General features: G+C 70.0%; 51 protein-coding genes and 1 pseudogene (2 of these 52 only partly in view). 33 read left to right on the top strand and 19 right to left on the bottom strand.

Annotated features, from left to right (window positions below; translation table 11 throughout):
- The 3 genes from AB0J88_RS28900 to AB0J88_RS28890 all read left to right on the top strand — a co-directional run.
- Positions 1-665, top strand: partial view of an acyl-CoA dehydrogenase family protein gene (locus AB0J88_RS28900; protein WP_364350124.1) — the 3' portion only. 553 nt of this gene lie to the left of the window's left edge; only the last 665 of its 1,218 coding nucleotides appear in the window; the start codon falls outside the window, past its left edge; the stop codon is at positions 663-665.
- Positions 662-2,302: an AMP-binding protein gene (locus AB0J88_RS28895; RefSeq protein ID WP_364738061.1), complete on the top strand. Its 1,641-nt coding sequence runs from the start codon at positions 662-664 to the stop codon at positions 2,300-2,302. The genes AB0J88_RS28900 and AB0J88_RS28895 overlap by 4 nt, the downstream gene beginning before the upstream one ends.
- A gap of 126 nt (positions 2,303-2,428) precedes the next feature.
- Positions 2,429-3,538, top strand: a complete 1,110-nt coding sequence (locus tag AB0J88_RS28890) for a DUF5925 domain-containing protein (RefSeq protein ID WP_364350130.1) — start codon at positions 2,429-2,431, stop codon at positions 3,536-3,538.
- A 252-nt stretch (positions 3,539-3,790) separates the two neighbouring features.
- Here AB0J88_RS28890 and AB0J88_RS28885 read toward each other — a convergent pair whose 3' ends face one another.
- Entirely contained in the window at positions 3,791-4,300 is a 510-nt protein-coding gene (locus tag AB0J88_RS28885) for an NUDIX domain-containing protein (RefSeq protein WP_364350133.1), read from the bottom strand.
- Between the two features lie 60 nt (positions 4,301-4,360).
- On the opposite strand from AB0J88_RS28885, the gene AB0J88_RS28880 reads away from it, so the two are divergent.
- Positions 4,361-4,762 carry a YrdB family protein gene (locus tag AB0J88_RS28880; protein ID WP_364350136.1) on the top strand — a complete coding sequence of 134 codons (402 nt, stop codon included), beginning with the start codon at positions 4,361-4,363 and terminating at the stop codon, positions 4,760-4,762.
- On the opposite strand, the gene AB0J88_RS28875 is transcribed toward AB0J88_RS28880, so the two are convergent.
- Entirely contained in the window at positions 4,729-5,262 is a 534-nt protein-coding gene (locus AB0J88_RS28875; protein ID WP_364350139.1) for an SRPBCC family protein, read from the bottom strand. The two genes, AB0J88_RS28880 and AB0J88_RS28875, sit on opposite strands and share 34 nt — an antisense overlap.
- Positions 5,262-5,573, bottom strand: coding sequence for a metalloregulator ArsR/SmtB family transcription factor (locus AB0J88_RS28870; RefSeq protein WP_364350142.1), 312 nt, complete (start codon positions 5,571-5,573; stop codon positions 5,262-5,264). Before AB0J88_RS28870 ends, AB0J88_RS28875 begins: the two co-directional genes overlap by 1 nt.
- A gap of 333 nt (positions 5,574-5,906) precedes the next feature.
- Between AB0J88_RS28870 and AB0J88_RS28865 the strand changes: the two genes are divergently transcribed.
- Positions 5,907-6,653 carry an SDR family oxidoreductase gene (locus AB0J88_RS28865; protein ID WP_364350145.1) on the top strand — a complete coding sequence of 249 codons (747 nt, stop codon included), beginning with the start codon at positions 5,907-5,909 and terminating at the stop codon, positions 6,651-6,653.
- Positions 6,654-6,805: 152 nt separating this feature from the next.
- Here AB0J88_RS28865 and AB0J88_RS28860 read toward each other — a convergent pair whose 3' ends face one another.
- Positions 6,806-7,588, bottom strand: a complete 783-nt coding sequence (locus tag AB0J88_RS28860; protein WP_364350148.1) for an SDR family oxidoreductase — start codon at positions 7,586-7,588, stop codon at positions 6,806-6,808.
- A gap of 112 nt (positions 7,589-7,700) precedes the next feature.
- Here AB0J88_RS28860 and galE point away from each other — a divergent pair, with 112 nt between their 5' ends.
- Genes galE through AB0J88_RS28845 form a run of 3 tightly spaced genes read left to right on the top strand, consistent with a single transcriptional unit; the run spans position 7,701 to position 10,303 of the window.
- Positions 7,701-8,690: a UDP-glucose 4-epimerase GalE gene (gene galE / locus AB0J88_RS28855; RefSeq protein WP_364350151.1), complete on the top strand. Its 990-nt coding sequence runs from the start codon at positions 7,701-7,703 to the stop codon at positions 8,688-8,690.
- Positions 8,645-9,658, top strand: coding sequence for a UDP-glucose--hexose-1-phosphate uridylyltransferase (locus AB0J88_RS28850; RefSeq protein WP_364350154.1), 1,014 nt, complete (start codon positions 8,645-8,647; stop codon positions 9,656-9,658). The genes galE and AB0J88_RS28850 overlap by 46 nt, the downstream gene beginning before the upstream one ends.
- A 51-nt stretch (positions 9,659-9,709) precedes the next feature.
- Complete coding sequence (locus AB0J88_RS28845; RefSeq protein ID WP_364350157.1) at positions 9,710-10,303, top strand: hypothetical protein; 594 nt, start codon at positions 9,710-9,712, stop codon at positions 10,301-10,303.
- 24 nt (positions 10,304-10,327) lie between these two features.
- On the opposite strand, the gene AB0J88_RS28840 is transcribed toward AB0J88_RS28845, so the two are convergent.
- Complete coding sequence (locus AB0J88_RS28840) at positions 10,328-12,724, bottom strand: discoidin domain-containing protein (RefSeq protein ID WP_364350159.1); 2,397 nt, start codon at positions 12,722-12,724, stop codon at positions 10,328-10,330.
- 209 nt (positions 12,725-12,933) lie between these two features.
- On the opposite strand from AB0J88_RS28840, the gene AB0J88_RS28835 reads away from it, so the two are divergent.
- From AB0J88_RS28835 to mycP, 9 genes and pseudogenes are all read left to right on the top strand, one after another.
- Positions 12,934-13,887: an ABC transporter ATP-binding protein gene (locus tag AB0J88_RS28835; protein ID WP_364350161.1), complete on the top strand. Its 954-nt coding sequence runs from the start codon at positions 12,934-12,936 to the stop codon at positions 13,885-13,887.
- Complete coding sequence (locus AB0J88_RS28830) at positions 13,887-14,666, top strand: ABC transporter permease (protein ID WP_364350163.1); 780 nt, start codon at positions 13,887-13,889, stop codon at positions 14,664-14,666. Before AB0J88_RS28835 ends, AB0J88_RS28830 begins: the two co-directional genes overlap by 1 nt.
- Positions 14,567-15,088, top strand: a pseudogene (locus AB0J88_RS28825) (ABC transporter permease); the annotation flags it as partial. The gene AB0J88_RS28830 and the pseudogene AB0J88_RS28825, both read left to right, overlap by 100 nt.
- A 124-nt stretch (positions 15,089-15,212) precedes the next feature.
- Entirely contained in the window at positions 15,213-15,437 is a 225-nt protein-coding gene (locus tag AB0J88_RS28820) for a hypothetical protein (RefSeq protein WP_364351068.1), read from the top strand.
- Between the two features lie 129 nt (positions 15,438-15,566).
- Complete coding sequence (gene ggt, locus AB0J88_RS28815; RefSeq protein WP_364350165.1) at positions 15,567-17,378, top strand: gamma-glutamyltransferase; 1,812 nt, start codon at positions 15,567-15,569, stop codon at positions 17,376-17,378.
- Positions 17,379-17,657: 279 nt separating this feature from the next.
- Positions 17,658-19,250 (top strand): S8 family serine peptidase, encoded by a 1,593-nt coding sequence (locus AB0J88_RS28810; RefSeq protein WP_364350167.1) that lies wholly within the window; start codon positions 17,658-17,660, stop codon positions 19,248-19,250.
- Between the two features lie 53 nt (positions 19,251-19,303).
- Complete coding sequence (locus tag AB0J88_RS28805) at positions 19,304-19,921, top strand: hypothetical protein (RefSeq protein ID WP_364350170.1); 618 nt, start codon at positions 19,304-19,306, stop codon at positions 19,919-19,921.
- A gap of 26 nt (positions 19,922-19,947) precedes the next feature.
- A complete protein-coding gene (locus tag AB0J88_RS28800) occupies positions 19,948-21,312 on the top strand; it encodes a WXG100 family type VII secretion target (protein WP_364350173.1) in 1,365 nt (454 codons plus the stop codon).
- A 362-nt stretch (positions 21,313-21,674) separates the two neighbouring features.
- Positions 21,675-22,991: a type VII secretion-associated serine protease mycosin gene (gene mycP, locus AB0J88_RS28795; RefSeq protein WP_364350176.1), complete on the top strand. Its 1,317-nt coding sequence runs from the start codon at positions 21,675-21,677 to the stop codon at positions 22,989-22,991.
- A gap of 321 nt (positions 22,992-23,312) precedes the next feature.
- Here the strand turns inward: mycP and AB0J88_RS28790 are convergent, their stop codons facing one another.
- The 3 genes from AB0J88_RS28790 to eccCa form a co-directional block, all read right to left on the bottom strand.
- Entirely contained in the window at positions 23,313-23,597 is a 285-nt protein-coding gene (locus tag AB0J88_RS28790) for a WXG100 family type VII secretion target (RefSeq protein WP_364350179.1), read from the bottom strand.
- Between the two features lie 26 nt (positions 23,598-23,623).
- Positions 23,624-23,938, bottom strand: coding sequence for a WXG100 family type VII secretion target (locus AB0J88_RS28785; protein ID WP_089250010.1), 315 nt, complete (start codon positions 23,936-23,938; stop codon positions 23,624-23,626).
- An 82-nt stretch (positions 23,939-24,020) separates the two neighbouring features.
- Positions 24,021-27,983 carry a type VII secretion protein EccCa gene (gene eccCa, locus AB0J88_RS28780; RefSeq protein ID WP_364350182.1) on the bottom strand — a complete coding sequence of 1,321 codons (3,963 nt, stop codon included), beginning with the start codon at positions 27,981-27,983 and terminating at the stop codon, positions 24,021-24,023.
- On the opposite strand from eccCa, the gene eccD reads away from it, so the two are divergent.
- Complete coding sequence (gene eccD, locus AB0J88_RS28775) at positions 27,902-29,500, top strand: type VII secretion integral membrane protein EccD (RefSeq protein WP_364738059.1); 1,599 nt, start codon at positions 27,902-27,904, stop codon at positions 29,498-29,500. The two genes, eccCa and eccD, sit on opposite strands and share 82 nt — an antisense overlap.
- A gap of 2 nt (positions 29,501-29,502) precedes the next feature.
- On the opposite strand, the gene AB0J88_RS28770 is transcribed toward eccD, so the two are convergent.
- On the bottom strand, positions 29,503-30,168 hold the full coding sequence (locus AB0J88_RS28770) for a hypothetical protein (RefSeq protein ID WP_364350185.1): 666 nt from the start codon (positions 30,166-30,168) through the stop codon (positions 29,503-29,505).
- Entirely contained in the window at positions 30,165-31,241 is a 1,077-nt protein-coding gene (gene eccE, locus AB0J88_RS28765) for a type VII secretion protein EccE (protein WP_364350188.1), read from the bottom strand. Before eccE ends, AB0J88_RS28770 begins: the two co-directional genes overlap by 4 nt.
- A gap of 98 nt (positions 31,242-31,339) precedes the next feature.
- On the opposite strand from eccE, the gene eccB reads away from it, so the two are divergent.
- From eccB to AB0J88_RS28750, 3 genes are all read left to right on the top strand, one after another.
- Entirely contained in the window at positions 31,340-32,743 is a 1,404-nt protein-coding gene (gene eccB / locus AB0J88_RS28760; protein ID WP_364350191.1) for a type VII secretion protein EccB, read from the top strand.
- A 137-nt stretch (positions 32,744-32,880) separates the two neighbouring features.
- On the top strand, positions 32,881-33,243 hold the full coding sequence (locus tag AB0J88_RS28755) for a hypothetical protein (RefSeq protein ID WP_364350194.1): 363 nt from the start codon (positions 32,881-32,883) through the stop codon (positions 33,241-33,243).
- Positions 33,236-34,558 carry a hypothetical protein gene (locus AB0J88_RS28750; RefSeq protein WP_364350197.1) on the top strand — a complete coding sequence of 441 codons (1,323 nt, stop codon included), beginning with the start codon at positions 33,236-33,238 and terminating at the stop codon, positions 34,556-34,558. Before AB0J88_RS28755 ends, AB0J88_RS28750 begins: the two co-directional genes overlap by 8 nt.
- Positions 34,559-35,387: 829 nt before the next feature.
- On the opposite strand, the gene AB0J88_RS28745 is transcribed toward AB0J88_RS28750, so the two are convergent.
- From AB0J88_RS28745 to AB0J88_RS28735, 3 genes are all read right to left on the bottom strand, one after another.
- A complete protein-coding gene (locus AB0J88_RS28745) occupies positions 35,388-36,440 on the bottom strand; it encodes a DUF916 domain-containing protein (protein ID WP_364350200.1) in 1,053 nt (350 codons plus the stop codon).
- Between the two features lie 75 nt (positions 36,441-36,515).
- On the bottom strand, positions 36,516-38,474 hold the full coding sequence (locus AB0J88_RS28740) for a metallophosphoesterase family protein (protein ID WP_364350203.1): 1,959 nt from the start codon (positions 38,472-38,474) through the stop codon (positions 36,516-36,518).
- 120 nt (positions 38,475-38,594) lie between these two features.
- Positions 38,595-39,800, bottom strand: a complete 1,206-nt coding sequence (locus AB0J88_RS28735) for a HupE/UreJ family protein (protein ID WP_364350206.1) — start codon at positions 39,798-39,800, stop codon at positions 38,595-38,597.
- A gap of 130 nt (positions 39,801-39,930) precedes the next feature.
- Between AB0J88_RS28735 and AB0J88_RS28730 the strand changes: the two genes are divergently transcribed.
- From AB0J88_RS28730 to AB0J88_RS28715, 4 genes are all read left to right on the top strand, one after another.
- Positions 39,931-40,611: a hypothetical protein gene (locus tag AB0J88_RS28730; protein WP_364350209.1), complete on the top strand. Its 681-nt coding sequence runs from the start codon at positions 39,931-39,933 to the stop codon at positions 40,609-40,611.
- A gap of 29 nt (positions 40,612-40,640) precedes the next feature.
- Positions 40,641-41,756, top strand: coding sequence for an ATP-dependent DNA ligase (locus AB0J88_RS28725; protein ID WP_364350212.1), 1,116 nt, complete (start codon positions 40,641-40,643; stop codon positions 41,754-41,756).
- 140 nt (positions 41,757-41,896) lie between these two features.
- Entirely contained in the window at positions 41,897-42,709 is an 813-nt protein-coding gene (locus AB0J88_RS28720) for a DUF998 domain-containing protein (RefSeq protein ID WP_364350215.1), read from the top strand.
- Positions 42,710-42,977: 268 nt separating this feature from the next.
- On the top strand, positions 42,978-43,187 hold the full coding sequence (locus AB0J88_RS28715; RefSeq protein WP_364350218.1) for a hypothetical protein: 210 nt from the start codon (positions 42,978-42,980) through the stop codon (positions 43,185-43,187).
- 40 nt (positions 43,188-43,227) lie between these two features.
- On the opposite strand, the gene AB0J88_RS28710 is transcribed toward AB0J88_RS28715, so the two are convergent.
- From AB0J88_RS28710 to AB0J88_RS28700, 3 genes are read right to left on the bottom strand one after another with little or no spacing between them, the layout of a single operon-like run.
- Positions 43,228-44,082: an LLM class flavin-dependent oxidoreductase gene (locus AB0J88_RS28710; RefSeq protein WP_364350221.1), complete on the bottom strand. Its 855-nt coding sequence runs from the start codon at positions 44,080-44,082 to the stop codon at positions 43,228-43,230.
- A gap of 35 nt (positions 44,083-44,117) precedes the next feature.
- A complete protein-coding gene (locus tag AB0J88_RS28705; RefSeq protein WP_364350224.1) occupies positions 44,118-45,119 on the bottom strand; it encodes a cobalamin B12-binding domain-containing protein in 1,002 nt (333 codons plus the stop codon).
- Complete coding sequence (locus AB0J88_RS28700; protein ID WP_364350227.1) at positions 45,116-46,675, bottom strand: PP2C family protein-serine/threonine phosphatase; 1,560 nt, start codon at positions 46,673-46,675, stop codon at positions 45,116-45,118. The genes AB0J88_RS28705 and AB0J88_RS28700 overlap by 4 nt, the downstream gene beginning before the upstream one ends.
- A 300-nt stretch (positions 46,676-46,975) precedes the next feature.
- Between AB0J88_RS28700 and AB0J88_RS28695 the strand changes: the two genes are divergently transcribed.
- The 7 genes from AB0J88_RS28695 (at position 46,976) to AB0J88_RS28665 (ending at position 53,689) form a co-directional block, all read left to right on the top strand.
- Entirely contained in the window at positions 46,976-47,323 is a 348-nt protein-coding gene (locus AB0J88_RS28695) for an STAS domain-containing protein (protein WP_364350230.1), read from the top strand.
- Between the two features lie 74 nt (positions 47,324-47,397).
- Positions 47,398-48,027: a TetR/AcrR family transcriptional regulator gene (locus AB0J88_RS28690; RefSeq protein WP_364350995.1), complete on the top strand. Its 630-nt coding sequence runs from the start codon at positions 47,398-47,400 to the stop codon at positions 48,025-48,027.
- Complete coding sequence (locus AB0J88_RS28685; RefSeq protein ID WP_364350233.1) at positions 48,021-49,754, top strand: ABC transporter ATP-binding protein; 1,734 nt, start codon at positions 48,021-48,023, stop codon at positions 49,752-49,754. Before AB0J88_RS28690 ends, AB0J88_RS28685 begins: the two co-directional genes overlap by 7 nt.
- A 209-nt stretch (positions 49,755-49,963) precedes the next feature.
- A complete protein-coding gene (locus AB0J88_RS28680; protein WP_364350998.1) occupies positions 49,964-51,910 on the top strand; it encodes an ABC transporter ATP-binding protein in 1,947 nt (648 codons plus the stop codon).
- A gap of 10 nt (positions 51,911-51,920) precedes the next feature.
- Positions 51,921-52,475 carry a GNAT family N-acetyltransferase gene (locus AB0J88_RS28675; RefSeq protein WP_364350236.1) on the top strand — a complete coding sequence of 185 codons (555 nt, stop codon included), beginning with the start codon at positions 51,921-51,923 and terminating at the stop codon, positions 52,473-52,475.
- A 186-nt stretch (positions 52,476-52,661) separates the two neighbouring features.
- Positions 52,662-53,249 (top strand): TMEM165/GDT1 family protein, encoded by a 588-nt coding sequence (locus tag AB0J88_RS28670; protein WP_364350239.1) that lies wholly within the window; start codon positions 52,662-52,664, stop codon positions 53,247-53,249.
- A gap of 23 nt (positions 53,250-53,272) precedes the next feature.
- Positions 53,273-53,689, top strand: coding sequence for a hypothetical protein (locus AB0J88_RS28665; RefSeq protein ID WP_364350242.1), 417 nt, complete (start codon positions 53,273-53,275; stop codon positions 53,687-53,689).
- Here AB0J88_RS28665 and AB0J88_RS28660 read toward each other — a convergent pair.
- Positions 53,671-54,198 (bottom strand): MarR family transcriptional regulator, encoded by a 528-nt coding sequence (locus tag AB0J88_RS28660; protein ID WP_364350245.1) that lies wholly within the window; start codon positions 54,196-54,198, stop codon positions 53,671-53,673. The genes AB0J88_RS28665 and AB0J88_RS28660 overlap by 19 nt on opposite strands.
- A gap of 60 nt (positions 54,199-54,258) precedes the next feature.
- On the opposite strand from AB0J88_RS28660, the gene AB0J88_RS28655 reads away from it, so the two are divergent.
- Positions 54,259-54,627: a VOC family protein gene (locus AB0J88_RS28655; protein WP_364350248.1), complete on the top strand. Its 369-nt coding sequence runs from the start codon at positions 54,259-54,261 to the stop codon at positions 54,625-54,627.
- Between the two features lie 27 nt (positions 54,628-54,654).
- Here the strand turns inward: AB0J88_RS28655 and AB0J88_RS28650 are convergent, their stop codons facing one another.
- A complete protein-coding gene (locus AB0J88_RS28650; RefSeq protein WP_364350251.1) occupies positions 54,655-55,356 on the bottom strand; it encodes an aquaporin in 702 nt (233 codons plus the stop codon).
- Between the two features lie 335 nt (positions 55,357-55,691).
- Positions 55,692-55,760 carry the final stretch of an esterase-like activity of phytase family protein gene (locus AB0J88_RS28645; protein WP_364350254.1) on the bottom strand. Its footprint extends 2,316 nt past the window's final position, so only the last 69 of its 2,385 coding nucleotides appear in the window; the start codon falls outside the window, past its right edge; its stop codon occupies positions 55,692-55,694.

The following is a 55,760-nucleotide window of genomic DNA, read 5'->3' as shown; positions in this document are numbered from 1 at the left end:
GTGGCCAGGCCGCTTTCGTTGTGCCGCCGGGCACCGCCGGGCTGTCGTCCTCGCGCAAGCTGTCGAAGCTGGGGTTGCGGGCCTCGCACACCGCGGACGTGTTCCTGGACGACGTGCGGGTGCCGGGGTCGTGCCTGCTCGGTGGCCTCTCCGCTCTCGAGGAGCGGCTCGCGCGGGCACGGTCGGGGCAGCGGTCGGGGTCGGCGTCAGCAGCTATGCGGACCTTCGAGACCACTCGGCCGACGGTGGGCGCGCAGGCGTTGGGTGTGGCCCGGGCCGCTTACGAGTACGCGCTGTCGTACGCCAAGGAACGGGTTCAGTTCGGTCGGCCGATCATCGAGAACCAGGCGGTGGCGTTCGCGCTGGCCGACATGCGCACCGACATCGACGCCGCTCGGCTGCTGGTGTGGCGGGCGGCCTGGATGGGGCGCAACAACCGGCCGTTCACGGCCGGCGAGGGCTCGATGTCGAAGCTGCGTGCCGGCGAGGTCGCGGTCTCGGTGACCGAGCGGGCTCTGCAGATCCTCGGCGGCGCCGGTTATCTGCGCGACCACCCGGTCGAGCGCTGGTACCGGGACGCCAAGATCTACACCATCTTCGAGGGCACCTCGGAGATCCAGCGACTGGTGGTCTCCCGAGCGATCTCGGGCCACCAGATCCGGTGACGGCTGCCCACGCCGTCCTCACCCTCGCGCGGCGTGGGCTCCTCACACCGGGTGCGCCTTGGCGCGTGTTCGAACAGCTCTCTTTGTTGCGGAGATGGGGCTACGGTCTCGGCGGCTCGTTGCTGTCGGCGGCCGCGCGGTCGCCTTCTCGGGTCGCGCTGATCTCTCCGTCCGGGTCGCTGACCTATAGGGCGTTGAGTGGGCTGGCGCTCTCGTTGGCCGACTGGCTGCGGTCGTCGCACGGCATCGGACCGGGCGACCGGGTCGGGGTGCTGTGCCACAACGACCGCGACTTCGTGCTTTCGGCCGCGGCGTTGTCTTTGCTGGGTGCGGACGCCGTGCTGATCAACACGGCGTTCTCACCGTCTCAGGTTTCTGTGGTGGTCCGGGATCATGGGCTGCGACTGGTGCTGCGGGATCCGTCGTTCGCGGTGCCTGGTGTTTCGGTTCCGCCGCACTTGCTCGGCTTCTCTCATTTAGCTCCGGCAGCTCGGGCGGCTCCGCCCGCTCCGTCGGCTTCAGCGGCTCCGCCCGCTCCGTCGGCTTCAGCGGCTCCATCCGCTCCGTCGGCTTCAGCGGCTCCATCCGCTCCGTCGGCTCCGGCGGCTCGCTTGGCTCCGCCTGCGCGGCCTGGGAGGACGGTCGTGCTGACGTCTGGCACCACCGGGACGCCGAAGGGCGCGCGGCGGCCGCACCCGGGCGGGCCGGGTCCGCTGGCGGCCATCCTCGACCGGATTCCGGTGCGGGCCGGGTCTCGGGTGTTCATCGCGGCCCCGTTGTTCCATACCTGGGGGTTCGCGGCGCTGCAGATGGCGTTCGGCTTGCGCGCGTCGGTCGTACTGTCGCCGCGGTTCTCGCCGTCGTCCGCTTCGTCGCTGGTGCGTGAGCACCGTTGTACTTCCGTGTTCGCGGTGCCGGTGATGCTCTCGCGTCTGCTCGACGCCGGGTGCGTGCTACCGGGCGTACGGGTGGTGGCGGTGAGCGGGTCGGCGTTGCCAGGTGATCTCGCCGCCCGATTCATGGCTGCCCACGGACCGGTGCTCTACAACCTGTACGGGTCAACCGAGGTGTCGTGGGCGTCGGTCGCTACGCCTGACGAGTTGCTCCGTTCGCCAGGCACGGCCGGGCGGCCGCCGCACGGCACGCGCCTGGCGGTGTTGTCACCGTCCGGGTCGCCGGTGCCCGCGGGCGTGGTCGGCCGGATCTTCGTGGGCAACTCGATGCTGTTCGATGGGTACGCGGGTGGTGGGCCTGTCACGCCTTCCCTAACCGACGGGCTGCTGGCCACCGGGGATCTCGGGGTCTTGGACGATTCGGGCTTGCTGACCGTCGTCGGGCGCGAGGACGACATGGTGATCTCCGGTGGGGAAAACGTCTTCCCGTCTTCCGTCGAAGATCTGTTGGCCACCCTGGATGGGGTACGCGAGGTCGCGGTGGTGGGCGTGCCGGACCCGGAGTTCGGCGCACGACTGGCGGCGTTCGTGGTGCGCTCTCCCTCGTCAACGCTGTCGGCGGACGACGTACGTGATCATGTTCGGCGGTTTGGGGCGCGGTTCGCTGTGCCGCGTGACGTGCATTTCGTGGCAGCACTGCCGCGAACGGCCACGGGCAAGGTGATCAAGCGGGACCTGTTGTGAGGCACCCGCTGTCCGCTGTTATGTGACTACTTTTAGTGATGGCTCGACGCGCGGTGGGCGCGACAAGTGCCACAGTCCACGCATAACGGGTGGACGATCGTCGCCGAGAGTAGTCACTATCGGTGCATGCTCGATGGCCGTATCCCCAGCGGCGGAGCCGGCGACCACACCGGCCCCTTGGGCCGCATCCTGCACTTCGACGACATGGACGTGCCGTCGGACGTCGTCGACGCCTTGGCGCTGTCCAGCTTCGTCTCCGGCGACCAGCCGTGGGCGCGGACCAAGCGCCTCGACCGCGTACGCACCGAAGCGACCCTGCTCCCGGCCAACGCGAAGCTGGCCCGGGTGGCGGTCGACGAGGGCCGCGACGCCCGGCTGGCGATCGGCGATGGCTGGACGGTCCGAGCGGTCCGCTGGCGCACCGGCGGCGCGTCGATCACGGTCACCGCGGTCACCGAAGAGCTGGCCGAGTCGGTGCTCGCCGAGTGCACCACGGGCGCCACCGAAACCGCGACGGTCGACACCCGCGAGGTCGAGATCGGCTTCTGGCACCAGTCGCAGATGGGCCCGACCCGCACCGCGCGAAACGTCGCCTGCGACGAGTGGCCCTCCATCCGCGCAAACTACGAGACGACCGCCGGCGAGGCGATCGACCGCTTGGCCGAGCTCACCCCCGAGACTGTCAACGGCCGCCTCCTGATCATGCACGGCAGCCCGGGCACCGGTAAGACCACGGCCCTGCGCGCGCTGGCCCGCGCGTGGCGGGACTGGTGCCAGGTCGACGTCGTGATCGACCCGCAGCAGCTCTTCACCGACCCCGGCTACCTGGCCAAGGTAGCGGCGGGCGGCCCCACCGACAGCCGCCGCTGGCGGTTGCTGCTGCTCGAGGACAGCGACGACCTGATCCGCGCGGACGGCCTGACCACCAACACGCAACAGCTGTCCCGCCTGCTCAACCTGACCGACGGCCTACTGGGCCAGGGCGGGAACGTGATCGTCGCGGTGACCACCAACGAGAAGATCGGCCGTCTACACCCGGCGGTGCTGCGCCCAGGCCGGTGCATGGCCCAGATCGAGGTCGGCCCACTGCCGTACGAACAGGCGACGGCGTGGCTGGGCACGTCGGTGGGAGTCGGCGCATACGGGGCAACGCTGGCGGAACTACTGGCCCTACGCGACGGCCGACCCTCGGTAGCGACACCGACCCCGTCGGTCGCAAGCGGCTTCTACCTCTGACAAATCCGAGCGGCCCTGCCGCGACGACCTGGTCCGTCAGTGGCACCAATCGCGCGCGGTCGCCCCGCGGCACCCGGGTAAGCCGCAGCACCTAGGTAGGCGGCGGCACCCCCGCAACGACCTGAGTCACCGCCCGCCGCCGGCCAACGCCACCGCCGACCGCGCTCCCATCATCGCCGCGCGCGGAGAACTCGCGACAGACTGCCCTCGGCCGATGTCGGCTGCGGATGGCGGCCACATCGGCGGTGAGTGTTAGCTCAGCCGTAGCTTGCGCAGGAAGCGCCCGAAGTGTGGATCGAATCGGCCGGGGTCGGCGTTGCGCAACTCTTGCGCGGACCACCACCGGGCAGCGTTGAACTCTCGATCATCCGCGACGAGCCGCTGGCGCTTGTCGACGGCAACCGGGTACCAGAGGCTGACATCCGTATGCCCACGATCGATCCCGACCGTCGTGGTAACGGTGAGGAAGAGCGGTTCATCGACCACCACCTCGATCCCGAGCTCCTCGAACGCCTCGCGGCGCGCTGTCTCGGCCGGGTCCTCTCCGGGTTCGACGTGGCCGCCTGGCGGCAGCCAGAGCCCGGCGTTGACGTGGTCGACCAGGAGCACGCTCCCGTCATGCGGATCGACCGGCACGACGTAGGAAACCAGATGGCGCGGCGGCGTATCCGGCTTGATCCGTCGATAGACATCCGTGGTGCCGGCGAGCCACGCGAGCGTGTCGGCGCGGTGCTCGGCCTCGACCGGGTCGGCCGTGGTCATTCCGTCAACAAGATCTAGAACCCGTGCGGCACTCATCGCGCCAAGTATCGTCGACTGATCATGAGGGCGATCGCCCTGCTCCTCCGTTTCCTGCTCGAACTGGTTGCCCTGGCCGCGATCGGCTACGGCGGCTGGAGCATCCCGGACCCGGTATGGGCTCGAGCATTGCTGGCCGCCGCATTCGTCGCCGGAGCCATCGCGATCTGGTCGCGCTGGGTAGCCCCGCGCGCCGCCCATAAGCCTCCTGATCCCCAGCGCCTCCTTCCCGAGTGGCTCGTATTCGGCGGCGCCACGGCCGCGCTGATCGCGACGGGCCATTGGTTGCTCGCCGTCATCCTCGCTGTGCTCGCCGCTGCCGATCGGCTGGCACTCTGGCGTCTAGGCGCCGGCACCGGCGGTGAATCCCTTGCCCCCAGACGTAGCGGCCCTCATTTCTCTTCGACGTCGAGCTTGGTGGCGTAGCCGTCGCGAAGGCTCTCCCAGCCGTACGCACGCGCGGCGTTGCCACGGATGGGGCCGATCGGCTTCTTCCCCATCAGGTGGTCGGCGACGTCCAGGCAGATGTGCCAACCGGCGGCCACCTGAGCGATCCAGGACGGGTCGGCCACGGTGTGGTGAAGAGTTAGTCGGGTGCCGGCCTCGATCGGCGCGAGGCTCCACCGGAGGACGTCGTCGCCCCAGCTGTAGGTCAGCGTGCGTTCCGGGTCGACCTCGGTGACCTCGACGGCGATGTCGGAGCGCTCGTCGCCGTCGATCATCGTCAACGTGGCCGGGCCGAGCGTGGCCAGGTCACGGTCCGCCGTGTACGGCGCCCATTCGTTGAGGTCGGCAGGCGCGGTCAGCGCGCGCCAGACGCGGGCCGGCGGATGCGGAAAGTGGCGGACGAACACGAGCGTCCAGCGGCCGTCGATAGCTTGCTCGGCGCGCACGTCTGCCAGCGGGCCGGGTTCGTAGGTCTCCATCACCGCTCCATCGTGTCGAGGTGTCGGGCCAGCTTGTCGAAGTGCTTTGTCCACAGCAGACGGTAGGGCGCGAGCCACTCGTCCAGGGCCGCGAACTGCGCCGGCTCGACGTGGTAGATGCGCTGCTGCGCCGCCGTGCGGGACGAGACGAACCCCGCGTCGCGGAGCACCTTGAGGTGCTTGGACACCGTCGGTTGGCTGATCGTCAGGGCGGCAACGAGCTCGCCGACGCTCCGATCGGCGTCGCGCAACTCGTCGAGGATGCGTCGGCGGGCGGGCTCGGCCAGAACCGCGAAAGCGTCAACAGGCACGCAGCACAATATGGCCCACCCGGCATATGCCTGTCAAGGCATATGCTCAGCTCACACAGGTCGCTGCCAATCATCGAGGCAACGAGCTCAAGCGGGACGAGCGGTCTTCGTCGGTTGCGCAGACCTAGTTGCGTGAGCCTCCTGCGACGATGACGCGCTCGCCGCACATCTGGGAGCAACCGGGGCAGTGTGTTGTCAGGCATGGGTAGATGGTGGCGCTGGGGTATGACACAAACGCCGAGCGGCGACTGCGATCCCCGGCTCCAACGAAGTTATCCACAGGCTCATTCTTGGCAACGACAGACGTCGCTGCGCGTGGTTAGAGTCGTCGCCATGTCACGGGTGGTGGTAATCAGCGGTGGGGGCACAGGCATCGGGCGAGCGGTCGCGGTGTCCTGTGCGAAAGACGGCGACACAGTTGTCATCATCGGCAGACGGGCTGAAGTTTTGGCGGCAACGGCGGCCGAGATCGGTGCGCACACGATCGTCGCCGACGTGGGTGAGGTGGCCGACGCAGAGCGAGTGGCGACCGAGCTAGGCGAACGTTTCGGCCAGATCGACGTGCTGGTGAACAACGCGGGCGGCAACGCCGTGCTGGCGCTACCGGAGCCGGGCCCTACCGTCAGCCCGGTCGCGCGAGCGTCAGCGGCATGGACGGCCAACCTACGTTCCAACGTGCTGACCGCGGTGCACTTGACGGAAGCGCTCCGGGACCTGCTGGCCGACGACGCGCGCGTGGTGCTGCTCAGTTCGATCGCCGCCTTCCGAGGTTCCGGCTCCGGCTCGTACGGAGGCAGCAAGGCCGCTTTGCACCCCTACGCGATCGACCTGGCCGCAGCCCTCGGCCCCCGCGGCATCACGGTCAACGTGGTCGCACCGGGCTACACGACCGACACGGAGTTCTTCGCCGACACGATGACCGAGCAACGCCACGAGTCGCTGGTCGGCCAGACACTCAACAAGCGCGCCGGCCACACCGACGACGTCGCGGCAACGATCCGCTGGCTGATCTCACCCGAGGCCGGCCACGTCACCGCCCAGATCATCCAGGTCAACGGAGGCGCCCTACCCGGACGATGAATTGGCAGCGGCGACCTAGTCCGGGAGCGCGCCGCCGGAAGGCGTTTAGGTCAGGGCTCGGGTGCGGTCGGGCAGCTACGAAGGCGCCCGTTCCGCAACGCGGTTGACAGTCAGGGCTCACCCAGCGGGCTCCTCGTGCCCGCTGGGTGAGCCTAGTCCGGGACCGCGCCGCCGGAGGCGTTCAGGACCGTGCCGGTCAAGGCTCGGGCACTGTCCGACGCGACGAACGCCGCCAGCTCCGCGACACGGTTGACGGTCAAGGGCTCACCGAGCGGGCTCCCCCCGCCCGCGGCCTCGACGACCTGCTCGAACGACATGCCCAGGCGGGCCGCCGCATCGCGCCACATGCGTTCCGTCTGGGATCCGAGGCGGGTCGCTGTTTCCGGGATGCCGGTCAGCCGCAGGCAGACCACCCGCGTGCCGCGCGGGCCGAGTTCGGCGGCGAGTTGGCGGGTCAAGGTCTCCACCGCCGCCGACGCGCTGCCGAACGGGCCCGTTGTGGCGACCGGCAGACGGGCCATCGGGGTCGAGAGCATGATGATCACACCGTCGGTCATGTGGACGGCAGTGGCTTTGGCGATGTTGAATGCCGCACGCACCGCGTCGGCGATCGGTTGCACGATCGTGTCCGCGCTCATTTCGATCAACGGCATGCCTTGGGCGCCGGCTTGGACGGCGACCGCGTTGACGCAGATGTCCAGGTTGCCGACCTGAGCCGCGTACGCGTTCACCGCTGCCTCGTCGAGCACATCCAGCACCTTTGTCTCGGCGGGCTCGCGGCCGAGCGTGCCAATGTCGGCGGCCACCGCCTCGAGTGCGGGCCCGGTCCGGCCGGCCAGGCACACCCGGGCACCCTGGCCTGCGAAAACGCGAGCGATCTCGCCGCCGATCGCGCCTCCGCCGCCGTACACGATCGCCTTTTTGTGAGCGAGCATGAGCGTTCCTCCGAGCACTATTCCTAGATCATCTCCTGCATCGCGGCGACATTTCCGCTGAATGCTCATCGCGGATGACGCACCGGGCTCTCGTGGCCCTAGGGTCAGACCCATGAAGTTGCTCGTGACCGGCGGTGCCGGATATATCGGGTCGGTTGTCGTGCACCAGCTGCTCGACGCCGGCCACACGGTCGAGGTCATCGACGATCTCTCGACCGGGCACGTCGGCTCGCTGCCCGGGGAGGTCATGCTGCACAAACGTGACCTCCACGAGGTAGGTGAGGTGCTGACACCGAACGCCGGGTTCGACGGCGTGCTGCATTTCGCTGCCAAGATCGCCGCTGGCGAGTCGGTGGAGCGGCCGGAGATCTACTGGCACACCAACGTGTCCGGGTCGCTCGCTTTGCTCGACGCGATCCGCGTGGCCGGCGTACAGCGTCTGGTGTTCAGCTCGACCGCTGCCGTCTACGGCAACCCGAGCACCCTTCCGATCACGGAGCAGGCGACGGTGGCGCCGACGAACCCGTACGGCTGGACCAAGCTCGCCGTCGACATGGCCATCGCGCACGCGGTCAAGGCGCACCAGCTCGGCGCGACCAGCCTGCGCTACTTCAACGTGGCGGGCGCCGCGCTCGACGGCCCGATCCCGCTCGGCGAATGTCACGAGCCGGAAACCCACCTGATCCCGGCGGCGCTCGAGGTGGCCGCCGGCCTGCGCCCGAGCCTGCGGATCTTCGGTGGCGACTACCCGACCCGCGACGGTACGTGCGTGCGCGACTACATCCACATCGAGGATCTCGCGGCCGCGCACCTGCTGGCCCTGGAGGCGATCGACCCGGGTCGGCACAAGATCTACAACCTGGGCAACGGAAAGGGCTTTTCCAACCTGCAGATCGTCGAGATGGTTCGCGCGGTGACGGGTCAGGAGGTGAAGGTCTCACCCGCTCCACGGCGCGCCGGCGACCCCGCTACGCTCATCGCGTCGTCGGTCCGGGCACGCGCTGAGCTGGGCTGGGTCGCCGCGAAGCCCGACCTGGCATCGATCGTGGGGGACGCATGGACCTTCTTCCAGACGCGCCGCATCGCCGGCTCAACCGGCTGACCGGCGAATGGGTTCTGGTCTCACCGCACCGCACGGCTCGCCCATGGCAGGGCCAGGTCGAGGAGACGACCCAGGAGAAGCGCCCCGAGTACGACCCGTCCTGCTACCTGTGCCCCGGTAACACCCGGGCCGGCGGGGTCAAGACGCCGGTGTACGACTCGACGTTCGTGTTCGACAACGACTTCGCCGCCCTGCTGCCCGAGCCGGCGGGCGGCGGAGTCGACGACGGCCTCCGCGTCGCCCGGCCGGAGCGCGGTCTCTGCCGGGTCGTCTGCTTCTCCCCTCGGCACGACCTGACGCTGGGCGGCATGTCGCAACCGGCGCTGCGCACGGTGGTCGACACCTGGGCCGAGCAGTACGCCGAGCTCGGCGCCCTCGACTGGGTCGGCCACGTGCAGATCTTCGAGAACCGCGGCGCGATGATGGGCGCCAGCAACCCCCATCCGCACGGCCAGATCTGGGCGACCGAGAGCCTGCCCAACGAGCCCGCGAAGGAGCTCGCGCAGCAGGCGGCGTACACGGGCGGCTGCCTGCTCTGTGACTATCTCGCCGCAGAGCTGCGCGACGGGTCGCGGATCGTCGACAGCAACGACCAGTTCGTCTCGCTGGTGCCGTTCTGGGCGGTGTGGCCGTTCGAGACGCTGGTGCTGCCGCGCGATCACCACGGGTCACTGACCGATCTGGACGGCGCTGAGCGTGAAGGGCTGGCCGACATCCTCGGCCGGGTGACGCGACGCTACGACCGGCTGTTCGGCATCACGTTCCCGTACTCGATGGGCTTCCACCAGCGCCCGACCGACGGCGGCGACCACCCGAAGGCGCACCTGCACGCGCACTTCTACCCGCCGCTGCTGCGATCGGCGACCGTCCGCAAGTTCATGGTCGGTTTCGAGTTGCTGGCCCAGCCGCAGCGCGACATCACACCCGAAAGCGCCGCCCAGCGGCTGCGGGAGCTCGACCCTGATTGATTTTCGCCGCCGACGGGTACCTCTCCTTCCCCGACAACGGGGAGGGATTTCATGGGTCTTTCCGCGGAGGAGCGGGCCGAGCTGAGGTCCAATATGGAGCACCGGTCGAGCGCGGCCATCTGGTGGGTCCTGCTGGCGATGCTGCTCGGCTTCGCCGCGCTGGTGGCGATCTTTGCCGCTCGCGACGAGACCAGCGAGCTGTCGTCGCCCTGGAACTTCGTCGTGCCGTTGATCCCGTTCGCGGTGGTCCTCGCGATCGCGGCACCGCTGCTCATCAGGCTGCGGCGCCGCGGGCCAGGTCCGCTGGTCGAGGGCGCCGACACCCCGACCCGCAAGGCGGTGATTCGTGCGATCAGTGCGGGCTCGACGACCGACGCACGAATCGATGACCTGGTCGTCGACCTGCGTGAGCATGGGACGGCCCGTCGGCTCGGGCTGACCGCGGCGATCCAACTGGTCGGTGCGATCGTGCTCGGGTCCGGCGCGGTCATCTCCGACGAGACGACCTCCCGGCTCTTCTTCGCGGGCGCGGCGGTTGCGCTGCTCGCAGCGGTCGGCGTCCTCTTCCGCCGCAGGCGGCAGTTGCTGGCCTACCGGGCCGGCGGCGGGTACGACGGACCGCCGGCCGCTGTGAAGGGCGATTGACAGCGGCCGGCGGAGCTTCCGTGGTCAGCTCGCGTACACCTCCAGTTCGGAAAGCTGACCCGCCGGCCAGCCCGTGTTGCCGGTGATGTTGATCCGCACGTAGCGGGTCGACGTCGCGGTGAAGGTGATGGTCACGGCGTTGCCGTTCGCCGGGTTGAACACCCGCCCGGCCGAGCCGGAAAGCGTGCTCCACGACGAACCGTTGGTGCTGCCCTGGATCGACAGGGTCTGAGTGCGGGTCTGCCACGCGGACTGAGGCGGGAGCTTGAGCACGACCCGGCTGACCGAGGTCGCCGCGCCGAGGTCGACCTGCACCCACTGCGGGAACGTGTTGTTGGGGCTTTCCCAGTAGCTGTTGGCGTTGCCGTCGACCACATTGCCGGAGCCGTAGCTCTGCACATGTCCGCTCTCCGCCGTCGGCTTGCCCAGCGCCAGATTGGTGTTGGCCGGCGGGGCGTTCGTCGTCGCGGTGACCACATTGGATGGACTGGAGACGTTGCCGGCGTTGTCGCGAGCCACCACCGAGAAGCTGTAGCTGGTGTTCGGCGTCAGACCACTGACCGTGTACGACGTGCCGCTCGGCGAACCGACCACGCTGCTGCCCTGCCGCACGTCATAGCCGACCACGCCCGTGTCGTCCGTCGACGCCGTCCACGACAGCGACACGCTCGTGCTGGTCTTGCCGGTCACCATGAGGTTGCCCGGCGCGGTGGGTGGGCTGCCGGGGTTGGTGACCGCGCCGTAGACCTCGAACTGCGCGACCTGGGCAGCCGGCCAACCCGTGTTGCCGCTGATCGTCAGGCGCACATAGCGAGCCACCGAGGCGACCACCGTCAGCGTCGCGCTGTTGCCGGAGGCGGGGCTGAAGGTCACGCCGGCGCTCGGCGCCAACGTCGTCCACTGCGAGCCGTTGGTGCTGCCCTGGACCAGGATCGTCTGGGTGCGTGTCTCCCAGCCCGGCGGCAGCTTGAGGACGACCTGGTTGACCTGGACGGAGCTGCCGAGATCGACCTGGATCCACTGCGGGAACGCGTTGTTCGCGCTCTCCCAGTAGCTGCCGGCGTTGGTGTCGACGGCATTGCCAGCGACGAAGCCGCCGTTCTGGGAGCTCGCCGAGGTCGGCTTGTTCAGGGCCAGGTTGCCGGTCGGCGGGTCCGGCGGACCGGTGCCGTTGTCGGGCTGCGTGGGCCGGGTGGCCGTCAGCGCGAGCTGGCCCTTGAGCATCCGGCCACCGTCCGCCGTAAGACGCAGGTAGTAGTCCGACGAGCAGAACGTCCCGTCCTCGTCCAAGGACCGGATGCCAGCGCCCGCCGGCGTCGTCGCCTGCGTCTCGGACGTCTTCGCGATCTGGTTGCCCTCGTTGAACTCGTCGAACATCGACACGTACAACCCGGCCGCACCGACCCTGATCATGTTGTAGAGGTGCCGCCAGTAGAAGTCACCGTGCCGGCGGTGCCCCGACGACAGATCACCCGGCATCACGCAGGGCTGGTAGTCGATGCCGTTGGCGTTGCAGTCGGCCTGATCCGGGACGTTGACGTTGGTGTAGAACCAGTCGAGGCCAGCCAGGTCGCCGGTGCGGCCGACCATCCACGGCGAGATCATGTTGAACGCGTGGTAGACCTCGGAGAAGCCTGGACGGGAGTCGTTGATGCCCTGCCGCCAGTACGTCGGAACGCCGCCGATCACGTAACAGCCCTGCGCCTTGAACCAGTTGACGACATCGAGGCAGGCCGCGGGCGCGAACGGACGGCCGTCGTCGTTGAAGCCGAAGCCCCAGATACAGACGACCGGCTTGCCGTTCTGCCGGGCGTACGCCGTCGAGGCGGTGTGTGCCGACATCTTCGTGGACCAGTCGGTCTTGATCTGCGACTGCATGCTGGTCCAGCTCGTGACGTCGTACATGATGTAGAACTTGCGCCCGTACTTCTCCGCGGCCGCGCGTACCTTCTGCGTCATCGTGTCGCGGGTCGGGCCTTCGTCACCGAACGGGTTGAACCGCTGCAGCGCGGCCGTGTCGCAGCCGTACTGCTGCATCCACTTGAAGTGCGTGTCGACGGTCTGGTCGTCGTACGACGAGAACAGCTGCGCCGGCTGCCCGTTGCCGAGGTTGGGGTACGCGGTGGTGTAGCCGCGGGTGTACTCGCGCATGTCGGGCCACGACACGATGGTCGTGTTGCCAGGCGACGGCGGCTGGAACCGGTCACGGCTCCAGTGCCACCAACCACCGATGGGCGCGCCGTCTCCCGGACAGGCGAACCAGCCCTGGTAGCCGACGGAGATCTTGCCAACCACATCACCCGGTGGGCTGGCCGCGCTGGCCGGGCTGGCCAGGACGGCGGCCAACTCGGTGGTGGAGACAGCGGCCAGGGCGGAACCGGCCGCCACTGAGGTCACGAATCTTCGGCGCGAGACCGCCATGTCTACCGCTCCTTGGGGGTCGGGACGGATCGACGGTTATCGTGCCAGGACACGACGCGATCACGCAATACTCGTACGTTCTGCTGAAATCTCTCGACATGCGCTTCGCAAGAATCATGTTGTCTTCGCCGTCGGGCCCTTCTATCCGGAATTTGCGGGCCGATGTTTAGTTCTTGCGCCTCTCTGCTCGGTTTTCTACGATCATCGCCATGCCCGATGTCCTCGTTGAGGCGGCCGGCCTCGTCAAGCGCTATCCGCCCCGCGACCGCCACGGCACGCCGTTCACCGCGGTCGACGGCATCGATTTCGTCCTGCGACGCGGCGAGTCGTTCGGGTTCCTGGGACCGAACGGTGCGAGGAAGTCGTCGACGATGCGGATGATCGCGTGCGTCTCGCCGCCGACCGCTGGCTCGCTGCGAGTGCTCGGTCTGGACCCGCTCACCCAAGGCCGCGAGATCCGGGCCCGGCTCGGTGTCGTGCCGCAGGACGACGCGCTCGACCGGGACCTCACCGTCCTGGAGAACCTGCTGATCTACGGTCGCTACTTCGGGCTGCCCAAACCGACGATCGCCACCCGCAGCACGCAACTGCTGGAGTTCGCGCAACTCGCCGAACGAGGTGAAGAGCGGGTCGACGCGCTTTCCGGCGGTATGCGGCGGCGACTCACCATCGCCCGCTCGCTGATCAACGAGCCGGAGATCCTGCTCCTCGACGAACCCACGACCGGGTTGGATCCGCAGGCCCGCCACGTGCTGTGGGATCGGCTGTTCCGGCTCAAACAGCAGGGAGTCAGCCTGATCCTGACCACGCATTACATGGACGAGGCCGAGCAGCTCTGCGACCGGCTGGTGGTGATGGACAAGGGCCACATCGTCGCCCAGGGCTCGCCGGCCGAGCTGATCGCCGCGCACTCGACGAAAGAGGTGCTCGAGCTGCGCTTCGAGATCGGCGAGCAGGACAAAGCCGTGGCGAAGCTGCGCGATGCCGCGATCCGCGACCGGCTGGAGGAACTGCCCGACCGGGTGCTCTGGTACACCGCCGAGGGCGAGGCGGCGCTGGCGGTCGTCCATCAGATCGGCCTGCGGCCGGCGACCGCGATGGTCCGGCGGGCCAGTCTCGAAGACGTGTTCCTCGCCTTGACCGGCCGGACGCTGGTGGACTGATGGCAACGGCCGACGCGATGGCGCTGCGCGCGTTCCAGTACTGGATCCTCCGATACCGCCGCACCTGGCGCGGCACTGTGGTGATCAGCATCGCGAACCCGCTGCTGTTCCTCGTCGCGATAGGCCTCGGCCTCGGCCGGCTGGTCGGTCCGGACGCGGCTGCCCTCGGCGGCGTCGACTACCTGGCGTTCTTCGCTCCCGGGATACTCGCCGCGGCCGCGATGCAGAACGGCATCATCGAGGCAGCGTTCCCGGTGGCGGTCAACCGTGGACCCGGCGGTGCCTACCCGGTGGCGGCCGGCACCCCGCTCGATCCCGAAGACATCCTGCACGGTCATCTTCTCTTCATGGCCTCGCGTGTGGTGTTGAGCGCGGCGGTGTTCATGACGGTCATGGTCGCGTTCGGTGCCGCGCGCTCCCCGCTCGTGCTGCTGGCTTTGCCGGCCGCCGCCCTCACCGCGATGGCCTTCGCGCTGCCGTCCGCGGCATGGGCCGTGACGCTGGCCGACATGCGGCCGGTGAACGGCATCTTCAAGTGGGTGGTGATGCCGCTCTACCTGTTCTCCGGCACGTTCTTCGCCGTGGAGCAACTGCCGTCGGTGGTACGCCCGCTCGTCTATGCCACTCCGCTGTGGCACGGCGTCGACCTGTGCCGCTCGCTGAGCCTCGGCACCGTGTCGTGGCCGCTCGCACTCGTCCACATCGGATATCTGACGTGCCTCTGCGGCGTCGGCTACCTGATGGCCCGCAGCTTGTACCGGCGTCACCTGCACGCGTGAAGGGAAGCCGAACCGTGTCGTCCGCCCACCTGATCGTCGTGCGCCATCTCTGGGTCCTACGCCACGGCCGACCGTGGAATCTCGTCGTGAACGGCATCTTCGAGCCCTTTCTCTATCTCCTGTCGATCGGTGTCGGCATCGGGCAGCTGGTCAGCGGCGATTCCGGTGCGGCGGCCTATGCCGCTTTCGTGGCGCCCGCCCTGCTCGCCACGTCGGCGATGAACAGCGCGGTCAACGAGACGACCAGCAACGTGTGGTGGCGGGTCCGGTTCGACAAGGTCTACGACGCGATCGTCACCACGCCCATGCGGATCGGCGACATCGCGGTCGGTGAGATCGCAGCGTCGGTGCTGCGCAGCACGCTGTCGTCGAGCTGCTTCTTCGTGGTCATCGTCGCGCTCGGCATGGTGCACTCCGCGTGGGCGGTGCTGGCCGTGCCGGCCGCTGTGCTCATCGCGTACGCCTTCTCCGCCGCCGGCCTGGCGGGCCGCCACCTACATCCGGGAGCCGCACCACCACCAGTACCTGCAGCTGGTCATGCTGCCGATGTTCCTTTTCGCGACCACCTTCTATCCGCTGTCGGTCTATCCGCCGGCGCTCCAGGTGCTGGTCGCGGTCCTGCCGCTCTACCAGAGCGTCGAGCTCATGCGGGGTCTCACGACCGGAGACCTCGGTGCGGGGATGCTCGCCGCTGTCGCCTATCTCGTCGTGATGGGCACCGGCGCGACCTGGCTCGCCCGCCGTCGACTCTCAGAGCTTCTGTTGACCTGAGCCTCGCCTGACTCGTTGCACACCGTGACGGCCCGTTTCCGGGCTGCGAATCCGGGCTCCGCCCGCCCTGTTGCCGATCGAGGACGGTGGCGGTAGGACATAGAGACGCATGCTGATCCGGGAGGGGCAATGAAGCTCGGAAAGATCGCAGTCGTCGCTGTCGTGGCCGCGGCAGGGCTGGTGGTGCCGGGCTCCGCCCCGGCGCTCGCGCACGGCGGCACTGAACCGCCCAGGGACCCGACCGCCGTCGGATATGGCGGGGCGGTTTCGACCGTCGACCCCACCGCCACCGCGGTCGGCCTCGACGTGCTCCGCCGGGGAGGCAACGCAGTCGACGCCGCGGTCGCCGCGGCCGCGACCCTTGGCGTCACGGAACCGTTCTCCGCCGGCGTCGGCGGCGGAGGCTTCTTCGTCTACTACGACGCCAAGACCCGTCGGGTGCACACGATCGACGGTCGCGAGGCGGCACCGCGCGCGATGGGAGAGGACGCGTTCCTCAAGGCCGACGGCACGCCGATGGCGTTCCAGGAGGCCCGGGTCAGTGGCATCTCGGCCGGCGTACCCGGATCGCTTCTCACCTGGAAGGAAGCCCTGCGCAAGTGGGGAACCCGCTCGCTGTCCTCGGCGCTGGCCCCGGCGGCCGACGTCGCTCAGCGCGGGTTCACGGTCGATTCGACGTTCCGTCAGCAGATCGCCGACAACGCCGCCCAGTTCGCGCAGTTCACCTCCACCCGGGACCTGTATCTGCCGGGCGGGCAGCCGCCGGTGGTCGGCTCGCGGTTCCGCAACCCCGACCTGGCCGACACCTATCGGCAGATCTCGCGCCACGGCACGGACGTCTTCTACGAGGGCCGGATCGCCCGCGACATCGTCTCGACGGTGCAGCATCCGCCGGTCGCCGCGGATCCCGCGGTGCCGTGGCAGTACGAGATCCGTCCCGGCGAGATGACGCTCGCCGACCTCAGCCGATACGACGTCCGGTTCCCGGCGCCGACCCGGTCGGACTACCGCGGCTACACCGTCTACGGCATGTCGACGCCGTCCAGCGGTGGCATCGCGGTAGGCGAGGCGCTGAACATCCTCGAGCGGTTCGACCTGTCCGGCATGAGCGCGGTCGACGCGCTGAACCTCTATCTCGAGGCGAGCGCGCTGTCGTTCGCCGACCGCAACCGCTATGTCGGCGACGACACCTCGCGACGCTTGATCGACGAGCTGCTTCGGGACCGGTTCGCCGCCGAGCGCGCTTGTCTGATCGACCCGGCGAAGGCGCTCACCAAGCCGGTCGCGCCGGGCAACCCGGACGGACATTACGGCGGCTGCGAGACCGCGGCGGCCGTTGCGGACGGTAACCCCGGCCAGAGCACGACGAACCTCACTGTCGCTGACAAGTGGGGCAACGTCGTCGAGTACACCCTGACCATCGAGCAGACCGGCGGAAACGCCATGGTCGTGCCGGGCCGCGGCTTCCTGCTCAACAACGAGATGACCGACTTCAACTTCATCCAGACGCCGGGCGCGCCGCCCGACCCGAACCTGCCGGCCCCGGGCAAGCGGCCGCGCTCGTCGATGTCGCCGACGATCGTGTTCGACGACGGCAAGCCGTTCCTGGCACTGGGCACCCCCGGTGGCGCCACGATCATCACCACCGTGCTGCAGATGCTGGTCAACCGCATCGACCTCGGCATGACCCTGCCTGAGGCGATGGCGGCACCGCGCGCCTCGCAGCGCAACAGCGCGGCACCACAGGCGGAAACCGCCTTCATCACCGCGTATGGCGCGGAACTGGTCGCTCTCGGCCAGCCCGAGTTCGTCAGCACACCCGAGCTCGGCGCCGCGACGGCGATCGAGTTCACCCGGCACGGCGGCATGATCGCCACGGCCGAGCCGGTGCGCCGCGGTGGCGGTGCGGCGGGCGTAGTACGCACCAACAAGTCCCACTGAAACCTCCCCGTTGACGCGGCGGCGACGAGCTTTCGTCGCCGCCGCGTCCGTTGTGGTCGGTGCTTCGACGTGACCGGTCCAGTGTCGGCCCACGGCAAGGCTCGAAACGGGTTATCCACAGGCGGTGAGTTATCCACAGCCCACTTGTGCGGACACTCCCCGTCCGTCACCGCCATCTACACTGGGCGCACGGACAGTCACGACCACCGATGTGCTGGTTGAGCTGCCGGTTCAACAGCGACTCGGGCGGGTGAGATGAAGCAGTCCATGCACCGACGCATGCGTGCGCGATGGCTCGTCGTGGCGACGGCCGTGCTGACGATGGCCTCGTTGCCGCTGCTTGCCACCCCCGCGCACGCCGATACGGTGCGGTCGCTGTCCTGGCAACTCGACTCGCTTCGCATCTCACGCGCGCACCAGATCACCAAAGGCGCCGGCGTGACGGTGGCGGTCGTCGACACCGGCGTGCAGGCCACCAACCAGGACCTCGCCGGCCAGGTCGTGCCCGGCAAGGCATTTGGCAACGACGTGGCCGCCGACGGCCGCACCGACCCTGACCAGAACGTCAGCCACGGCACCGGCATGGCGAGCCTCATCGCCGGGCGGGGCGGCGGCCAGCAGCGACTGCTCGGCGTCGCGCCAGAGGCCAAGATCATGCCGGCCGCGGTCGGCATGGCGCGCGAAACGATGGCGCCGGCCGTGCGGTGGGCCGCTGACCAGCGCGTCGGGGTCATCAACATCTCGATGGAGCCGAGCTCCACGTTCTTCTCGACCGAGATCAACGACGCCATCGCGTACGCCCAGCAACGCGACGTCGTCGTGGTGGTGAGCGCGGGCAACCAGGGCGGTGACGTGAGCTCGTTCGCCCGGCTGCCGGGCGTGGTCTCCGTTTCCGCGGTCGACCGCAAGGGCGCCCTCTGGGAAGGCTCCAACCGAGGTCACCAGCTCGCGGTGAGCGCGCCCGGCGTCGACGTGATCATGTCAGTCAACCAGGGCAACGGGTACGGCGTCGGTGACGGCACCAGCCAGGCCGCCGCTATCACGTCCGGTGTCGTCGCCCTGATCCGCTCGCGGTTCCCCGATCTCGACGCCGCCAACGTCGTCAACAGGCTGGTCAAGACCGCCACGGACAAGGGCGACAAGGGCCGCGACAGCCTCTACGGCTTCGGCATCGTCGACCCGGTGCGGGCGTTGACCGCCGACATCCCACGCGTCGACGCCAACCCGCTCGGTGTCGCTTCTGCTGCGCCCGATGACAAGGCCAGCGGTTCGGCGACCGACGAAGCCGGTGACGAAGGCTCGCGGTTCGGCATCAGGGTGCGCGCCGACTGGGGCGGCCTGCTGGTCTACGGCCTCGGATGTCTGGTGGTCGTGGCGGCGATTGTGATCCTGATCGTCTGGTCGAACCGTCGGCGGCGGCGGCAGTTGTCCGGCCCGCCACCATCTGGCGGGCCATACCCTGGGCAGGCAGGACAGTGGGGTGCGCCGCCTCCGGGACAAGGGCAGATTCCACCGGGGTACGGGGCAAGGCCGGGCTATGGGCCGCCGCCTCAGCAACCGCCCTACCCGCCACCGCCGCAACCGCCGACATATGGTCAGCCGCCGCAGCCACCCGCGTTTGGCCCACCGCCGGCGCAACCGGGCTACAGACCGCCACCGCAACAATCCGGGTACGGACCGGCACCGGGCCAGCCAGGCAGCGGGCCGACGCCCAGTCAGCCCGGCTACGGACCAGCACCGGGTCAACCAGGCCACACTCCGGCACCCGGTCAGCCAGGCCACGGGCAGGCGCCGGGTCAGTCGGGCTACGGGCCGCAGGAGGGGCAGCCTCCGGCCGAGCAGCGGCAACCACCGTCGTCGGGTGACCGGTAGGGTACGCATTGACGTCCGGCACCAGTTAGGCAGCCGAGACCTGGGGAGAAGTAATGGGGGACAAGTTCGAGTCCGGGAACAAGGAACTCGATGCGCAGGTCGAGAGCTACAAACGGATCGACCAGAACACTGTGGAGGTCCGGCTCAAAGACGGCTCGGTCCTCACCGTTGACAACAACGGTGAGCGGATCAGCACGCATGTGGACCGCCCGTTCGCGCTCGACATGAAGTTGGACCAGGCCAACGTCGGCACGTCTCGGCCGGATGTCGCTCCTGCCGGACTAACCGAGGCGGCGCCGGGTGGCAAGACCGGGGTTGATCTCGAGTCCCTCGAGTCGACGCAGAAGTGGCTCCGGGAACGGGCCGAATATCTGGGCCGGCTTTACTACGCGATGCCTGGGATCCTGGAGAAGATCGACGGTCCGGCGAGTGGCGGTACGTCCACTTTGGGTGGTCATCGCGGCGCTGAGCTCGTACACGGCAAGCACACGGCCCTTTACAACTCGTTCCGTAACGGGCTCAAGGACACCATCGAGCAGTTGCATGACACCGCGGACGCCCTCGGGAAGATCAAAGAGAACTACGCCGCCGCTGAGGAGCGCAACGCGCTCACCGCGCAGCAGTGGGAGTCGATCTTCGGTAAGGCCGCCGCGAAAGAGCACCAGATCTAGCGATCTGCCAGGAGGGGAAAGAGCAGATGGCTCTCGACTGGACGACCATGGTCAACCACGTCGTCATCGCCGGCCGTCCCGCTGATGTCGAGGACGCCGCTCTTGGTTGGCAGGAGCTGATCGGGAACGTACGCGATGTCTGCACGTCGCTCGAACAGGACATCAAGGGCATTGACGCGTTCTGGACGGGCAAGGCCGCGGACGCGTTCGCCGGACGGGTCAAGACCGTCAGCGAGGGGCTGAAGAAGGTCTCGGACGGCGCGGCGCCCGAGGGCGGCGCGGGCATCGTCGAGACGCTGCGCACGGCGGCGCAGGATCTCGAGGCGGCCCAGGCGGCGATGCCGGTCCCGGCCAGCATGCTCGGCGAGCTCATGGCCGCCCGCGACGCCCGGGTCACGCTCGCTCCCGGGATCCTCGAGGTCGAGCTCGAGTCCGGCTTCTTCAACAACGCGCCGATGAGCTTCGCCGGCTGGCTGGGCGACCAGTTCCGCAAGCTGCTGACGGATGTCGAGGAGGACGCGCGCCAGGCGTACGACACGGTCAGCACGCAGCATGAAACGGCGGCCGACCGCGCGCCCACCGCGACCGGGGTCGGCAACGTCAGCACCCCCAAGATTGATACTCCCGACCTTGGTGGCGGTGGCCCAGGCGTCGGCGGTGGTGGCGGCGTACCGAGCATCGGCGGCGCCGGTGGTGGCGCCGGCGGCTTCGACCCACCCAAGGTCGGCGGGAGCGGTGTCGGCAACATGCCCGGCCTGCTGGACGGCTCGCCGATCGACAAGCCCACTACTCCGGGCCTGGGCGACTACCAGCCGGGCTCCGGCCTGGCCGGCGCCGGCGGCGGGCTGTCGACGAGCACGCCAGGCCTCGGCGGGCTGAGCGGCGGTGGCCTTGGCACCGGTGGCCTAGGTGGTGGCGGTCTCGGCGGCGCCGGCTTGGGAAGCGGCGGCGGCGGCATCGGCGTGCCAGGTGGCCTCGGAAAGCTCTCCGGCGGCGGATCCCTAGGCAAGCCGATCACCCCGACCATCGCACCGATGGCCGGCGGCCCCACGGGCAAAGGCGGCGGCGCTACCCGCGGTGCCGGCGGCCGGTTGGGCGGCGGCGGCATGGCCGGCATCGGCGGTGTCGGTGGCGGAGCAGCCGGCGGCGGCCGGGGCAGCGCCGCGGCCCGCGGAGGCGGGGGCATGGCCGGGATGGGCGGCGCCGGAGCCGGCGCGGGCAAGGGCGGCGCTGGAAAGGGTGCCGGCGGGCGCGGTGCCGGCTTCGCCGGCGGCCCAGGCGCCTCCGGCGGACACGGCGACGAGGACGAGTACGACAGCTGGCTCTACGAAGACGAGAACGTGTGGAACGAGGGCACCGACGTTCCGCCGCCTCCGGTCCTCGGGAACTGATCAACCAGGCACATCCCGTGTTCCGAGACCGAGCAATCGAAGCCAGGCCCGCCGCGCCAGCGCGCGAGCCGATGCCGCCTGCCAACCAACCGCAGCGCGCTCACGGAGCAGCGCCGAGTGCTACGCCGCCATTGTGGGCACGCGCCACACCGCCGCCTACGTCCGGCGCGAGGCAAGGCGCTCCGCCCAGCTCGCGTCGGCTCGGCCGTGGGCGCGGTGCCAACCGACTTTTGCCGAGCCTGGCGGCTGTGGCCGTGGTGGGGTCGGTTGCCGCGATCGGGGTGAGCGGGCCGGCGGCTGCCGCCCCAGGCTCTGCTGGGCTGGGAGCGCCCAAGTGCGGGCCTGCCAACCCGGGATCGCCCATGACGGAGACCCCGTGGCCGCTGCAACGGATGCGGCCCGATCTGGCTTGGCCCGTCAGCGAAGGCGCCGGGATCACGGTCGCGGTGATCGACTCTGGGGTGTCGCCTGATCCTCCGGCGTTGAAGGGCAAGGTGCTCGAAGGGCGTGACTTCGTCGAGCCGTCCGCGCTCGGTCAATGTGACGCCGTGGCGCACGGGACGTTGATCGCCGGGATCATCGCCGGGCGGAAGCCTGAGGGCTCCGTGTTCACCGGGATCGCGCCCAAAGCCATGATCCTGCCCATTCGGGTCTTGCCCGATCTCGAGCCCGACTTCGACCCCGACAGGCCGAACATCATCGCTGACGCGATCGACTACGCCGTCGACAACGGTGCCGACGTGATCAATCTTTCGCTCACCACCGACCCGACGCCGGCGTTGGAGCAGGCCATCGACGACGCGCTCGAGGACGGTGTCGTTCTTGTCGCGGCCGCGGGCAACGACGGTGGTGGTAACGGCAAGAACCAGAAGGCTTATCCCGCCGCGTATGACGGGGTCATCGCCGTTGCCGGCATTGATCAGGAGGGGCATCACGTCGCTACCTCGACCACGGGGGCGTACGTCGACGTCGCCGCGCCGGGGGCCGAGGTTGACGGGCCAATGCCTCGGGGGGACGGGTACGCCCGGTTCACCGCCGGTGGGACCAGTTTCGCGACCGCGTACGTGTCCGGGCTCGCGGCGCTGATCCGGTCGGCGGATCCGGACCTGACGCCGGCGCAGGTCACCGCGCGGATCACCGCGACCGCCGATCATCCGCCGGAGGGGCGCAACGATCTGGTGGGGTATGGCGTCATCAACCCGTACCGGGCCATGACCGCGATCACCGGCGCTCCCAAGGCGTCACCCCCCGCGGCGGCGCTCGACCCGGTGGCGCTGCCTGCCGACCCGATGGGCAACACGCGCACGCTGGCGACCTGGACCGCGGCCGTGTTGGGCGCCCTGGCGCTCGTGATCGCGCTGTGTGCCGCTGTCGTCCGCGGCACCAGGCGGCGCAGGCTTACCACCGACCCGGCGGCGGCATGGGTCGCCCGCCAGACTCCCGCCGGGCCGGCCGGCGGGAAGGTCACCGCGCCCACAGTACGCACCCGCGGCGCGGCCAAACGACCGCACAAACCCGCCGGCGCACCGGTGCCAGCCACCGCGCGACCAGCGCCGAGCCAGCGTCAACAACCGCTGAGCTGGCAACCCACAACCCAGCGAACGCCGCCGACCCAGCAGGCTGGCGGCCACGCAACAGCGCCGAACTACAGCGGCCGAGCCCAGGTCCCGCCTCGCTGACCAGCCGCCGGGGTCCAACGCCTCGGCAAGGGATTCCGCCACCAGGCCGCATCCACCCGCGAACGGACAAAAACCCTGGCCAGGCGCGGCCGATACGCGATCGCCTCAGCGCCAAGAAGATCGGCAAGGGATTCCGCCACCAGGCCGCATTCACCGGCGAACGACAACACACCTGGCCAGGCACGGCCGATACGCGATTGCCTCAGCGCCAAGAAGAACGGAAGCACGCCTGGTCACGATCGATCCACGATGGACCGGAACGCGCAGCGCGGCCCGAGGCTAGGCCCTGGGCCGCGCTGCGCGGATGACGCCGGAAGTGGGTCAGCCCCACACCTTCGCGTTGTTGGCTTCTGTGGTGATGTAGTTCTGGTTGGCTACGCCGACTGCCGCACCGATCTCGTGCAGGATCGCGTTGATGTCGGCGACAGCCGCGTCCCATTGGGCCTGGTAGCCCTGGTAGGCCTCGCGGTCGGAACCGTTCCACTGCATCTGCTGCAGCTGGGAGCGGAGGGTGTCGAGGCGGCCGTCGATGGTCTTGGAGATCGACTGCATCTGCGACTGCGCGTTTTCGAGCGCGGCGTAGTTGACTTGGATCGGCTGCGACATGATCTCGATGTCCTTCGCTCAGATCACTACGGGTTCAGGGCCGAGTTGAACTTGTTAATCATCTCGTTCTGCTGCTCGTCGTTGACCTGGTGCGTCGTGCCACCCTGGTCGAGCAGGTCCGCGATGTTGTCCAACGCGGTCAGCAGCTTCGTGACATCGCCATTCCAGCGATTCATCAGGTTTTGGAACCCCGCGGAAGCCTGGCCCTGCCATGCGACAGCCAGATCGTCCAACACGCCCCAAAGCCGCTTGAGATCACCGTCGACATCAGACCTTGTCGACCGCACATCCCCCGCAGCCTTGTGGAGCGTTGCGGCATCAACCAAGAACGGCTGACCCATAACACTCACCCCTCGCTTGATTCGTGCGACACGTCCGGACTCACCGTAACGGACGCGGGCATCATGGCGCAGCCCCGGATCGTCATGGCTCTATCCAGGCCGTCTGGACCAGTTGCTGCCCGTCCTGCCGACGTACGAGTGTGCCTCGCCCTGCCGGTTGTGGGCTCGGTTTCAGGGTGCCGACCAGGGCACCTTCCTCCGGCTTGCCGGACATCAGGAACACCGGCGTATCCAGCTCGCGCATCCGCTGGATGACCTGCTCGTAAAGGGCTCGCGACGCGCCACCCACGCGCCGGGTCAGGATCACGTGCAGGCCGATGTCGCTGGCCTGCGGCAACAGCTCGACCAATGGCGACAGTGGATTGTTGCCGACCGACGCGACGAGGTCGTAGTCGTCGACGATCAAAAACAGCTCGGGGCCGTGCCACCAACTGCGGTTGCGCAGCTGATCGGGCGTGATGTCCGGCCCCGGCAGCCGCTGCTTCATCGAATCCCGCAGGAAGCCCACCATCTCGGCGAGCACGGTGGCTGACGGTGCGTAGCCGAGCAGATGCTCTCCGGAGATCGCGTCAAGGAGACCGCGCCGATAGTCCACGATGACCACTCGTGCTTCCTGTGGGGTATAGCGATCCACGATGGACCGTGCGACCAGCCGGAGCAGGTTGGTCTTGCCGGACTCGACATCACCGAACACCAACAGATGCGGGTCGACCGAGAAATCTACGCGTACGGGCGACAGGTGCGACTCGTTGAGACCGATCGCGATGCCCGGCGCGTCGGTGCCGGCCAGCTTGGTGAGCTCGTCGACCGGCAGGCGGCGCGGCAGTAGGCGCACCTTCGGCGCCGGCGGGTGCACCCACGACTCGGCGACCGCGGCGACCATCGCGGCCGTGCCGTCGACCAGCGTCTCCGGGTCGCCGAGACCGTCAGCTCGGGGCAACGCGCTCAGATAGTGCAACTTGTCACGGGTCAGACCGCGCCCGGGCACGCCCGTCGGCACGTTGAGCGCCGCCCGCCGGTCGATCTCGGACTCGGTCGGATCGCCCAGCCGCAGCTCGAGCCGGGTGCCGAGCAGGTCGCGCACGTTCATCCGTAGCTCGGCCCACCGGTTGACCGTGATCATCACGTGGATTCCGTAGCCCAGGCCGCGCGCCGCGAGCTTGGTGATCCGCGCTTCCAGCTCCTCGAAGTCCTCGCGCAGCGTGCCCCAGCCGTCGACTACCAGGAACAGGTCGCCGAACGGGTCCTCGGGGAAACGCCCGGTGGCCCGCATCCGCCGGTACGCGCCGATCGACTCGATGCCCCGCTCGGCGAACCGCTGCTCGCGCTCGTCGAGCAGCGCCGTCGCCTCGCCGACCGACCGCCGCACCGCCTCGATGTCGCGCCGCCCGGCCACGCCGGACATGTGCGGCAACCCGGCGAGGCTGCGCAGCGTGCCACCGCCGAAGTCGAGGCACATGAACGCCACCTCGCGCGGCGTGTGGGTCAACGCCAACGACGAGATCAACGTGCGCAGCAACGTGCTCTTGCCCGACCGCGGACCACCGGCGATCACCGTGTTGCCCGCCGCGCCCGACAGGTCGACCACCAGCGGGTCGCGGCGCTGGTCATAGGGCCGGTCGACCACACCGACCGGCACCGCGAGTCGACCGGCACCGCCGGGCCAGCCCACGGCCTGCAGACCCCGGTCGGGATCACGCTGGAGTTGCGGCAACAGCGCGTCGAGCGACGCCGGCAGGTCGAGCGGCGGCAACCACACCTGGTGGGCCGGCGGACCCTGGCCGCGCAGCCGCCCGGTGACCACGTCGAGCATCGTGACCTGCCGCGCCGGCTCGGGACCGCTGGCGACCTCGACCGGCTCGGGCGGCGCCTCCGGCAGTTTCGGCATCGGGACGTGCGCCATCCGATAGGGCACGACCGAGCCCTGCACCCGTGCCTTGGCGGCCTGCGTCGCGGCGCTGGCCTGCCGGTAGGGACCGGACACGTAGGCGCCGCGGAACCGCAGCATGGTCGAGGTGTCGATCTTCAGGTAGCCGTGACCGGGCGCGTTGGGCAGCTCGTAAGCGTCGGGAACGCCCAGCACGATCCGGCTCTCCACGGCCGAGAACGTCCGCAGACCGATCCGGTACGACAGGTGGGTGTCCAAGCCGCGCAGCCGCCCCTCCTCGAGCCGCTGCGACGCCAGCAGCAGGTGGATGCCCAAGGACCGACCGAGCCGGCCGATCTGCAGGAACAGCTCGATGAAGTCGGGCTTCGCGGCCAGCAACTCGCTGAACTCGTCACAGATGATCAGCAGGCTGGGCAGCGGCTGGAGGTTCTCGCCGCCGGCGCGCGCCCGCTCGTACTCGTGGCGCGAGACGTAGTTGCCCGACGACCGCAACAGCTCCTGCCGGCGTTGCAGCTCCCCGGCGATGGCGTCGTGCATGCGGTCGACCAGCGGCAACTCGTCCGCCAGGTTGGTGATCACCGCGCTGGTGTGCGGCAACGCGTCGAGCGACGCGAACGTCGCGCCACCCTTGAAGTCGACCAGCACGAAGTTGAGCTCTTCGGACGAATGCGTAATCGCCAGCGCGGACACGATCGTGCGCAGCAGCTCGCTCTTGCCGGAACCGGTCGCGCCGATGATCAGGCCGTGCGGCCCCATGCCCTCGAGCGCCGCTTCCTTGAGGTCGAGCTCGACGACCGCACCGTCGGGGCCGAGGCCGAGCGGGATGCGCAGGGTCTCGCGCACCGGGCGCGGTCGCCAATGACGGCGCGGGTCGACCGCCGCCGCGTCGCCGACACCGACGAGCTCAGGAAGCTCGGGGCTGCGGGACAGCGGCTCCTCGCTGGTGGCCTGGTGGGACAGCCGGTACGGCGCGAGCTGGCGGGCGATCGCCTCGGCGGCGGGCACCGCCAACGTGTCGGCCCGGCCGAGTGACGTGCTCCGGTTGCCCTGGTTGACCTCGATCCGATCGCCGTTGACCGTCAGCGCCAGCAACCAGCGGCCGGCGTCGCGCGGCACCACACCGGACAGGTCGAACACCGTGGTGCCGAGCAGGCCAGGGCCGGTGAGCTGGGCAGCGGCCGGAGCCTCGCCACCGTCGAGGATCACCACGAGGTGCGCCTGGGTGGTCAACGCCTTGGCCGACGGGTTGAAGCGGCCGCGACTGCTGAGCTCGTCGTCGAGCGCGTCCTCCAGCTCGGTCATCGAGTCGAAGACCAGCCGGACCGACCCGGCGCCGTCGACCTTGCGGTCGACCTGCACGTGCGGCAGCCACTTGAGCCAGTCCCAGTCGGCGACGCGTTCCGGAGCGGCGACCAGCGCGATGCGTACGTCTTCCGGCGAATGGAACGTGGCCAGCTGGGCGATCGCGGCCCTGGTCACCGCCAGCACCCGCTCCCGCTCGCCGCGCAGCGACACGCGGCCGAACGCCCGCAGCGACAACGCGATCGGCAGGTCCGGCACGGCCCGGAAGGTGTTCATGAACCGGCGAAGCGCGATGGCGGACATCGGCTCCAGGTCTTCGACGGGCTTGGTCTCGGGCGGCGTGACGTCGACCGCGAGCTGCTGTGGGCCGACCGCGACCCGGATCTGGCCGAAGTCCTCGTCGGTCGACCGGCGTTCCCACATCCGTCGCGAGGAGGCCAGTGACCAGAGCGCGTCGGGGGCGGGGTGCACCCACATCGCGGCCGACCGCTGCTGGTCGGCGGCTCGGCGTACCCTCTTGCGGATCTGGGCCAGATAGCGCATGTAGTCGCGGCGCTCGGCGTCGAGCTCGGCCTTCTTGTTGCCACCGCCGCCGCCCATCGAGCCGATCGCCATGCCGAGCATCGAGACGCCGAAGAGGCCACCGGCGATCCAGGTGACCGCCCCACCGCCGCGACCGGCGTAGAGGAAGGCCATGGCGCCCACGCCACAGACCATCGGCAGCACCATCAGCAGCTGGCCGATGCCGCGCGGCAACTGCTCGGGCAGCTCCGGTGGCGACTCGACCAGCAACTCACCGCGCGGCATGGCAGGACCAGGCCGGCGCGGTGGCCGTCGGAACAGGACGGTGCTCAACGCCAATTCCTCCCCCGGGGCCGGGTGGACACCGGACCGTGGCCATCGTATGTACTCTGCCGGAAGCGGTGGCGCCCGCGATACGCCCGGGTGCGGCCTGTGGACGAGGAGGGGACATCGTGGCGGGCGCGACGACGGCCGGATCGAGCCGTGTGACGATCGTGGCGCCGAAGACGCGGGTCGACTTAGCCCTACCGTCCGAAGTGCCTCTTGCCGATGTGCTGCCGACGGTCCTGCGGTTCGCCGGTGATCGACTCGCTGACGAGCCTGACGGCCGGTACGGCTGGTCGTTGGCCCGGTTGGCCGGACCGGCCCTCGACATCGCGCAGTCGCCGGCCCAGTTGGAGATCCGCGACGGCGAGCTGCTCTACCTGCGGCCACGCGGCGCCGAGCAGCCGGAACCGGTGTTCGACGACGTGGTCGACGCGATCGCGACCGCGACGCGGATGCGGCCCGGCCGATGGTCTACGGCTACCACCAAGGTCTTCGGCCTCGGGTTGGGCGCGGCCGCGCTGGTCGGGGGCGCCGTCGCGCTCGCGCTGACCGGCCCGCCGCGGGGTGTCGCTCCGGCTGTCGCCCTGGTCCTCGCGCTGCTGCTGCTCTCGACCTCGGCCGTCGCCGCACGCGGCTTCGGCGACCACCGCAACGGGTTGCTGCTGGCGATCGTGTCCATGGTGTACGCGGCCGTCGGCGGCCTGACGCTCTTCGCCGGCGGCCGTGGCCTCGGCGATCTGGGCGCACCGGACCTGCTCGTCTGCGCCGCGGCCGTGGTGTTCGTGTCGGCGGTCGCCGGCAGTGCCGCCGTCGCCGCGTACGGCCAGGTCTTCCTCGCCACCACCGCCGGTGCCGTGGGCCTCGGCGTGGCCGCCGCCATCTGCATGGTCTTCGGTGCCACTCCGGCCGGCGCGGCCGCGATCGTGCTCGCGCTCGCCCTGGTCGTGGTGCCGGCGATGCCGATGATGTCCTACCGGCTGGCCGGGCTGCCGGTGCCCACGGTGCCGTCCGGCACCGAGGACCTGCGCACCGACACCGAGACCGTCGACGGTGCGCGCGTGCTCCGGCTGGCCGAGCGCGCCGACGACCTGCTCGCCGGCATGCTCGGTGCGGTCGGCTTGATCGCGGCCGGTTCGGCGCTCGCACTGGTCACGACCGGAGGCACCGCCGGGTACGTACTCTGTGCGGCCCTCGGCCTGTTGCTCTTCATGCGCGCGCGCTGGTTCATCTCGACCGCGCAACGATTGCCGCTGCTCGGTGCCGGCGTGGTCGCCCTCGGCGCGATCGCGATCGGCGGCTTCCTGACCACGAGCATGCTCGGCCGCCTTACCCTGGTCGTCGCCGGACTGCTGGTGGTGGCCGCGATCAGCGTCGGTGCGGCGCTCGGTGCGGGGCGCCGCCGGTCACCGCTGCTCGGTCGTACCGTCGACATCCTGGAGATCCTGCTGATCCTCGGCATCCTGCCGCTGGTGGTGTGGGCGAGCGGCCTGTACGGCTGGATCCGCGCGATCCGCGAAAGCTAGCCCTACAGCCTGCCGGGCGGGCCGAACATCTGCTGTTCGATGTCGGTCGCCGAGATCCAGGCGACCCGGACCTGGCCATCGCTGAGCAGGGCGACCGTGTCGTCCGGGAGGTTCTCCACTTCGGATGACGCGTCCGGGTCGACGCCCAGCCGGGCCGCGACGTAGACCGCCTGCTGTGCCCACATCCGCTGCACCAGGGCGGCGTCGGCGACCGCGAGCGCGTCGGCCGCCGTGTCGGTGAGCTGCGCCGAGACGGTCAGAGTCGTCTGCCAGGCCTCGCCGGGTCGCAGGTCGAACACCCGCTGGCCTTCGACGTCATGCACGTGCAACACGGGCTCGCCGACCCGGCCAGGGATCTCGGGCCGGCCGCCGGTGACGACGCGTACCCGATCTGGATTGCCGACCGCCACCTCACCCAGGCCGTGCCACCGGCGTTCGTCGGAGGTGCGGACGAAGACCTGTGCGCCCAGCGCCAATGCTCGAAAGACGGTGACCCGGGCCAGCCACAGGCCGCCGATCAGCGCGACCCGGGTCGGCTGGGGCCGGAACAGCCGCAGCAACACGGCATCGCCGTCGGCACCCCGGCCGAGCAGCAGGCCGGTGTGCTCGGCGTGCATGCCGATAGCCCCCGCGGCGGCCGGTGAGATCGCTTGACCTGCGCGGGTCACCAGGGACCACCACCCGTCGGTGCTGTCGCGTACGCGGCTGGGCCCTGCCATCCGTCGAGGCGGCGCAGCTTGAGCCCGAGTTGGTCGGCTCGGCCGGACAGCGTGCGGGCCGCCTCGGGCAGGTTGGGTGCCGGCGCCGCCAGGCGCACCACCGTGCGGGCGAGCACCGAGGTCTCGCGCGGTCGCAACTCCACCGACAACACCACCGCAGCGGCGGGGGTACGCAGCAGTGTCGACAACGGTGCCTCGCGCGGCGGCAGCCCCTGCACCTCGAAGGCGAGGTGGTGCAGACCGGCCGCGTGGAACGTGGTCCAGTCCTCGGCGAGCGCGTCGCCGTCGAGCACGCCCGCGCAGAGCCGCACGGCCGACGCCAGTTGTTGCGGGCCGAGGATCTCGGTCACGATGCCCGCGCTGGACAACGCCTTGCTCACCCGGCCCACGGCGGCGGCCACAGCGCGGTGCACGCCCTCGACCCCACCACCGCGGCGGTGCGCGGCGACGGCCGCGTCGGCCACGTCCAGGCGCACGGCGACCCAGTCGCGCTGGTCGATCGGAGCCGGGCCGGACGGCATCAGGTCGGCTGCCAACTGGTGGTAGGACGCGACGCTCGGCACCTGGCTGGGAAGCAGGTGGTGTGGTGCCGGCGCCGCCCAGCTGACCACCTGTAGGCCGCTGAGCGGCAGGGTGACGTCGTCGAGCAACTCGGCCAGCCGGGCCACCGGGACGGGAACGCCGCGGGTGCCGGAGACGCCGAGCGCGGGTGCGATCGCGACGGCGGCGTACCACCCGCCTTCGTCGCAGCCGATGCCGACGCTGGTGCCGCGGTCGTCGTACCCGTTGATGGCATGGGGTTGCAGCACGGAGCCGGTGCCGCGGCGCTGACGCCAGCGCCGGCGGGCCAGCAGCTTCTCTGTCCACCATCGCCCGTCGCGACGGGCGTAGACGACGCCGGCGACGACGAGCGCGCAGACGGCCGCGACGCCCAGCCCGACAGGCGACCCGCTGAACGCGGCAAGGGCGACGACGACGATGGCGATCTCGGCGACGACGAGCCGCCACACAGCCGTTCGCATGCGCGTCCTCCTCCCCAGGGGCACGGCGGGGACAGCGTACGACGAGTCACCTATCGTAGGGTGGCCGCGTCGCGGAGTGCGGCCATCGGAGGGTCTTCATGCGCAGCCGGCAAGAGCAGGTGCAGGCGCACCGGTTCATCACCCGGCGCATCGTTTCCGGCCTGCTCAGCGGCGAGCCGGAGACCACCGAGCTGCCGATGCGACGGTTCGGGCTCGCGATGTTCGGCAGTGTCATGGTGGCCGCGATCGTGTTCGCGATCATCGGTGTGATCGGGCTGGTCAACCCGGGCGGCGGCAAGCCGACGACCGGCGAGCTGATCATCATGCGCGAGACCGGCGCGCGGTACGTGCTGGTCGACGACACCCTGCACCCGGTGCTCAACTGGACGTCGGCGTTGCTGTTCGCGGGCACCGAGAAACCCGCGATGCGGCAGATGTCGCGGGACTCGCTCTCCGCGTACGCGGTGGGCTCGCCGATCGGCATTCCCGACGCTCCGGATCCGCCGCCGGACCGCGGTGCGCTGCTGAGACTGCCGTGGAGCGTGTGCAGCACACCGCCGCAGGGTGCCGGCGCGCCGACCACGACGGTGTTCGTCGGTCGTGAACCAGCCGGTGGTGCGGACCTCGGGACCGATTCGGCGTTGTTGGTCAGCACGCCCGCTGACGACAGTGGACCCGTCGCGACCTATCTGGTGCTGGGCGATCGGCGTTATCGGGTCGTCGACGAGACCACGTTGACGGCGCTGGAGCTCGCCGCGGTCACCCCCGTGGTCGTCGGCAAGGCTCTGCTCAACGGCATCTCCGCCGGCCCCGACCTGCGGCAGCCCCGGATCGAGGACTCCGGCGAGACCAGCCCGCGTGAGGTGGGCGGCGATCGTGGCGAGATCGGGCAGGTCTATCGGGCGGGATCGCAGCGGTACGTGTTGACCCGCGACGGCCTGGTCACCATCGGCGAGGTCTCGGCGAAGCTGCTGCTCGCCGACGATCCGCAGGTGATCGAGATTTCTGCTGCGGAGGCCGCGGAGGCGCTCGTCAGGGGTGCGACGGTCGAGCCTAAGGACTTCCCGGCGACGCTGCCGGCGATTCCCGCCGCGCAGGCCGCGGATCCCATGCTGTGCGCGGTGCACGGCGGCGGCGCCGCGGCTGAGGTGCGCCGTTATGCGGCGGCGCCTTCGCCTTCGGCTTCCGGTGGCGGCTCGGCAGCGGGTCCGGGCCGGGATGGCGTGGGTACGGCCGACCGTGTGGTCGTGGCTTCCGGGAAGGGTGCGCTGGTGCGGGCCGAGCCGGCGCCGGGGGTCAGCGCGGACACCACGACGTACGTGATCACAGATCAGGGTTTCAAGTATCCGCTGCGTACCGACGGCGAGGTCAACGCGGTGGTCGCGCTCGGATACAGCGGCGTGGATCCGTTGCCGGTGCCGACGACGCTGTTGGCGTTGCTGCCCAACGGGCCTTTGTTGGATCCAGCCGCCGCGCGCAACTTCGTCCGACCGGCCGGATGATCAGGGCGGCGGGGATAGGGACGGGTCGAAAAGTGTCGCTGCCTAGCGCTAGTCTCGACTGTGGACGACGTGGAGTGAGCATGCAGCCGGCGGCCCCGATCTCCGGGGTCACCCAGACAAGACTGGACATCTGATCGATGGGGAACGAACAGACCAAGGTCGACATTCTTTCGCTGGAAGACTTCCGTCGAGCACTCAACGCCCGCCTGACCGAGGCCGAGACGCTGCTCAAGACGGTGACCGGCTCGGCCGCGGCACGGCCGCCACTCGGCGCGTTCGTCGACGCCAAGCGGATCACCGACGCGCACGACACCCGACAGGACGAGCAGGCCACCCGGGTCCGCCGCCTGATCGAGGCGATCAAGGCGGCGCAGTCGGCGACCGACACGATCATCAGCAACTACCGCACGACCGAGGAGCGCAACACCGCCAACTCGGCCGACATCGCCAACGTCCTCGGCGGCGTGCAGAAGGCACTGGGGGGTTCCAGCAATGGGTGACGCGGGCCGCTACTCCGGGATGAGCCATCGCGCGCTCTATGACCAGCTGTTCGCGGGCAACCCGTGCGTCATCGAGAACACCGTCGCCGCATGGAAGTCCGCCGAGCGCCAGGCCGACACCCTGGCCGGTGCGATCGACCGCGACCTCGCCGGGGTGCTCGCCGGCTGGGAAGGCGCCGCCGGCACCGAGTTCCGCGAGCGGATCGGCAAGATCTCGACCTACTCGCGCGAGCTGTCCGGCAACTTCCTCGCCACGCACACCGGGCTGAGCCAGATGAGCGCGGCCCTGGCCGACGCCCAGTCCAAGGCCGAGACGCCCGAAGAGCACGACGACAACGACAAGATGCTCAACGGCGCCGCCAACGGCGCGGCCAAGGGCGCGCTGTTCGGCCCGGCCGGCGCGGGCGTCGGCGCGCTGGTCGGTGGCTTCATGGGCCACAACCAGGACGAGGAAGAGAAGGAACGCGCCCGCGAACGGATGGCGGCGCTGGTCGCCGGGGTGGCCACCCAATACGAGGTGGCCGACCAGGGTGACTGGCGACCGTTCACCCCGCCGCCGACCGGCCTGCCCGAGGGCGACCCCAACCGAGGCTCCGGCCCGTCCGGCGGCCCGCGGGTCGGCGCACCGTCGATGGACCCCGGCACCGGTCCCGGGGGTTCCGGTCGCACCGGCACGATCGACACGCCTGGGCACGTGGCCAACGACCCGGGCCTGACCGGCGGCCCGGCGAACACCGGCACCGGCACGGTCAGCAACGGCACGCAGACGAGCGGCTCGCAGCTCACCAGCGGAGGCGACGGGGCCATCGCCGGTGGCGCGGCCGTTATCGGCACGGTGGGCGCACTGACCCAGTTCGGCGGGACTCCTGGTCCGACCGTGCCGGCGGGGACGGGGTTGACGTCTGGCGGCCTACCGCCGGGTGGCGTGCTCGGCTCCCCTGGCACTGCGGGCGGGTCGCCCACCTCGGCGGCGTCCGGCACGGGCAAGGGCGCCAACACGGTCAAGCCCTCTGCCGGGTCCGGGCAGGCGGCGACCGGTCAGCAGCGTGGGGCAGCGACCCGGTCGAGCGGGCTCAACGGCAGCCAGTCGGCGGCCGGGCGACCGGGCGGCAACAGCGCGGCCGGCCCGCGAAACGGACCGCCCGGCGCCGACGGCCGCACTGCGGCGACGGGCCGCTCCCAGGCGGCCGGCGCCGCCCGCACCGCCCCGAACGACGAAGAAGAGACCGACGAACACAGCACCTGGCTAACCGAAGACGACCTGGTCTGGCGCGACGCGGGCGACGTCCCACCCCCGGTCCTCGGCGGCCCCTGACCCGATCAGGCGGCAACGCTGCGAACCGACCCTGCGCCCGCCAGGGCGCGGGTGTGGAGACCTGCGATCGCTTGACGCCGCAGGCTCGGCGCCGCGCCGCCCAACGCCCGCGCGCGCGTTGCTTGCAGGTCGCAGGCCACACAGCCGCGTTGGGCCTAGACGGCGCGTTGAAGGCCATGGCTGTGCGCTGTAGGCCGCGGGCTGTGGCCTACCGGCTCGTGGGCAGTGGGCCGTGGGCTGTGGGTCCTGGCCCGTAGGCAGTAGCAGTGGGCCGTGGGCTGTGGGCCGTGGCCCGTGGGCAGTAGCAGAGGGCTGTAGGCGCTGGGCTGTGGGCTGTGGGCTGTGGGCCGTGGCGTAAGGCCCGTCAGTCGTGGCCGTTGCCCCTGGCCCGTGGGAGCGGGCCGTGGCCCATACGTCCCTGGCCCGTTAGTCGTGCCCCGGGGGCCCTGGGCCGTAGGCCCGTCAGCGCTGGAGGCCGTGATCGTGTGGGAGCTATCTGGAAGATCCAGGGCCGAAACGTTGATCGCGTGCGCCAGATCTGGTCGACACGCCGTCCCAGGACCAGACCAGCCACACCCGATCAAAGCCCACACCCGTCCGAGACCAGACCAGCCACACCCGATCACGGCCCGCGCCGCCAACAACCACCCGGGTCACGACACCCCCGCCGCAGCCCGACAACGACCAACCCGCCACGGCGGTCCGAGCCAGTCACCGACCCTCACGCACAATCAGGAGTAAACGGATGTTGATCTCTGTCGTCACCACCGGACAACCGAGACACCCCTTGCCATACCCATCAGCGGTAGTCAGGACTTAATCGTCCAGGTCAGCTTTTCTGCGTTTCCTTCGTGCGCAGGGCCTTTTCGATCGCCTGCCGCACGCGGGCGTCTTCGCGGGCCTTGCGCCGCTCTCGCCCGCGGCGCGTGACGACCACGATCGCGATCACGACCGCGATGAGCACCACCACCAACGACACCAGCGTCCACGGCACGGCCCACCCATGCGTTGTTGCATCGAGAGCGTCCAGCGACGTCGTGGAGCCCGAGGCGTCCGTGACCAGCGGCGTGAGGGTGGCGGTCGCGGTCAGCCGCAGCGCGGGCGCGACCCCGTGCACCGGCACCGACACCTTCCAGCTCTCCCCCGGCAGCAGTTCCGGCGACTGCGGCACCGAGCCCGCGGCCGCCCGCAGCCAGCCGAACGGTCCGGACAAAGACACTGCCTGTCGCGCCGACTCGGTCGCGTTGCCGGTGTTGTGGATCGTGTACGTCACCGTCGCGGAGCCCTTGGCGAAGGGGTTGCCCGAACCGGCGTACCCGACGTGCAGGTCCTCGATCGTCAGTTGCGGCGTCAGCTCGCCGCCGATCCGCAGCTTCACCCGGATGCCCAGCCGCCGCTCGACGTTGATGCCCTGCTGCTGGTCAGGCTGTGTCAGCGACGTGACGACACCGCCCACGTAGTCGCCCGGTGTCGCGTTGGCCGGCACCGCCACAGTGAACGGCACGTCGACTGACTTTCCAGGTTGGACAGTCACCCGCGAGTTACCCGCGCGCAGCCAGACGCCGAGAGCCTTTGACGGCTTGTCCCTGGTCAGCAGGTCGAGCTGGCCGGTCTGGGTGGTGAAGCCGTCGGACGCGTACACGGCCAGATCCAGTGCGGTCTTTCCGTGGTTGGCCACGACCATGGAGTCGTCGACCTTGCCGCCGGGGTTCACCGCATAGCTGAAGCTGGACCGGTCCGCGCCGAAGCTGTTCGAGGCGGTGCGGACCGTCCAGGCGACATCGCCGTCCGCTGCTCGAGCGGGGCTGGCGACCAGGCCGGTGGTGACGGTCAGGGCGGCGGCGGCCAGCGCCACGAGGGTACGAAGGGGCAACGTGCGCATCTGAAGTCCTTGAAAGAGAAAAGTGGACGGCGGGGCAGACACCGGGTGCCTGCCCCGCCGGTCGAACTGCGACGGTCAGCTGCTCAGAGCGGTGATCGTCAGGGTGGCGCGGTAGCCGCCCTTCTCCACGCTGCCCGGGATCTTCAGATCCAGGTCGGCGCCGAGCTTGGCGGTGCCACGCGGGTGGCCCTGCTCGCCCCAGCCGAGGCCGCGCGAGACGGAGAGGCCCTGGCCGTGGTCGTCGTACGCGGACGGCACGGCCCCGCTGGCCTGCGCACCGGCGCCGGCGTCGAGCACGTACGGCGTCCAACCGAGGTAGCTGCCGGAGAACGACTTGTCGGCGTCCCGGAAGTCACCCACGCTGGCCGAGATCGACCACGGCGCGAGTGAGCGGCGGCTGTCCGACACCAGGATCGGGTTGATCTTGCCCGACGCCTGGAAGTAGTCGCCGTTGTGCTCGACCGCGGTGCCGAGGTCCACGAGGCCGTTGTAGCCGTCGATCGTCCAGCCGAACTCACCCGGCGCGGCGTTGGGCACGTTGACCTGGATGTTCTGGCCGTCACCGTTGTACGGGTGGATGGTGACCTTGTCGACGATCGAGCCGACCGGCTGGTCAGCCGTGGTGTTGGCGCACCCGTCGTTGCCGAGCTCGACCGCCGCGTTCGGCGCCTCGCACGTACCGCTGCGAAGGTTCTCGACCACCAGCTTGTCGCTGCGGACCTGGACCTTCACGTACGAGCGGACGTGCTCCTGGTTCTGCACCGAGTTGTACCAGTAGTTGTCCGGGTTGAGCGGGTCCGCGCCGTTGCCGCCGCCGCTGGTGGCGTCGCCCGCTTTCGGCTTGGTGATGTCGTAGTACTTCGAGCCCGAGGCCGAGTTGGCCGTCACGTAGAGCACCCCGCCGGGACCCGCGACCACGTCGGCGGCACCGGGCTGCTCGGAAGGGTTCGCCTTCTCGCCGTTCTTGATCACGTAGCTACGGGAGTAGCTGTGGTCGTGGCCCTGCAGGACCAGGTCGACGCCGAGCTTGGAGAACGTGGTCGGGAAGTCGAGCCGACGCTGCACGTTGTCTTTGTCCTGGGCGTGCGAGGCCGGCGAGTAGATCGCGTGGTGGTAGACCAGCACGGTCCACTTCGCCTCGCCGCCGTGCTGGTTGATGACGTCGGTGACGTACTTGACGTGCGCCTCGTCGCCGCCACCACCCGTGGCGGAGCTGTAGCTGTTGCTGTTCAGGTCGACGAACAGCGTGTCCTTGTAGATGTACCAGTAGTCGCCGCCCGAGGTGTTGGACGCCGGGTTGCCGTTGGCGTAGTACGGGCCCGAGCGGTCCGTGTTCGGGGTGAACAGGTGCTGCTCGTAGGCCTTGCCGCCGACGTCGTGGTTGCCGATGGTGGCCGCCCACGGGTACTGGCGCAGCTTGTCGGGAGCCAGGAAGGCGTTCCACTGCGACTCGGTGTTCGCGGTCTCGACCTGGTCACCGCCCGACACCAGCAGCTCGGCGTCCGGGTTGGCGGCCAGCGACACGTCCAGCGTGTCCTGCCAGCCGGCCTGGTCCTTGGCCAGGTTGCCGGACGAGCCGATCTGCGGGTCGCCGTAGAAGAGGAAGTCGTAGTCGCCTTCGAAGTCCTGCGTCTTGAACGCGTACGTCGAGGACCAGTTGCCCTCGGCGCCGACCCGGTAGGAGTACGCGGTGTGCTCCTTCAGCCCGGTGATCGTCGCGTGGCGGTTGAAGCCGCCGCTGGTCGCGATGTTCGCCCCGCCGATGGCGGCGAAGGTCGCCGCACCCGACGGGAACTCGCCGTCGACGAGCTCGGCGGTCGGCGCGACCTGGATCTGCTGGGCGGTGTCGGTCGACGAGTACCAGGTGACGATGCGCTGGGACTCGTTGGCGCCCACACCGAGGATGACGGCGGTGACGCTGCTGGCGTCGGCGGCACTGGCCGGACTGGCCAGGCCACTGCTCAGGGCGATGGCAAGCCCCAGGCACGTCGCGGTGGCTCCGGCAGCCAACCGCGGCGAGATACGAGATCTCATGGATTCCTTACTTCCAGAAGGTGGTACGGGTACGAGGATCAAGCTGTTCCCGACCCGTGAACCGACCATGAACCTGGCTGATACAGGTAATGGCCCTTACCGGAAGGCCTGAGCGGAACCTCAAGAGCCGGACACCCGCTGGACGAACCAGACAAGCCCCATCGCGGACACACCCGCGGAAACCACACCCGACGCCCACAGCCCCGCCCGCGGCGAACGTCGGCGCAGCAGCATCAGCAGCGGAAACACGGCGGCGATGAGCGCCAGTTGAACGACCTCGATGCCGACGTTGAACACGAGCAGCGACCAGAGCAGAGTCCAGGACCAGGCTTCGTCGATGCCCAGCGCGCCGGCGAAACCCAACCCGTGCACCAGGCCGAAACCGAACACGACCGCGAGCCGGCCCCAACCCGACCGGTCCAGCGCGAAGTGGCCACCGTCCGGCGACGCGAGCTCCAGAGCGTGGTCGCCGCGCCGCCAGATCCGCCACAGGTACCAGCCGGCGACCACCGCGATCGACAACGCGATGATCGGCTCGACCACGCGCGGCGGCACGTCGACCACCCCCAGCGCGGCCAGGATGAACGTCACCGAGTGCGCCAGGGTGAAACTGGTGGCGGCGAGCACGATCTCCCGCGGTCGCCGCGATCCGACGATCAGGGCCAGCAGGAACAGGATGTGGTCGATCCCGGTCAGCAGGTGCTCGGCGCCGAGTCGGAAGAACTCCCAGAACCGCTGGTACGCGGACTGCCCAGTGGAGAACGACGGGTTGGCGGCGTCGAGCGCGGCGCTGCCCGAGCGGCCGTCGATCACGTACGTGACGATCGTCTTGGTGCCCTTGACGTAGCCCTCGGCGTCGGGAAAGAGCCCGCTGCGCAGCTCGTGCCCGGCGAGCCGGCTCGCACAGGTCCAATCCAAGATCATGTTGGCGTACGGCACACCCTCGCGCTCGTCGAGCGTGAAGTCCCCGACCAGCGACGGGGTGCACCCCTGCACGGTGAAGCGCTCGGTGACGTACCCGACGATCGACTCTTTGTGTCCGTTGATCGCCGTCAGCTCGCCGGCCGTGTCGCCCGCGTCGAACGCCGCCGTGCCGGCCCGGAACAGCGGGTCGTCGTGACGGTAGTCGGCGGTGGACACGACGAGCAGGTCGTACTCGAGCGCCAGGCGCGTGCGCAGCGGGCCGTCGCCGGACTCGGTGACGTCGGCATAGACCGTCGACGAGAACCCGTGCGCGGCCGCCGGCCCGGCGCTCAGAAGTCCAGCCGTCACCGCGATGAACCCGAGCAGGGCGGCGACGAGGGTACGGCGTACGCGTGGCGACATGCGGCTCCTTCAGCTGGCCAGTGCACGGTGCACGCGGCAGGTGAACAGGAGTCGGCTCTCCGGCTAAACGCTGGAGACAACCTGCTCAGCAGCGGTGGGCGAAGGCGCGGGCTGAGGTAGGAATGAGCCCGTGCGCCCCTTGATCCGGGCCGTAGCCACCCTCGCCGCGACCGCGTTCCTGGTCACCGCGTGTGGCTCCGGCGACTGGTCCGCCCAGCCCCGCCCGATGCCCGCTCCCGTGGGCACGCTCGGCCCGGGCTTCACCGACCCGACCGCTCCGCCGACCCCGGAGGGCACGGTCCGCCCCCGGCCGGGCTCCTGGGACGGGGTGCACCCGCCGAAGGGCTTCCGGGTGGTCCTGGTGACCACCGGCGACGACGCTCCGACCACGGCTCTGGTGGCGGCGGTGAAGAGTTGGGCCAAGGAGGAGCGGGTCGACCTGCGCATCGTGGAGGCGGGATCGGACCTCGTGCCCAGCATCACCAAGGCGCTCGACATGGGGCCGGACCTCGTCGTCACCGCCGGCAACGACCTCGTCGACCCGCTGGCGCTGGTCACCGCGAGCCACCTCGCGCAGCAGTTCCTCGTCGTGGGCGCGGAGCTCGCCGAGCCCACCCACAACGTCACCGCGGTCGACTGGGCCGGCGCCTCGTTCCGCGGCGAGGGGTTGGGGATGTCCTCGACGTACGACGCCGCCTCGTTCACCGCCGACCGGTGCGCGGCCGCCGTGCGGGCCGGAGTGGCGGCCGTACTCAGCGATCTGACCGGCATCGTGGTCTGGCTCGACGACGGCGACGGTTCAGCGGCCTAACTGTCGGTGGGGCGGGCCAGAATGGGTGGGTGCAGCTGCCTGTCATGCCGCCCGTGCAGCCGATGCTGGCCAAATCGGTGCCGGAGATCCCGGACGACCGGTTCTACGAGCCCAAGTGGGACGGCTTCCGGTCGATCGTGTTCCGCGACGGTGACGAGGTCGAGGTCGGCAGCCGCAACGAGCGGCCGATGACGCGCTACTTCCCCGAGATCGTCGCGGCGGTCAAGGAGAGCCTGCCGCCGCGGTGCGTGGTCGACGGCGAGATCGTCATCGCCAGCACCGACACCCAGGGCCTCGACTTCGGGGCGCTCCAGCTGCGGCTACATCCGGCGGCCAGCCGGGTCCGGCTGCTGGCCGAGCAGACACCGGCCAGCTTCATCGCGTTCGACCTGCTGGCGCTCGGCGACGACGACTACACCGAGCGGCCGTTTCGCGAGCGGCGGGCGGCGCTCGAGCAGGCCATGAGCGGCGCCCGGCCGCCGGTGCACCTCACGCCGATCACCACCGACCGGGCGGTCGCGCGGCAGTGGTTCGACCTGTTCGAGGGCGCGGGGCTCGACGGGCTGGTCGCCAAGAGCGGCGACGAGACCTACCAGCCCAACAAGCGGGTGATGGCGAAGATCAAGCATGTACGCACGGCCGACTGCGTGGTCGCCGGCTACCGTCCGCACAAGACGGAGCCCGAGGCGATCGGGTCGCTGCTGCTCGGCCTCTACGACGACCCGGCCAACCCGATGCTGCCGGCCGCCTGGCGCGGCGCCACCGATCTCAGCTCTGTCGGCGTGATCGGCGCGTTCCCGATGGCCCGCCGCAAGGAGCTCTTCGTCGAGTTGCAGCCCTTGGTCACCGACTTCGCCCATCATCCGTGGAACTGGGCCGCGGCGTTCGAGGGCGTTGCCGAGAACCGCCGCGACGCCAGTCGGTGGAACCCTGAGAAGGACCTGTCGTTCGTGCCGCTGCGGCCCGAGCGGGTGGTCGAGGTCCGCTACGACCATCTGGAAGGCCACCGCTTCCGGCACACCGCTCAGTTCGTCCGGTGGCGGCCGGACCGCACGCCGGAATCCTGCGGCTACGACCAGCTCGAAGCGCCCGTTCGCTTCGATGTGGCCGATGTTCTTGCTGGCCGGATCGCGCCGGAGGCGTAGCCACCCCGGCCGGCGGTGGGGTTTACCCGACCCTGAGTGGTAGGCCCGTGCATTCCCCCCAGTTTTCGGCGAACGATCCGAGGGGTCGGCCAGGGCGCTTCCTGATATCGGGAAAACGGCCTGGCCGGAAGCCTTGAGGCATGAACAAAGCCCGCGCTTTCGGATCGATGTCCATCGTCGGACTGCTCACCGCTGTCGTGGCGACGGTCGTCGGACACATCGGACTCGGCCCGGGATACGACCCTCTCAAACTGACCATCAGCGACTACGCACTGTCCAATCGCGGCGTGACGATCGAGATCGCGATGGTCGCGCTCGCGATCGGTGCGCCCGCCCTGCTCGCCGGGCTCCGCGCGGTCGGGGTGGCCATCCGCGGGCTGCCGACGTTCCTGCTGTCGATCTGGTCCGTGGGCCTGCTGATCGCCGCGATCATCCCGACCGACCCGCCCGACGTGGCCACGATGTCGACCGCGGCGTTGATCCACCGGTACGCGTCGGTGGCGGCGTTCGTCGCCCTGCCGATCGCGGCGGCGGTGCTCGCCGCCCGCTTCACGGGAATGGGCGAGCGCCTGGCCTCGACCGTGCGGTGGCTGTGCGGCACGTGCGCGGTGGGCGTCGGCCTGCTCTGGTACGTCGCCTTCCCCGGCGGCCGCGTGATGATGGGCCTGGTCGAGCGCGGCCTGGTCCTCGTCGAGATCGCCATCCTGGCCGTCCTGTCGATCGGGATCTTCCGCGCCAGCCGGAGCCCGAAGCCGGCCGCCGCGGTGGCCCCGGCTTCGCCCGACGATGTCGTCTCCACCCGCCCGGACCCGGCCACCTGGCCGACGATGATCAGCAGCACGAGCCTGGCGCGGGCCATGACGACGGAGCCCTTCCCGGGACGCGGAGAGCACGCCGGCTCGGCTGCTGACCTGGTCAGCCCGCTCGCGGGTGCCGGCTCGCGAGGCCGCTGACGTGGTCAGCGCGTCCGCGCGTTCCGGCCCGCGACACCGCGAACCCGGTCAACCCGCACGCGGGTTCCGGCCCGCGACACCGCTGACCGCACGCGGGCGGGCGCCGCACTCGGCGCCCGCCCGCAGCTTGCGCTGATCGGCGGACCCCACCGCCGGCCGGCGCAAGCCGCCGTCAGGGGCACCACGGACCTGTCGGAGCGCGGTGGCCCGCGAAAGGACTGCCTGTTCGTGGCGTTAGCCGTCCCGGTCCCCGGGGTAGTTGCGAGGCATGACCGACGACCGCGCTCAGTCCCGCGCCGAGCATCCGCTCCCCGAAGAGGAAGCGGTCGGCAGTGACGACTTCCAGGACCAGGCCGAAGCGATCTTGATGGAATCGGACATCCGGGAGAATGAGCCCGAGGCCACCAGAGACGCCGTTCAACGGGGCGAGGATCCGGAAGAGATCGAACGCCGAACCTCGGAGGAAGCAGCCGAATAGCGCGAAAGATCCCGGCGGGAACCGCCGGGATCTTTCCTGTTCAGGGCCTCAGCGGCGGCTGTGACACCGCGGCCCGCATCGCGTCGGGCGGACCCGGCGGCACCCACTCCATCCACCACGTGGCACCGGCCTCGGCCACCGCCGCCACGTGCAGCCGTTCCGCGGACCAGTCCGCTCGCCGGCGCCGCCCGCCGACCACCAGGTCGAAGCCCTCGGTCGAGCCCCGGTCCGCCCGTACGCTGTCCAAGATCTCGGCCACATCCTCCGCGGACAGTTCCTCCTCCGCGTCCGCGTAGCGGTCGACCGACGAGCGCCGGTACGGCAGGAACCCGTCGTGCCGGGCCGACCGCCGCACCGCCGCCCGCCCTGGCCAGCCACCGCCGATCCAGATCGGCACCCGCACGGGCGCCGGTTGGAACAGCACGTCGTCGACCCGGAAGTGGGCGCCGGCGAAGCTGAACCGCTCCCCGGCGAACAGCCCCACCAGGATCTGGAGCGACTCGTCGAGCAACCCCGCCCGGGTGCGGGGGTCGGAGACACCACCGAACCGGCGGTACGCGTCGTCGTTGGGATCTCCCACGCCGAGCCCCAGGATCACCCGGCCGCCGCTGAGCTGGTCGAGCGTCATGACCCGGCGGGCCAACTCCCACGGCAGGTGGCGGGCGCCGCCCGTGACGGTCGTGCCGAGGCGCACCGACGAGGTCGCCACCGCCATCGCCGCCAGCGCGACCCACACGTCGGCCGTCGGGCAGTCCGGTTCCGCGCCGTAGACCAGGTAGTCCTCCAGGAACACACCGTCCCAGCCGGCGTCCTCGGCGCGGAGGGCGAGTTCGGCCAGCAGGCGGGGGTCGGCGCAGGCGGCACCGCAGGGCAGTTCGAGTCCGAATGACGTCACGGTTCCGGGCTATACCCAGATGTCGACCGATGCGATCAAGCGGCTGGCCGCAGAGCGACTTCCCGCAGGAAGCGATGCGCCCGGGGGAAGTCGCGGAGTCGGTCGGCCATGACGTCGAAGGTCAGCCCGACCGTGTGCAGCGGCACGCCGCGGCTGCTCAGCACCTCGCCCAGCCACCCCACGAACTCGCCGAACAGGCTGGCGTCGTCCACGTACACGGCGGCGGCCAGGGAGTCGACGATGTAGCCGAGGTCCGCGAGCGTGGCGTCGACCTGCGCGGGCGAGTACCGCCGCAGGTCCAACCGCTCCAGCGCCAGGTCGATCAGCTCGACCTTGGCCGCGACCAGGCCCGCGTACTCCGTGTCGTCGAGCAACGCGGGCGGCGTCGCAGCGTCGAACGCCGGTGTGGCCAGCACCGACGACGCGGCCCGGGCGTCGCTGGCGAACGCGACCCCGAGCTTGGCCGCCCACCGTCCGTCGGCGCCGAAGCCGCGGCCGCCGACGAGCACGGGCACGTCGGTGCGGCGGCAGGCCTCGATCGCGCGGAACGCGTGCGGCAGCCGCATCGGCAGGGCACACGCGAGCAGCACGGCGCGGGGGTCGTGTCGGTGCAGGTAGGACACGAGGTGCGGGGAGGGCACGCTGGCGCCGAGGAAGGTCACGTCCCAACCGTCGAGGCGCAGCACCTCGGCGACCAGGCGGGCCGGCAGCGCGTGCCACTCGCCGTCGAGGCAGGCGACCACGACGCGCTCCCGGGTCGGCCGGGTCCGGGCCGCGATGGCGACGGCCGCCACCACCCGCTCGCTGACATGCGTCGCCGCGTGCTCCTGCGCGACGCTCCACTCGTTGCGTTGCCACCACTCGCCGACCTGGGCCTGCGCCGGCGCGACCAGCGACAGCAGCACCCGTTCGGCGGGGACGCCGGCATCGAGCAGGGACAGGGCGACGTCGATCGCACCGTTCTCGTCGGCTAGGTCGAGACAGTGCAGATAGCGCGGGTACGCGGACTCCACGGCGGAGTCGAGAACAGCGGTCATGACGCCGGCACCGCGTGCAGATGCCGCTGGGGCACGCTGGGCGGGACCGCCCGGATCGCGAACACCGCGATGTCGTCGTGGTTGCGCCCACCGAGCCAGTCGCCGATCACCTGCTCGACCCGTTCGGCCACGGCCGGCGCCGGCATGCGCTGGCAGCCTTCGAGCGCGGCGACGAGGCGGGCGGCACCGAACTGCTCGCCGCGTACGCCGCCGCGGGCTTCGGTGACCCCGTCGCTGAACAGCACGCAGGTCTCGCCCGCCGCCAACTGCACGGTGAGCGCCGCGATCCGCGGGTCGGGCACCACCCCGATCAGCATGCCGCGCAGGTCGAGGGTCTCCACCGTGCCGTCGCTGCGGAGCACGACCGGCGGCAGGTGCCCGCCGCTGGCCAGGGTGAGCGAGAGTCCGCCACCATGGGTCGGGTGCGTGCTGCCGAGCACCATGGTCGCGAAGCGGCCGTGCCCGTGCGCCCGGGTGGTCTCCAGCACCGAGTCGTTGAGCAGCGTGAGCAGCCGTGCCGGGTCCGACTCGATGCGGCGCAGCGCCTGGATTCCCTGCCGGATCTGGCCGGTGAACACGGCGGCGTCGACGCCCTTGCCGGACACGTCGCCGAGGTAGAACAACGCGCCGCCGTCGGGCAGCTCGTGCGCGCCGTAGAAGTCGCCGCCGATGCGCAGGGAGCTCTGCGCGGGTCGGTACGCGGCGCCCCACTGCACACCGCCCACGCCGGGCGGCTCGCTCGGGGCGAGGCTGGCCTGGAGCGTCTCGGCGACCTCGGCCTGGTCGCGATAGAGGACGGCGGCGTCGAGCGCGGCACCGGCCCGCGCGGCGAACCCGCGCAGCATCTCCACGTCGTGCTCGTCGAAGGGGGTGCCGCGCACGACGATCAGCGCACCGGTCGGAGACGCGCTGCCGGGCAGCGACACCACTCGCACGGCGGCCGTGTCGGGGCGGCGACCGCCCAACCAGCCGACCTCGGCGAGCTGGTCGGCGAGCCAGTCGGCCTCGGAGGGCTCGGTGCCGTCGAGGGCCTGCGCCACCGCCGGCGGCAGTCCGTCGGCGCTGTGCACCCCGCCGTCGACCAGCGTGGGACCGTCACCGCCGCCGGCCCGCCACCAGCGAGCCCGGCCGCGCCGCGGCGCCAGCACCACGACGGCGACCTCACCCAACGTCGGTACGGCCAGCCGCACCGCCGCCCGCGCCGCCCGGTCCTCGTGCAGCGGGTTGCCGAGCTGCTGGCTGGCGGTGGCCAGAAAACGAGCCCGGCCGCGCTCGGCGAGCAGGGCGTCGGAGCGCGCTATGGCGTCGGTGACGTCCTCCACGTACCAGGCGATGCTCGTCGCTCCTGCGATGGTCAGGTCGACGCGGCGGCAGCGCACCCGGCGCTCGCCGATGGTCAGCTCGCCGGCGGACAGCGGCGCGACTCCGCAGCCGGCGAAGGTGTGGCCGACCACGAGCCCGGGCATCAGTCGCAGCGCCGGCTGGCTGAACTCGCGGATCACGCCGGTCGGGTCGGTCACGACGACGCCCTCGCGGAAGTTGTCGACCAGCGCCAACTCACCCGGGGGCGGCGTCTGACGCGGTGCCAGCGATGTGACGGCGGGCCTGTCGGGCGCCGCCGTTAAGGGGACCTGGCGACCGCCCGACTCCGAACCGTCGAGGTCGGCGGGATTCACAAGCGTCGACTACTCCCTGATCAATCGGCTTGGAAACCCACCCTACGCGCATGTTTGTCATGCGGCATGTGTTGGCGGTTCGGGACATCACCCGATCGACCGCAGCCGCGCGCTCTGATCAGGCGGATTCGCGCGACCTGCCTTAGAGTGGGTCCGTTGTTACGGCGCGGAGGTGCGAGGGTGAGTCGGCTGGTCCCGGATCAGGTGCCGCTGGTGGTCAACGTGGCCGACTCCGTGGTCACGGTGCGTGGCGACCTCGACTTCCCGTGCGCCGACATCCTGCGTGTGGCGTTGACCACGGCACTCGACCGCGGCCCGGCCTCCCTGACCGTCGACGTCGAGCAACTGACCTTCATCGACAGCACGGGGCTGGCGGTCCTCGTCCACGCGTGGCAGCGCGGCCAGGAGCTCGGGGTGCCGGTCACGCTGCGATCGGTGCCGCGCTTCCTGACGTCGATCCTCGACATCACCGGCGTGGGTGAGCTCATGACTCGCTCGACCGTCACCGACACCGCGGCCACCGCCTGACGCGTTCGCCCCTGGCGAAACAGTGCGTTATTCGCTTGTGAGTGAGTGACTCACTCAGTTACCTTTCCGGCGTGATGACGTCCACTGCCGCCACCGGGGGCCGGGCCCGACCCCTACCGCCCGAGGAGCGCCGCGCCGCCCTCGTCGCGGCGACGCTGCCGCTCGTCGTCAAGCACGGCACCAAGGTCACGACGAAGCAGATCGCCGAGGCCGCAGGAGTCGCCGAGGGCACGATCTTCCGCGTCTTCCCCGACAAGGAGTCGCTGGTCCGCGAAGCCATCGCGACCGTTCTCGACCCCTTGCCGACCGTGGCGGCGCTCAACGCAATCGACCTCGACCTGCCTGTCCGCGAGCGGATGGCGCAGGCGGTGGACATCCTGCGCAAGCGGCTCGAGACCGCGTTCGCGGTGATGTCCGCGCTGCGGATGGACGGCCCGCAGCATCACAAGCCCGAAGAGCGCCCGAGCCATCAGCCGATGTTGGACGCGATCGAGCGCCTCGTCATGCCCGACGAAGACAAATTCCGGTTGCCGGCCACCGAGGTCGCGCGAATGCTTCGCCTGCTCACTTTCGCCGGCACCCACCGGATCATCACCGACAACCACCCGCTCACCACCGAAGAGGTCGTCTCGGTCCTCCTCGACGGCGTGCTGCGCCGCCCGGACTCCGACAGCCACCAGAGCAACCCGGGGGAAAGTTGCTGATCAAACTTTTGCGGCGCTACCTGCGTCCGTACTCGAAACCGCTGTTGGCGGTCGTCGCCTTCCAGTTCGTCGGCACGATGGCCTCGCTCTACCTGCCCAGTCTCAACGCCGACATCATCGACAAGGGCATCGCGCTCGGCGACACCGGCTACATCCTGCGGACCGGCGGCTGGATGCTCGCCGTCACGGTCGTGCAGATGGCCTGCTCGATCTGGGCCGTCTACTACGGCGCGCGCACGGCGATGAGCTTCGGCCGCGACGTACGCGGGGCGATCTTCCACCGGGTCGGCATGTTCTCGGCCCGGGAGGTCAACCAGTTCGGCGCGCCGTCGCTGATCACCCGCACCACCAACGACACCACACAGGTGCAGATGCTCGTCGTGATGAGCTGCACCCTGCTCGTCACCGCGCCGATCACCGCGGTCGGCGGCGTGATCCTCGCGCTACGCGAAGACGCCGGCCTGTCCTGGCTGATGCTGGTCTGCGTGCCGGTGCTGGCCATCGCGATCGGCCTGATCATCCGCCGGATGGTGCCGACCTTCCGCCGGATGCAGACCCGCATCGACGGCGTCAACCGGGTGCTTCGCGAGCAGATCACGGGTGTACGCGTGGTCCGCGCGTTCGTCCGCGAGCCTTTCGAGACCGACCGGTTCGGCGTCGCCAACGAGGAGCTCACCGCGACCGCGCTGCGCGCCGGCCGGCTGATGGCGCTGATCTTCCCGACGGTCATGCTCGTGCTCAACGTGTCGAGCGTCGGCGTGCTCTGGTTCGGTGCCAGCCGGGTCGACTCGGGCCAGATCGAGATCGGGGCGCTGACCGCGTTCCTCAACTACCTCGTGCTGATCCTGATGTCGGTCATGATGGCCACCTTCATGCTGATCATGGTGCCGCGAGCCGCGGTCGCCGCGGAGCGGATCACCGAGGTGCTCGACACCGACAGCACTGTCGTCCCTTCCGCGAACCCGGTCACCAGCGTGAGCTCGCAGGCCAGCCTGGAGTTCCGCGGGGTGACGTTCCAGTACCCGGGTGCTGCCGCGCCGGTGCTGCGCGACATCGACCTGACGGCGTCGGCGGGCAAGACCACGGCGATCATCGGGAGTACGGGCGCCGGCAAGACCACCCTCATCTCGATGGCGCCGCGACTGTTCGACGCGACGGCCGGATCCGTGCTGGTCGACGGCGTCGACGTCCGCGATCTCGACGCCGACCTGCTGTGGAGCAAGATCGGGCTGGTGCCGCAACGGCCTTATCTGTTCACCGGCACCATCGCCTCCAACCTGCGCTACGGCAACCCGGACGCCTCCGACGAAGAGCTGTGGGAGGCGTTGGAGGTGGCGCAGGCCAAGGACTTCGTGTCCGAGATGCCCGAGGGGCTCGACGCTCCGATCGCTCAAGGCGGCACCAACGTCTCCGGTGGCCAGCGGCAACGGCTGGCGATCGCGCGGGCGCTGGTCCGCAAGCCCGAGATCTACCTGTTCGACGACTCGTTCTCCGCGCTCGACCTCGGCACGGACGCCCGGCTGCGGGCAGCCTTGCGACCGGTGACCGCCGACGCGGCCGTCGTCGTGGTGGCGCAGCGCGTGTCCACGATCATCGACGCCGACGAGATCATCGTGCTCGAGGACGGAGCCGTCGTCGGCCGCGGCCGACATGCCGAACTGTTGGAAAGCAGCCCGACGTACGCGGAGATCGTCGAGTCGCAGCTCACGGTGGGAGCCACCGCATGACCGCGCCACAGAACCCACCCACGCAGCCGAAGGGCCCGACGTCGGAGAACGGCAACGCCGGAGGCGGTGCCGGGACCGGAGCCCCAGCCGGGACCGGAGCCCCAGCCGGGGGCGGGACAGCAGCCGGAGGCGGGACCGCGGGCGGTGCCCGGGTGCTGCCGAGCCGGCTGCCCGCGGCCGGGCGACGGGCCGGTGGCGGGCCACCGTGGATGAGCGCCGGCATGCCGGCCGAGAAGTCGATGACGTTCGTGCCGTCGGCCAAGCGGTTGTTGCGCCGGCTCAGCCCGTACCGCGCCAAGCTCGTTCTGATCGTCTTGTTGGCCCTGGCCAGCGTCGCGCTGTCGGTGATCGGGCCGAAGATCCTCGGCCACGCGACCGACGTCATCTTCCGTGGCGTGCTCGGTCGCCGCCTGCCCGAGGGCGTCACTCTCGACCAGGCCGCCGCGGCGGCGCGCGACAGCGGCCAGAACAACTTCGCCGACCTGCTGCTCAAGACCAGGCCGATCCCGGGCGTGGGCATCGACTTCCACCGGTTGGCGCAGATCCTGCTGGTCGTGCTCGGCATCTACGTCGTGGCGAGCGTGCTGTCGTGGTTGCAGGGCTGGGTGCTCAACGGCGTGGTGCAGAGCGCGATCCGCAAGCTGCGCGCCGACGTCGAGGACAAGCTCAACCGGCTGCCGTTGCCCTACTTCGACCAGCAGCCCCGCGGCGAGCTGCTCAGCCGGGTCACCAACGACATCGACAACATCTCGCAGAGCCTGTCGCAGACGCTGAGCCAGGTGTTGACCTCGCTGTTGACCGTTATCGGCGTCGTCACCCTGATGTTCGTGATCTCGCCGCTGCTGGCCGTGGTCGCGCTCGTCGCCGTGCCGCTCTCGTTCGTGATCACTGCGCAGATCGGCAAGCGGTCGCAGAAGAAGTTCATCGCGCAGTGGCAGCACACCGGCCGGCTCAACGCGCACATCGAGGAGGCCTTCACGGGCCACGAGCTCGTCAAGGTTTTCGGCCGGCAGCGCGAGGTCGAGGCCGAGTTCGAGGCGCGCAACGAGCAGCTGTTCAAGGCCGCCTTCGGTGCGCAGTTCATCTCCGGGATCATCATGCCGGCGATGTTCTTCATCGGAAACCTGAGCTACGCGGTGATCGCCGTCCTCGGTGGACTCCGGGTCGCCTCGGGCACGATGACGCTCGGCGACGTGCAGGCGTTCATCCAGTACTCGCGCCAGTTCACCCAGCCCCTGACCCAGCTCGCCTCGATGGCCAACCTGTTGCAGTCGGGCGTCGCGTCGGCCGAGCGGGTGTTCGACCTGCTGGACGCCGACGAGCAGGTGCCGGACCCGCAGCCCGCGGTGGAGGTGCGCCAGCCGCACGGCCGGGTCGAGTTCGAGCACGTCTCGTTCCGCTACACCCCGGACACCCCGCTGATCGACGACCTCTCGCTGGTCGCCGAGCCCGGGCACACAGTGGCGATTGTCGGACCGACGGGGGCCGGCAAGACCACGCTGGTGAACCTGATCATGAGGTTCTACGAGCTGGACGGGGGCCGCATCACGCTCGACGGCGTCGACATCACCACGATGAAGCGCGAGACGCTGCGCGGCGAGATCGGCATGGTCCTCCAGGACACCTGGCTGTTCGGGGGCACGATCCGGGACAACATCGCGTACGGGAACCCTGATGCTTCCGAGGCCGAGATCCACGCGGCGGCCGAGGCGACGTTCGTGGACCGGTTCGTGCGCAGCCTGCCCGACGGCTACGACACGGTGATCGACGAGGAGGGCAGCAACGTCAGCGCCGGTGAGCGGCAGCTCATCACGATCGCGCGGGCGTTCCTGGCCAACCCGTCGCTGCTGATCCTGGACGAGGCGACGAGCTCGGTCGACACGCGCACGGAGGCGTTGCTCCAACGGGCGATGGCCGCGCTGCGCTCCGACCGGACGAGCTTCGTGATCGCGCACCGCCTCTCCACGATCCGCGACGCCCACCTGATCCTGGTGATGGAGCGGGGTCGCATCGTGGAGCAGGGCACGCACACCGAACTGCTCGAGGTGGGCGGCGCGTACCGACGACTGCACGACGCACAGTTCACCCAGGCGGCGGTCGACCTCGACTCGTCCGATGGGGGAATCGCGCTCGCGGGGGCTCCTGGACAACGCTAGGGTCTTTCGCATGATTCACGTGGAACGGGCGACGGCGGCTGACCGCCGGCAGGTGGTCGAGACCGTCGTCGCCGCGTTCGACCAGGATCCGGCTTTTCGGTACTTCTTCCGGGATCCGGTGACCCGCGACGCCGAGGCCGCGGAGTTCGCCGGCCACCTGTTCGACCAGCGGGTCGCGCCCGGCACCACCTGGGTGATCGAGGGCGGGCTTTCGCTGGCGATGTGGGACGCGCCGGGCAGTTGGTCCGCCGACGAGCCGAAGCTGGCGGTCTCCGACGAGGCGTTGGCGCGGCTCGACGACTACCACCGGGCGGTGCAGTGCTTCTTCCCCCGCGGCAAGCCGTTCTGGTACCTCGGTGTGCTCGCCACCCACCCCTCCCGCGCCGGCCGCCGGCTGGGCCGCGAGGTCATGAAGCCCGGGCTCGCGGCGGCCGCCGAGGCGGGGCTGCCGGCCTACCTGGAGACGACGAACAAGGGCAATGTCGCCGTGTACGAGCGTGCCGGCTGGCGAGTGAGCGGCAGCACACACCTAGATGATCTTCCGATCTGGGTGCTGACCCAGTAGCGTGGGTGGCTGCGAAGGGGAGTAGCTCCCAACGTGGTGGTCGACACACTGGCGTCCGCGCCCGGCCACCCGACCTGACGGCCTCGGCCGTGAGGTGAGCGAGACCTTCGGCTCTGGCAATGCTCGATTGCCGGGTCGAAGTCTCGCGCGCGAGTCGACCCGGTGGACACACCCGGGAGGACATTCGTGGGAGGCTTTCTCGCCGCGCTCGCGATCAGCTTCGGCGTCATCTTCGTAGCCGAGCTTGGCGACAAGTCCCAGTTGATGGCGATGACCTTCGCCACCCGATACCGCGCGCTGACGGTGCTGATCGGCATCACGGTCGCGACGGCGGTCGTACACCTGATCTCGGTGGCAGTCGGTTATGGCCTGGGCGCGACACTGCCGACGAAGTGGATCAGCCTGGCAGCCGGCGCGGCGTTCCTGGCGTTCGCGGCCTGGACCCTGCGCGGCGACTCGCTGACGGAAGAGGAGAAGTCGAAGGCGCAGCGCTCCCAGCGCTCGGCCGTGCTGGCGGTGGGTGGAGCGTTCTTCCTGGCGGAGCTCGGCGACAAGACGATGCTGGCGACCATCACGCTGGCGACGCAGCACGGCTGGTTCGGCGTCTGGGTGGGTTCGACCATCGGCATGGTGGCAGCGGACGCCCTGGCCATCGTGGTCGGCCGCATGCTGGGCAAGCGCCTGCCGGAGAAGGCCATCAAGTGGGGAGCGGCGGCCCTGTTCGTCATCTTCGGCATCTGGCTGATCGCGGAGGCGCTGACCGAAATCGTCTGACCCGGCTGCCATCATGTCGGTCTATGAGCACGATCATCACGTTCTTCGTGGCACCCGACAACGAGACCGCGGCCGGCGTCGCGGAGGGTGGGCCTGGACCGGATCTCCAGGTCGCCGAATACGGCAACTTCGACGTGTGGGAGGCGATCGAGGAGTGGGAGAGCATCCTGCTGCACCGCGACCTCGATGAGGTCATCGCCGACGGGGGTGCCGACGTGGTGAGCGACGACGGCGCGCCGCTGGTCCTGTGCATTCCACCGGCGCTCACCACCGCACTGGCCGGTGCCGATGACGAGGTGCTCAGCACCGCCGCGACCCGATGGGTGGCGCTGGGGGCCGACCTCGACGAGGAGTTGGCCCGCGAGATGCTCGGCGAACTGGCCGCCTTGTCCGCGGCGGCCGAGCAGACCAAGGGCGGCGTCTACGTCTGGGTCTGCTGATGGGTACCCCCGACCGGCATTTCTGCTGGCCGGAGGCCACTTCTGTCAGGGGACGGCGGCGGAGTGCCGTCGCGTAGCGAACGGACCATGCTTCGGAGGATCCGCAGCGCCTCTGCCTGGTCGGACTCGGTCAGGCCGGCAAGCATCCTGACCTCGACGGACCGGACAGCCACGGTCGCCTTCTCCAGGCTGCGTCGGCCGCGAGGCGTGAGCCGCGTGGGAAGAGCCTTCCCGACGGGTGCCTCCGCGGGCCTGGTCACGTAGCCGTCTCGTTCCAGGCTCTGGAGCAGCACGTTCATCGACTGCCGTGTCACGAACGCACCACGCGCTAGCTCGGAGTTCGACAGTCCTGGTCGTTGAGCCAGCAGTTCGAGGCAGGAGTAGTGCGTCACGGTCATCCCAAGCGGCCGCAGCACCGCCTCCATGGCCACGCGGAGCGCGCTCGACGTCTCTTTCAGGAGGTAGCCCAGGGACGTCTCCAGGTCGACGCCAGCACCTTCTTGACTCATGTCAGTAGTCTGACATAGGTTGGTGTGTGTCAGTTGCCTGACACGATAAGGAGCAACCTCATGCCCGTCACCGGCCCCGACTTCCTCTCCTTGCAAGCTCGCGACCTCGACGCGTCGCAGAAGTTCTACGAGCACTACCTCGGCCTCGTACGCTCGCCGGCGGGACCGCCCCACGCCGTCGTCTTCGAGACGACGCCGATCGCGTTCGCTCTCCGTGACGTCGTTCCCGGCACCGATCTCGCCTCAGCCCCTCAGCCCGGCATCGGTGCCGCGATCTGGCTCCACGCCACAGACGTCCAGGCCATTCACGATGCTCTGGTCGCCGACGGCCACACCATCGTCTCCGCGCCGATCGACGGCCCCTTCGGCCGGACATTCACCTTCGCGGACCCCGACGGCTACCACGTCACGCTCCACGACCGCGCCTGATCGCCGAATCACCGAACCAGGATCTGATCAGGCGCGTTCTGTGTGCGGGCGGTAATGGCTGTGAGCCGTGGCCAGCAGCGGCGCGGTCAGGGCCGCCAGGACGCCGCCCGTCAGTGGGGCCACGATGAAGACCCAGAGTTGCCGCAACGGTTCGCCGCCCTCGAAGATCGCTGGGCCGAGTGAGCGGGCCGGGTTGATCGAGGCACCGTCCAGGGTGATGGCTACCAGGTTGGTCGCCGCCAGGGCCAGACCGATCGCCAGACCCGCGAAGCCCGCCTGCTCCGAGCGGCTCGTGACGACCAGGACGACCAGCACGAGCAGGAAGGTCAGCACGATCTCCAGCAGGAACGTGCCGCCCAGGTTGATGTGGGTGCCGTAGCTGTTCGTGGCCAGCGCGCCGGTCTGGTCGGTCACCCCGCCGTAGCGGGTGAGGATCCACAGGCCCAGCCCCGCCACCGCGGCACCGCCGAACTGGGCGATCCAGTAGCCGATCGCGCCGACGACCGAGATTCGGCGCGCTAGAACGGCGCCCAAGGTGACCGCCGGGTTGACGTGGCAACCGGAGATCGGGCCGATGGCGTAGACGAGTACGAGCAGCGTCAGTCCGAAGGTGAGGGCGACCACGACAACCCCACCGTCGATCCGGGCGGCGACCGCGGAGCCTGCGCCGACGAACACGAGCAGCAGCGTGCCGAGGAACTCCGCCGCGTACCGTCTCAGCCCCGCCATAGGCCGAAACCTAAAGGCACAGCGAGAGACCGCGCAGCGGAACGGCGTAAATGATCACAAGCGCGCGATTGCCCTGGTCAGGAGCACCGTCCTTGCTCTGCACCCAGATACGCACCACCTTGCGGCGGGGGTGGTGCGTATCTGGGTGCAGAGCAAAGCCTGGCCAACCGCGGACCTCGAGTCTGGCGGGAGCGACGGTCGTGCCCACGACGGACCCGAGCAAAGGGCCCGCGCCGACAGATGGCGACCGGGCGGTGAAGCGAAGCCCTGCCCCCTCCGCCGGCCGGACAACAAAGGGCCCGCGCCGATCGACGACGCGGGCCCAAGAAATGCGATCAGACGGTGAAGCGGAGCTTCGCCCGGCGAGCGCGGACGAACAGGAACGCTCCGGCCCCGGCGATGAC

Origin of the sequence: Asanoa sp. NPDC049475 (assembly GCF_040676915.1) — a bacterium.
Lineage (GTDB): Bacteria > Actinomycetota > Actinomycetes > Mycobacteriales > Micromonosporaceae > Asanoa.
Note: the sequence above shows the minus strand (reverse complement) of the source record. Positions and strands in the feature narration are given on the sequence as shown.

What these genes read in the sequence shown, in the direction of transcription:
- AB0J88_RS28665 (WP_364350242.1), top strand. Translation starts at nt 53,273, where the DNA reads ATGAGCACGATCATCACGTTCTTCGTGGCACCCGACAACGAGACCGCG.
- AB0J88_RS28850 (WP_364350154.1), top strand. Translation starts at nt 8,645, where the DNA reads ATGGACCTTCTTCCAGACGCGCCGCATCGCCGGCTCAACCGGCTGACC.
- AB0J88_RS28750 (WP_364350197.1), top strand. Translation starts at nt 33,236, where the DNA reads ATGGGTGACGCGGGCCGCTACTCCGGGATGAGCCATCGCGCGCTCTAT.
- galE (WP_364350151.1), top strand. Translation starts at nt 7,701, where the DNA reads ATGAAGTTGCTCGTGACCGGCGGTGCCGGATATATCGGGTCGGTTGTC.
- ggt (WP_364350165.1), top strand. Translation starts at nt 15,567, where the DNA reads ATGAAGCTCGGAAAGATCGCAGTCGTCGCTGTCGTGGCCGCGGCAGGG.
- AB0J88_RS28785 (WP_089250010.1), bottom strand. Translation starts at nt 23,938, where the DNA reads ATGGGTCAGCCGTTCTTGGTTGATGCCGCAACGCTCCACAAGGCTGCG.
- AB0J88_RS28805 (WP_364350170.1), top strand. Translation starts at nt 19,304, where the DNA reads ATGGGGGACAAGTTCGAGTCCGGGAACAAGGAACTCGATGCGCAGGTC.
- AB0J88_RS28890 (WP_364350130.1), top strand. Translation starts at nt 2,429, where the DNA reads ATGCTCGATGGCCGTATCCCCAGCGGCGGAGCCGGCGACCACACCGGC.
- AB0J88_RS28680 (WP_364350998.1), top strand. Translation starts at nt 49,964, where the DNA reads ATGAGCGCCGGCATGCCGGCCGAGAAGTCGATGACGTTCGTGCCGTCG.
- AB0J88_RS28660 (WP_364350245.1), bottom strand. Translation starts at nt 54,198, where the DNA reads ATGAGTCAAGAAGGTGCTGGCGTCGACCTGGAGACGTCCCTGGGCTAC.
- AB0J88_RS28810 (WP_364350167.1), top strand. Translation starts at nt 17,658, where the DNA reads ATGCGTGCGCGATGGCTCGTCGTGGCGACGGCCGTGCTGACGATGGCC.
- AB0J88_RS28755 (WP_364350194.1), top strand. Translation starts at nt 32,881, where the DNA reads ATGGGGAACGAACAGACCAAGGTCGACATTCTTTCGCTGGAAGACTTC.
- AB0J88_RS28875 (WP_364350139.1), bottom strand. Translation starts at nt 5,262, where the DNA reads ATGGAGACCTACGAACCCGGCCCGCTGGCAGACGTGCGCGCCGAGCAA.
- AB0J88_RS28675 (WP_364350236.1), top strand. Translation starts at nt 51,921, where the DNA reads ATGATTCACGTGGAACGGGCGACGGCGGCTGACCGCCGGCAGGTGGTC.
- AB0J88_RS28740 (WP_364350203.1), bottom strand. Translation starts at nt 38,474, where the DNA reads ATGAGATCTCGTATCTCGCCGCGGTTGGCTGCCGGAGCCACCGCGACG.
- AB0J88_RS28845 (WP_364350157.1), top strand. Translation starts at nt 9,710, where the DNA reads ATGGGTCTTTCCGCGGAGGAGCGGGCCGAGCTGAGGTCCAATATGGAG.
- AB0J88_RS28790 (WP_364350179.1), bottom strand. Translation starts at nt 23,597, where the DNA reads ATGTCGCAGCCGATCCAAGTCAACTACGCCGCGCTCGAAAACGCGCAG.
- AB0J88_RS28865 (WP_364350145.1), top strand. Translation starts at nt 5,907, where the DNA reads ATGTCACGGGTGGTGGTAATCAGCGGTGGGGGCACAGGCATCGGGCGA.
- AB0J88_RS28650 (WP_364350251.1), bottom strand. Translation starts at nt 55,356, where the DNA reads ATGGCGGGGCTGAGACGGTACGCGGCGGAGTTCCTCGGCACGCTGCTG.
- AB0J88_RS28880 (WP_364350136.1), top strand. Translation starts at nt 4,361, where the DNA reads ATGAGGGCGATCGCCCTGCTCCTCCGTTTCCTGCTCGAACTGGTTGCC.
- mycP (WP_364350176.1), top strand. Translation starts at nt 21,675, where the DNA reads ATGACGGAGACCCCGTGGCCGCTGCAACGGATGCGGCCCGATCTGGCT.
- AB0J88_RS28705 (WP_364350224.1), bottom strand. Translation starts at nt 45,119, where the DNA reads ATGACCGCTGTTCTCGACTCCGCCGTGGAGTCCGCGTACCCGCGCTAT.
- AB0J88_RS28735 (WP_364350206.1), bottom strand. Translation starts at nt 39,800, where the DNA reads ATGTCGCCACGCGTACGCCGTACCCTCGTCGCCGCCCTGCTCGGGTTC.
- AB0J88_RS28840 (WP_364350159.1), bottom strand. Translation starts at nt 12,724, where the DNA reads ATGGCGGTCTCGCGCCGAAGATTCGTGACCTCAGTGGCGGCCGGTTCC.
- AB0J88_RS28715 (WP_364350218.1), top strand. Translation starts at nt 42,978, where the DNA reads ATGACCGACGACCGCGCTCAGTCCCGCGCCGAGCATCCGCTCCCCGAA.
- AB0J88_RS28830 (WP_364350163.1), top strand. Translation starts at nt 13,887, where the DNA reads ATGGCAACGGCCGACGCGATGGCGCTGCGCGCGTTCCAGTACTGGATC.
- AB0J88_RS28655 (WP_364350248.1), top strand. Translation starts at nt 54,259, where the DNA reads ATGCCCGTCACCGGCCCCGACTTCCTCTCCTTGCAAGCTCGCGACCTC.
- eccE (WP_364350188.1), bottom strand. Translation starts at nt 31,241, where the DNA reads ATGCGAACGGCTGTGTGGCGGCTCGTCGTCGCCGAGATCGCCATCGTC.
- eccB (WP_364350191.1), top strand. Translation starts at nt 31,340, where the DNA reads ATGCGCAGCCGGCAAGAGCAGGTGCAGGCGCACCGGTTCATCACCCGG.
- AB0J88_RS28720 (WP_364350215.1), top strand. Translation starts at nt 41,897, where the DNA reads ATGAACAAAGCCCGCGCTTTCGGATCGATGTCCATCGTCGGACTGCTC.
- AB0J88_RS28690 (WP_364350995.1), top strand. Translation starts at nt 47,398, where the DNA reads ATGACGTCCACTGCCGCCACCGGGGGCCGGGCCCGACCCCTACCGCCC.
- AB0J88_RS28885 (WP_364350133.1), bottom strand. Translation starts at nt 4,300, where the DNA reads ATGACCACGGCCGACCCGGTCGAGGCCGAGCACCGCGCCGACACGCTC.
- AB0J88_RS28860 (WP_364350148.1), bottom strand. Translation starts at nt 7,588, where the DNA reads ATGCTCGCTCACAAAAAGGCGATCGTGTACGGCGGCGGAGGCGCGATC.
- AB0J88_RS28745 (WP_364350200.1), bottom strand. Translation starts at nt 36,440, where the DNA reads ATGCGCACGTTGCCCCTTCGTACCCTCGTGGCGCTGGCCGCCGCCGCC.
- AB0J88_RS28820 (WP_364351068.1), top strand. Translation starts at nt 15,213, where the DNA reads ATGTTCCTTTTCGCGACCACCTTCTATCCGCTGTCGGTCTATCCGCCG.
- AB0J88_RS28835 (WP_364350161.1), top strand. Translation starts at nt 12,934, where the DNA reads ATGCCCGATGTCCTCGTTGAGGCGGCCGGCCTCGTCAAGCGCTATCCG.
- AB0J88_RS28800 (WP_364350173.1), top strand. Translation starts at nt 19,948, where the DNA reads ATGGCTCTCGACTGGACGACCATGGTCAACCACGTCGTCATCGCCGGC.